General features: G+C 60.4%; 54 protein-coding genes and 1 riboswitch (2 of these 55 cut by a window edge). Of the genes, 30 read left to right on the top strand and 24 right to left on the bottom strand.

The features are described 5' to 3' along the window. The 3 genes in view from JK208_RS06300 to JK208_RS06290 are tightly spaced (at most 39 nt apart) and all read right to left on the bottom strand, a layout consistent with a single transcriptional unit that may run on beyond the window. Positions 1-207, bottom strand: partial view of an FAD/NAD(P)-binding oxidoreductase gene (locus JK208_RS06300; RefSeq protein ID WP_211574992.1) — the start only. 1,029 nt of this gene lie to the left of the window's left edge; 207 of the gene's 1,236 nt are visible here — the first part of the coding sequence; the start codon lies at positions 205-207; its stop codon lies beyond the left edge, outside the window. Between the two features lie 39 nt (positions 208-246). Then, positions 247-1,215: a nucleoside hydrolase gene (locus tag JK208_RS06295; protein ID WP_211574991.1), complete on the bottom strand. Its 969-nt coding sequence runs from the start codon at positions 1,213-1,215 to the stop codon at positions 247-249. Beyond that, a complete protein-coding gene (locus JK208_RS06290) occupies positions 1,212-1,463 on the bottom strand; it encodes a DUF3297 family protein (protein WP_099285842.1) in 252 nt (83 codons plus the stop codon). The genes JK208_RS06295 and JK208_RS06290 overlap by 4 nt, the downstream gene beginning before the upstream one ends. 177 nt (positions 1,464-1,640) lie before the next feature. Between JK208_RS06290 and JK208_RS06285 the strand changes: the two genes are divergently transcribed. From JK208_RS06285 to JK208_RS06270, 4 genes are all read left to right on the top strand, one after another. Then, positions 1,641-2,837, top strand: a complete 1,197-nt coding sequence (locus JK208_RS06285) for a lipase family protein (protein WP_211574989.1) — start codon at positions 1,641-1,643, stop codon at positions 2,835-2,837. A 71-nt stretch (positions 2,838-2,908) separates the two neighbouring features. Beyond that, on the top strand, positions 2,909-3,712 hold the full coding sequence (locus JK208_RS06280; RefSeq protein ID WP_211574987.1) for an SDR family oxidoreductase: 804 nt from the start codon (positions 2,909-2,911) through the stop codon (positions 3,710-3,712). Positions 3,713-3,792: 80 nt separating this feature from the next. Continuing rightward, positions 3,793-7,098: an efflux RND transporter permease subunit gene (locus JK208_RS06275; protein WP_211574980.1), complete on the top strand. Its 3,306-nt coding sequence runs from the start codon at positions 3,793-3,795 to the stop codon at positions 7,096-7,098. A 5-nt stretch (positions 7,099-7,103) separates the two neighbouring features. Beyond that, positions 7,104-9,029: a S9 family peptidase gene (locus JK208_RS06270; protein ID WP_211574978.1), complete on the top strand. Its 1,926-nt coding sequence runs from the start codon at positions 7,104-7,106 to the stop codon at positions 9,027-9,029. 34 nt (positions 9,030-9,063) lie between these two features. On the opposite strand, the gene flgA is transcribed toward JK208_RS06270, so the two are convergent. From flgA to JK208_RS06240, 6 genes are all read right to left on the bottom strand, one after another. Next, entirely contained in the window at positions 9,064-10,056 is a 993-nt protein-coding gene (flgA, locus tag JK208_RS06265; RefSeq protein WP_211574976.1) for a flagellar basal body P-ring formation chaperone FlgA, read from the bottom strand. Positions 10,057-10,059: 3 nt separating this feature from the next. Further along, positions 10,060-10,851 carry a flagellar basal-body rod protein FlgG gene (gene flgG / locus JK208_RS06260; RefSeq protein WP_194261072.1) on the bottom strand — a complete coding sequence of 264 codons (792 nt, stop codon included), beginning with the start codon at positions 10,849-10,851 and terminating at the stop codon, positions 10,060-10,062. Between the two features lie 33 nt (positions 10,852-10,884). Further along, entirely contained in the window at positions 10,885-11,625 is a 741-nt protein-coding gene (gene flgF, locus JK208_RS06255) for a flagellar basal-body rod protein FlgF (RefSeq protein WP_211574975.1), read from the bottom strand. Positions 11,626-11,707: 82 nt separating this feature from the next. Next, entirely contained in the window at positions 11,708-12,889 is a 1,182-nt protein-coding gene (locus JK208_RS06250) for a GNAT family N-acetyltransferase (RefSeq protein ID WP_211574973.1), read from the bottom strand. A 15-nt stretch (positions 12,890-12,904) separates the two neighbouring features. Further along, positions 12,905-13,372 carry a RidA family protein gene (locus tag JK208_RS06245; RefSeq protein WP_062027944.1) on the bottom strand — a complete coding sequence of 156 codons (468 nt, stop codon included), beginning with the start codon at positions 13,370-13,372 and terminating at the stop codon, positions 12,905-12,907. A gap of 98 nt (positions 13,373-13,470) precedes the next feature. Then, the gene (locus tag JK208_RS06240; RefSeq protein WP_211575241.1) at positions 13,471-15,249 is read right to left on the bottom strand and encodes a chloride channel protein; all 1,779 of its coding nucleotides are present in this window, start codon (positions 15,247-15,249) and stop codon (positions 13,471-13,473) included. 134 nt (positions 15,250-15,383) lie between these two features. Between JK208_RS06240 and JK208_RS06235 the strand changes: the two genes are divergently transcribed. The 3 genes from JK208_RS06235 to JK208_RS06225 all read left to right on the top strand — a co-directional run bounded on the left by JK208_RS06235 (position 15,384) and on the right by JK208_RS06225 (position 19,675). After that, on the top strand, positions 15,384-16,154 hold the full coding sequence (locus JK208_RS06235) for an alpha/beta fold hydrolase (RefSeq protein WP_211574971.1): 771 nt from the start codon (positions 15,384-15,386) through the stop codon (positions 16,152-16,154). A gap of 264 nt (positions 16,155-16,418) precedes the next feature. Beyond that, a complete protein-coding gene (locus JK208_RS06230) occupies positions 16,419-17,102 on the top strand; it encodes a hypothetical protein (protein WP_228125285.1) in 684 nt (227 codons plus the stop codon). A gap of 209 nt (positions 17,103-17,311) precedes the next feature. Next, positions 17,312-19,675 (top strand): bifunctional diguanylate cyclase/phosphodiesterase, encoded by a 2,364-nt coding sequence (locus JK208_RS06225; RefSeq protein ID WP_211574969.1) that lies wholly within the window; start codon positions 17,312-17,314, stop codon positions 19,673-19,675. Positions 19,676-19,681: 6 nt separating this feature from the next. On the opposite strand, the gene JK208_RS06220 is transcribed toward JK208_RS06225, so the two are convergent. Beyond that, positions 19,682-20,329, bottom strand: a complete 648-nt coding sequence (locus JK208_RS06220) for a DNA-3-methyladenine glycosylase (RefSeq protein WP_211574967.1) — start codon at positions 20,327-20,329, stop codon at positions 19,682-19,684. Positions 20,330-20,566: 237 nt separating this feature from the next. Between JK208_RS06220 and JK208_RS06215 the strand changes: the two genes are divergently transcribed. The 5 genes from JK208_RS06215 to JK208_RS06195 all read left to right on the top strand — a co-directional run bounded on the left by JK208_RS06215 (position 20,567) and on the right by JK208_RS06195 (position 25,424). Next, positions 20,567-21,685: an energy transducer TonB gene (locus JK208_RS06215; RefSeq protein WP_211574965.1), complete on the top strand. Its 1,119-nt coding sequence runs from the start codon at positions 20,567-20,569 to the stop codon at positions 21,683-21,685. 91 nt (positions 21,686-21,776) lie between these two features. Then, positions 21,777-22,724, top strand: coding sequence for a hypothetical protein (locus JK208_RS06210; protein ID WP_211574963.1), 948 nt, complete (start codon positions 21,777-21,779; stop codon positions 22,722-22,724). A 99-nt stretch (positions 22,725-22,823) separates the two neighbouring features. Further along, positions 22,824-23,702 carry a hypothetical protein gene (locus JK208_RS06205; protein ID WP_211574961.1) on the top strand — a complete coding sequence of 293 codons (879 nt, stop codon included), beginning with the start codon at positions 22,824-22,826 and terminating at the stop codon, positions 23,700-23,702. A 152-nt stretch (positions 23,703-23,854) separates the two neighbouring features. Further along, positions 23,855-24,787, top strand: a complete 933-nt coding sequence (locus tag JK208_RS06200; protein ID WP_062027866.1) for a ribose-phosphate pyrophosphokinase — start codon at positions 23,855-23,857, stop codon at positions 24,785-24,787. A gap of 49 nt (positions 24,788-24,836) precedes the next feature. Next, positions 24,837-25,424 (top strand): histidine phosphatase family protein, encoded by a 588-nt coding sequence (locus tag JK208_RS06195; RefSeq protein WP_211574959.1) that lies wholly within the window; start codon positions 24,837-24,839, stop codon positions 25,422-25,424. A gap of 3 nt (positions 25,425-25,427) precedes the next feature. Here the strand turns inward: JK208_RS06195 and JK208_RS06190 are convergent, their stop codons facing one another. Further along, positions 25,428-26,555, bottom strand: a complete 1,128-nt coding sequence (locus JK208_RS06190) for a glycosyltransferase (protein ID WP_211574957.1) — start codon at positions 26,553-26,555, stop codon at positions 25,428-25,430. Between the two features lie 42 nt (positions 26,556-26,597). Continuing rightward, positions 26,598-27,572, bottom strand: a complete 975-nt coding sequence (locus tag JK208_RS06185; RefSeq protein WP_211571281.1) for a glycosyltransferase family 2 protein — start codon at positions 27,570-27,572, stop codon at positions 26,598-26,600. A gap of 164 nt (positions 27,573-27,736) precedes the next feature. On the opposite strand from JK208_RS06185, the gene JK208_RS06180 reads away from it, so the two are divergent. Next, entirely contained in the window at positions 27,737-29,677 is a 1,941-nt protein-coding gene (locus JK208_RS06180; protein WP_211574951.1) for a M61 family metallopeptidase, read from the top strand. 143 nt (positions 29,678-29,820) lie between these two features. On the opposite strand, the gene JK208_RS06175 is transcribed toward JK208_RS06180, so the two are convergent. The 4 genes from JK208_RS06175 to JK208_RS06160 all read right to left on the bottom strand — a co-directional run bounded on the left by JK208_RS06175 (position 29,821) and on the right by JK208_RS06160 (position 36,661). Continuing rightward, positions 29,821-31,341 (bottom strand): efflux transporter outer membrane subunit, encoded by a 1,521-nt coding sequence (locus JK208_RS06175; RefSeq protein WP_249201978.1) that lies wholly within the window; start codon positions 31,339-31,341, stop codon positions 29,821-29,823. Next, positions 31,338-34,448, bottom strand: coding sequence for an efflux RND transporter permease subunit (locus JK208_RS06170; protein WP_211574949.1), 3,111 nt, complete (start codon positions 34,446-34,448; stop codon positions 31,338-31,340). Before JK208_RS06170 ends, JK208_RS06175 begins: the two co-directional genes overlap by 4 nt. A gap of 18 nt (positions 34,449-34,466) precedes the next feature. Next, complete coding sequence (locus JK208_RS06165) at positions 34,467-35,603, bottom strand: efflux RND transporter periplasmic adaptor subunit (protein WP_211574947.1); 1,137 nt, start codon at positions 35,601-35,603, stop codon at positions 34,467-34,469. Between the two features lie 260 nt (positions 35,604-35,863). Continuing rightward, entirely contained in the window at positions 35,864-36,661 is a 798-nt protein-coding gene (locus JK208_RS06160; RefSeq protein ID WP_211574945.1) for an OmpW family protein, read from the bottom strand. Between the two features lie 271 nt (positions 36,662-36,932). On the opposite strand from JK208_RS06160, the gene JK208_RS06155 reads away from it, so the two are divergent. Both JK208_RS06155 and JK208_RS06150 read left to right on the top strand, forming a co-directional pair. Continuing rightward, positions 36,933-37,529 (top strand): helix-turn-helix domain-containing protein, encoded by a 597-nt coding sequence (locus JK208_RS06155; protein WP_194261319.1) that lies wholly within the window; start codon positions 36,933-36,935, stop codon positions 37,527-37,529. Positions 37,530-37,601: 72 nt separating this feature from the next. After that, positions 37,602-38,057, top strand: coding sequence for a hypothetical protein (locus tag JK208_RS06150; RefSeq protein ID WP_211574943.1), 456 nt, complete (start codon positions 37,602-37,604; stop codon positions 38,055-38,057). A gap of 44 nt (positions 38,058-38,101) precedes the next feature. Here JK208_RS06150 and JK208_RS06145 read toward each other — a convergent pair whose 3' ends face one another. Next, entirely contained in the window at positions 38,102-39,565 is a 1,464-nt protein-coding gene (locus JK208_RS06145; protein WP_211574941.1) for a deoxyribodipyrimidine photo-lyase, read from the bottom strand. Positions 39,566-39,744: 179 nt separating this feature from the next. On the opposite strand from JK208_RS06145, the gene JK208_RS06140 reads away from it, so the two are divergent. From JK208_RS06140 to ribH, 5 genes are all read left to right on the top strand, one after another. Beyond that, the gene (locus JK208_RS06140; protein ID WP_099285974.1) at positions 39,745-39,933 is read left to right on the top strand and encodes an entericidin A/B family lipoprotein; all 189 of its coding nucleotides are present in this window, start codon (positions 39,745-39,747) and stop codon (positions 39,931-39,933) included. Between the two features lie 157 nt (positions 39,934-40,090). Further along, a riboswitch (FMN riboswitch) is annotated at positions 40,091-40,248 on the top strand. 116 nt (positions 40,249-40,364) lie between these two features. After that, positions 40,365-41,399 (top strand): bifunctional diaminohydroxyphosphoribosylaminopyrimidine deaminase/5-amino-6-(5-phosphoribosylamino)uracil reductase RibD, encoded by a 1,035-nt coding sequence (gene ribD, locus JK208_RS06135; RefSeq protein ID WP_249201977.1) that lies wholly within the window; start codon positions 40,365-40,367, stop codon positions 41,397-41,399. Beyond that, the gene (locus JK208_RS06130) at positions 41,381-42,019 is read left to right on the top strand and encodes a riboflavin synthase (RefSeq protein ID WP_211574939.1); all 639 of its coding nucleotides are present in this window, start codon (positions 41,381-41,383) and stop codon (positions 42,017-42,019) included. Before ribD ends, JK208_RS06130 begins: the two co-directional genes overlap by 19 nt. Then, positions 42,016-43,269 carry a 3,4-dihydroxy-2-butanone-4-phosphate synthase gene (gene ribB / locus JK208_RS06125; protein WP_206034331.1) on the top strand — a complete coding sequence of 418 codons (1,254 nt, stop codon included), beginning with the start codon at positions 42,016-42,018 and terminating at the stop codon, positions 43,267-43,269. The genes JK208_RS06130 and ribB overlap by 4 nt, the downstream gene beginning before the upstream one ends. Then, complete coding sequence (ribH, locus tag JK208_RS06120; protein WP_194267238.1) at positions 43,266-43,745, top strand: 6,7-dimethyl-8-ribityllumazine synthase; 480 nt, start codon at positions 43,266-43,268, stop codon at positions 43,743-43,745. The genes ribB and ribH overlap by 4 nt, the downstream gene beginning before the upstream one ends. A gap of 24 nt (positions 43,746-43,769) precedes the next feature. Here the strand turns inward: ribH and pqqE are convergent, their stop codons facing one another. The 5 genes from pqqE to pqqA form a co-directional block, all read right to left on the bottom strand. After that, the gene (gene pqqE / locus JK208_RS06115) at positions 43,770-44,840 is read right to left on the bottom strand and encodes a pyrroloquinoline quinone biosynthesis protein PqqE (protein ID WP_211574937.1); all 1,071 of its coding nucleotides are present in this window, start codon (positions 44,838-44,840) and stop codon (positions 43,770-43,772) included. Continuing rightward, entirely contained in the window at positions 44,837-45,124 is a 288-nt protein-coding gene (gene pqqD / locus JK208_RS06110) for a pyrroloquinoline quinone biosynthesis peptide chaperone PqqD (RefSeq protein ID WP_211574935.1), read from the bottom strand. Before pqqD ends, pqqE begins: the two co-directional genes overlap by 4 nt. Continuing rightward, complete coding sequence (gene pqqC / locus JK208_RS06105; protein WP_062027332.1) at positions 45,121-45,840, bottom strand: pyrroloquinoline-quinone synthase PqqC; 720 nt, start codon at positions 45,838-45,840, stop codon at positions 45,121-45,123. Before pqqC ends, pqqD begins: the two co-directional genes overlap by 4 nt. Beyond that, positions 45,837-46,751, bottom strand: coding sequence for a pyrroloquinoline quinone biosynthesis protein PqqB (gene pqqB, locus JK208_RS06100; RefSeq protein ID WP_211574933.1), 915 nt, complete (start codon positions 46,749-46,751; stop codon positions 45,837-45,839). Before pqqB ends, pqqC begins: the two co-directional genes overlap by 4 nt. A 113-nt stretch (positions 46,752-46,864) precedes the next feature. Next, positions 46,865-46,945, bottom strand: coding sequence for a pyrroloquinoline quinone precursor peptide PqqA (pqqA, locus tag JK208_RS06095; protein ID WP_010502998.1), 81 nt, complete (start codon positions 46,943-46,945; stop codon positions 46,865-46,867). A gap of 183 nt (positions 46,946-47,128) precedes the next feature. Between pqqA and JK208_RS06090 the strand changes: the two genes are divergently transcribed. Together JK208_RS06090 and gmk are read left to right on the top strand one after the other, a co-directional pair. Further along, positions 47,129-48,388, top strand: coding sequence for an AI-2E family transporter (locus JK208_RS06090; protein ID WP_211574930.1), 1,260 nt, complete (start codon positions 47,129-47,131; stop codon positions 48,386-48,388). 207 nt (positions 48,389-48,595) lie between these two features. After that, positions 48,596-49,222, top strand: coding sequence for a guanylate kinase (gene gmk / locus JK208_RS06085; protein ID WP_211574928.1), 627 nt, complete (start codon positions 48,596-48,598; stop codon positions 49,220-49,222). Here gmk and JK208_RS06080 read toward each other — a convergent pair. Together JK208_RS06080 and JK208_RS06075 are read right to left on the bottom strand one after the other, a co-directional pair. Further along, a complete protein-coding gene (locus tag JK208_RS06080) occupies positions 49,212-50,156 on the bottom strand; it encodes a slipin family protein (RefSeq protein WP_249201976.1) in 945 nt (314 codons plus the stop codon). The genes gmk and JK208_RS06080 overlap by 11 nt on opposite strands. Before the next feature lie 5 nt (positions 50,157-50,161). After that, complete coding sequence (locus tag JK208_RS06075; RefSeq protein WP_211574926.1) at positions 50,162-50,602, bottom strand: GntR family transcriptional regulator; 441 nt, start codon at positions 50,600-50,602, stop codon at positions 50,162-50,164. Positions 50,603-50,792: 190 nt separating this feature from the next. Here JK208_RS06075 and hisG point away from each other — a divergent pair, with 190 nt between their 5' ends. The 8 genes from hisG to JK208_RS06035 all read left to right on the top strand — a co-directional run. Beyond that, entirely contained in the window at positions 50,793-51,491 is a 699-nt protein-coding gene (gene hisG, locus JK208_RS06070; RefSeq protein ID WP_211575233.1) for an ATP phosphoribosyltransferase, read from the top strand. Further along, positions 51,491-52,783, top strand: a complete 1,293-nt coding sequence (hisD, locus tag JK208_RS06065; protein WP_211574924.1) for a histidinol dehydrogenase — start codon at positions 51,491-51,493, stop codon at positions 52,781-52,783. Before hisG ends, hisD begins: the two co-directional genes overlap by 1 nt. Next, a complete protein-coding gene (locus tag JK208_RS06060) occupies positions 52,783-53,223 on the top strand; it encodes a hypothetical protein (protein WP_206034337.1) in 441 nt (146 codons plus the stop codon). The genes hisD and JK208_RS06060 overlap by 1 nt, the downstream gene beginning before the upstream one ends. A 127-nt stretch (positions 53,224-53,350) precedes the next feature. Beyond that, positions 53,351-54,643, top strand: a complete 1,293-nt coding sequence (locus JK208_RS06055) for a DEAD/DEAH box helicase (RefSeq protein WP_211574922.1) — start codon at positions 53,351-53,353, stop codon at positions 54,641-54,643. A 166-nt stretch (positions 54,644-54,809) separates the two neighbouring features. Then, positions 54,810-55,028 carry a translation initiation factor IF-1 gene (infA, locus tag JK208_RS06050; protein WP_007282896.1) on the top strand — a complete coding sequence of 73 codons (219 nt, stop codon included), beginning with the start codon at positions 54,810-54,812 and terminating at the stop codon, positions 55,026-55,028. A 13-nt stretch (positions 55,029-55,041) separates the two neighbouring features. Continuing rightward, positions 55,042-55,698: a nucleoside triphosphate pyrophosphatase gene (locus JK208_RS06045; protein WP_062032843.1), complete on the top strand. Its 657-nt coding sequence runs from the start codon at positions 55,042-55,044 to the stop codon at positions 55,696-55,698. After that, the gene (locus JK208_RS06040; protein WP_211574920.1) at positions 55,695-56,738 is read left to right on the top strand and encodes a ribonuclease E/G; all 1,044 of its coding nucleotides are present in this window, start codon (positions 55,695-55,697) and stop codon (positions 56,736-56,738) included. Before JK208_RS06045 ends, JK208_RS06040 begins: the two co-directional genes overlap by 4 nt. Further along, positions 56,735-56,861: the 5' portion of a DNA gyrase inhibitor YacG gene (locus JK208_RS06035; RefSeq protein ID WP_194267264.1), read on the top strand. Its footprint extends 53 nt past the window's final position; the window shows 127 of its 180 coding nt (coding positions 1-127); the start codon lies at positions 56,735-56,737; the stop codon falls past the right edge of the window. The genes JK208_RS06040 and JK208_RS06035 overlap by 4 nt, the downstream gene beginning before the upstream one ends.

The raw sequence follows: 56,861 nt of genomic DNA, 5'->3' as shown, positions 1-56,861 counted from the left end.
TTCCTGCCGTAAGGTGTCGGGAAGCGTCATCACACCAGCCCCCACCAGCGTCCAGCCGGGCTGATAGGCATGGGTCGTGGACGGCTCGATAATGGCGATCGAGAGGTTGGCGCGTTCGCGTCTGAGCTGGGCTGCGATGGTGATGCCAGCGGCACCACCGCCGACGATGACGACTGAGAAACGATCCTGATGTGTCGGGTCTGCCATGTTCGGGTCCTCCAACGTCATGATGTGACGGCAAAGACGTTAGTCCAGAAGGGCAAGTCTTTCCGTCAGCAGGGAATAGAAGGCGTCTGCATCAACGTCATTGATCCATAACGCGTTCGGAACGCGATTGGTTACGTTCCACAGATCCACAACACTCTGACCCACGCATAGCGGCGCGTCGACCTCGATCTCCACATTGCAGCGCAGCCCTGCAAAAAGCTGCGGCCACAACAGGAAGCCGATAGTGAGCGGATCGTGCAGCGCACCGCCCTCCCAGCCATATTTCTGCTTCTCGAACCGGTCTTCCGCCCCCAGCATCCGCACGACCATGTCCGTCACGGGCGAGCCAACCGCCGCAATCGGCTTCAGGCGGGCCGGTGTGGCGATGGCGCGATGCGTCACATCCAGCGGCAGAAGCGTGATGGGGATGCCGGAACGCATGACGATGCGGGCGGCATGAGGGTCCACGAAGAAGTTAAATTCAGCGGTCGGCGTGATGTTGCCGCCCTCGCGCTGGGAACCGCCCATGGCCACGATCCCCGCGATCCGGGACGCGATGTCCGGTGCATGAGTCAGGGCCAGCGCCAGATTCGTCATCGGGCCCAGGCAGACCAGCGTGATCGTGCCCTCGGGCTCACGACGCAGCAGGTCCATGAGATAGGTTGCGGCATCAATCGCCTGCGGACGCAGCGTCGGCTCGGGCAGATTGGCGCCCGCCATGCCCGTTTCGCCGTGTACATGCTCGGCGCTGATGGGCGCGCGATGCAGCGGACGCGCCGCGCCCGCGAACACCGGAATATCGGTCCGGCCCGTCAGTTCGAGCAGGGCGCAGGCATTTTTCGTCGTCAGGGCGACGGGTACATTGCCAGCAACGGTCGTGATGGCCTCGACCGCCAGTTCCGGCGAGGCCAGCGCCAGCAGGATGGCCACGGCATCGTCCTGACCCGGATCGGTGTCGATAACGATGCGGCGGGGTGCGGTCCCGGTGGAGCTGGCCTGTGTCATCATGCGTCTTCTTCGGAATCCTTGATCCAGACCTCGACCGGCCCCGTGACCTTGATCGTCATCGGACGGCCACGACGGTCCATGGCTTTGCCGACGGCCAGACGCACCCAGCCTTCGCTGATGCAGTATTCCTCGACGGTAGTGCGCTCTTCGCCCTTGAAGCGGACACCGATGCCGCGCGACAGCAACTCTTCGTTGTAATACGGGCTGTCAGGGCTGGCGGAGAGACGATCGGGAATGGTGTCGGTCATGGCTATCCTCGTTGTATCAGATCCGATCATGTCGGACCGGCGCGTCAATGGTCTTCTCTGTAGCGCCGGATGGGCGGCTCTCCAAGTCCGGCCCCAAACGCAACGCCGGATATGGCCGCTCCCACAGGACGCGGAGCACTGCTATGAGAGACGCTTCTTGTCGGAGACAGACCGCCCATGCCGTACCGCTCTTTTCGCCATAAACCGCTGACCACCCTGACGTCGCTCGTCATGCTTCTGACAGCCGGAGCCGCCCTGTCCGGCTGCTCCTCGGATGACGACGGCGACAACTGGTCCGTCAGCGCGCCCGTCTCGGCGGGGCAGGCGATCCGGCTGGATTCCGTGCCGTCCCATGAACCGGCTTCCGTCTATCGCCTGACCTATCGCAGCACGGATGCGCGTAACCCGCATCAGCTCGTCCGCGTTTCGGCGCAGGTTCTGGTCCCGCGCGGTCCGGCTCCGGCGGGGGGCTGGCCTGTTCTCGCCTGGGCGCATGGAGAGAGCGGCCTGCACCTGACCTGCGCGCCGTCCGTGATGGGAATCGGCATCGTTCAGGCCCGTTTCTATGACGGATGGCTGCGTCAGGGCTTTGCGATCGTCGCGACCGACTATCCCGGCATGGGCGAGCCGGGCGCACCGCTGCTGTTGAATGCGCGTTCGGAAGGCATGAGCGTGCTGGATTCCGTGCGCGCGGCCCGCGAACGCCTTCCAGATCTGTCGGACAATGTGGTGCTGAACGGCCATGCACAGGGTGGGCAGGCGGCTTTGGCGGCGGCGGCCATGGCCTCGACCTATGCGCCGCATCTGCATATTCTAGGCACGATCGCCGCCGCCCCACCCTATCTGGACGAACAGGCGGCGCAGGAACTTCTGCATCCCGCCAATCCGCACAGCTTCTCCCCCGCCGTGCCTGAACTTCTGACGCTCGGGCAGTCGCTGGTCGAGGCCGATCCGTCCACCGACATCAACGAGGCCTTCACGCCGCGGGGCCAGCGCCTTTTGCATGATGCGGGCTCCATGTGCGCTTCGGACTTCTTCCCGATCGCCAAACGCTCCGGCCTGACGCCAGCAACCCTGCTCGAACCCGAAGCGGGCCGCGTGCTGGCCCCGGCATTTGACTGGGCGAAATATCCGGGCTTTTCCCTCCCGTCGCCTGTTCTGATCGAATCCGGCGCGCAGGATCTGCACACCTCCACAAGCCAGCAGAAACGCCTCGTCGCGCGTCTCTGTGCCGCAGGAACGCCCGTGACGCACCGGATTCATGACGCCAGCCATAACGGCACACTTGCCGCCATGATTACGGAAGCCCATAGCTTCGCCGGGCAGCTTCTTGCGGGCACCAAACCCCGTTCGGACTGTAACTCCGCGAAGTAACCTGACGGAGAAGAGATGTTTTCGCTCCTTCGGGGGTCACTTCGCGGAAACACTCTGTTAAAATCGGCCCCATGAATATCCTGATTACAGGGGCCGCATCCGGGATCGGACGCGGTCTTGCCCTGAAACTGGCCCGGCCAGGCGTTTCCCTGCATCTGTGCGATCACGCTGAAGATGGCCTGATGGAAACAGCCCGACACTGTGAGGGGCAGGGAGCCAGAGCGGTTCCGGCCGTGCTGGACACGCGCGATCGGCAGGGCATGGCGGAGTGGGTCGCCGCCGCTTCCGCAGATCGGCTCGATATGGCGTTTCTCTGTGCGGGCATCACGGGCGGACTGCCGCATACCGACACCGATGGTCTGCTTCTGGAGCGTGAAGAGCGCGTCCGCGACATGCTCGACATCAACCTGACTGGAACGCTCAACACGTTCTTTCCAGTCGTCGCGGCTATGCGCGGCCAAGAGCGAAACGACGAAAATCTGCGGGGGCGGATCTGCGTGATGGCGTCTGTCGCGGGGTTCGTGTGTTACCCCGGCACGCCGGCCTATTCCGCATCCAAGGCTGCGCTGGACCGTTTCATCGTGGCCAATGCGGCCCGGCTGGGTAATTTCGGCATCAGCCTGACCAGCGTGTGCTGCGGATTTGTGGATACGGCCATGGTGAAGCAGAACCGCTTTGCCATGCCGGGTCTGGTGTCCACGGAAGAGGCCGTGCGCCGGATCCTGCGCGGAACGCTGCGCCAGACGCGCCGGGTAATCTTTCCGGCATGGCTGGTCATCGGCTCCCGGCTGATGGATCTGCTGCCCCCCCGTCTGGCAGAACGCTATTACGTCACCCAACCCTCCGCCAAACCGGCAGGCATGCCGGACTTCTGACGGCCCGCACACTGAAGAACTGACATTTTGTGTCCTATCAGTAATGACCTGAAACGCGGTTTTGTGGATAAACTGACCGCATGAATTTCTGCCGCCTGTTCATAGACCGCCCGGTCGCGACGACACTGATGTCCATTGCCATCTTCATGGCTGGACTGATCTGCTATCCGCTCCTGCCCGTCGCCACGATGCCGGACATGACCACAACCTCCATCATGGTCGTGGCAACCCAGCCGGGCGCGGACCCGCAACAGATGGCAACCTCCGTCACAACGCCTCTGGAACGCAGGCTCGGGTCCATTGCGGATCTGGAAAGCATCGAATCCGACACCAGTGCCGGACAGGCCCAGATTTTTCTGGAGTTCTCGTCGTCGCGGAACATCGACGGCGCCCTGCGTGACACACAGGCGGCCCTTCGTGCCGCGCGTGCTGACCTGCCAACTGGAACCATGGACGCCGACCCGCAGGCTTTCAAAATGGATGGCGGCGGCTTCCCAGTCTATCTGATGAGCCTGACCGGAGACCAGAAAACACAGGCGGAACTCTACGATATCGCCAATATCCGCATCAAGCCGCTGCTGGCCGAGGTCAAGGGCGTGGGGCGTGTGGAGGTCGTGGGATCGACGAATCCCGCCGTGCGCGTCGAACTCAATCCCAACCCGCTCTATAAATGGGGCATCGGTCTGGAAGACATCCGCACCGCTCTTGCCTCGGCCAATGCTTTCACGCCCAAGGGCTTTATCGACAGCAATGGCCAGCGGATGATGCTGTCCACCAACGATCAGGCCGTTAACGCAGCCCAGTACCGGGACCTGATCATCGCATACCGCAACGACTTCTATCCCGTCCGGCTGAGCGACATCGCCACCGTCACCGACAGCGTGCAGGACGTTTATCAGACCAGCTACATCAACGGACACCGTGCCGTTACACTGGTCGTCACCGCGCAGCCCCATGCCAATACCGTGGCCATCGTGGACGGCATCAACGCCAACCTGACGCATCTGCGTGATGCGCTGCCTGCGGACGTCAATCTGGTCGTGGGCCTCGATACATCCCGCTCCATCCGGGCATCGCTGGCGGATGCACGACTGACGCTGATCCTATCCGTCGTGCTGGTCGTACTCGTGATCCTGCTGTTCTTCCGCAGATTCGTCACGACGCTCATCCCGGCCGTGACGGTCCCCATCGCACTCTCCGGCACACTGGCGGCGATGGCAGCGTTCAACTTCACGCTCGATGTCCTGTCGCTCATGTCCCTGACCATCGCGGTCGGCTTCGTGGTCGATGACGCCATTGTCGTGCTGGAAAACATTGCCCGGCATATGGAGGAAGGAAAAGACCGTTACACGGCCAGTCTGGTCGGCTCTTCGGAGATCGGTTTTACGGTCCTGTCCATCAGCGCCTCTCTGGTCGCAGTCTTCATCCCGCTGCTGTTTCTGCCGGGCGGAGCGGGTTCGATCATGTTCGAGTTCTGCATGACGATGATTTCCGCCATCGTCATTTCCATGTGGCTCTCCCTCACGCTGACGCCGATGATGTGCGCGCGGATGCTGGAAATCGACCACGGCGATCAGCCCCGCAAAGGCTTGATCGGCTCTATCGCGTTCCTCACGGAAGCCTCGCTGGACTGGACGCTGAAGCAGTATGGCCGCTCCATGCACTGGTGTCTGCGTCACCCGGTCCTGATGGGCATGACGCTGCCGCTGAGCTTCGTGGTGCTGATCGGCTCCATCGTGCTGATGCCCAAGGAATTCATCCCGTCACAGGACATGTCGCTGCTGGCGGGACGCATCAAGGGCGACCCCACGATGTCCTTTCAGGAAATCGACCGGCGTCTGCGGGAAATCGGCGCCATCGCCCAGACGGACCCCGATGTCACGTCCACCACCATTTTTAGCGACGATAAAAACAGCGGCGAACTTTATATCCATCTGAAGGAAAAGGACGAACGCGTCTCCGCCGAAACCATTCTGGACCGCATCCGCAAACGTGTGCCCAACGAACCCGGAGCGGACGTCTCGTTCTGGAGTGTGGGCGGCAGCAGTCAGGGCGGCAGCAGTTCCAAGAACACCGGCAGCTACCGCTACGTCCTGCGCGGAGACAATGTCTCGGACCTGTTCGGTTATGTCCCGATCCTGCTGAACGCTCTGCGCGCCTCTGGAAAGCTGGTCAATATTTCGTCCACGACCGAGGGGCAATCCGTCGCGGCTTACATCACCGTCCAGCGCGATACGGAAGCGCGCTATGGCGTCACCCCGCAGTTAATCCAGAACGTCCTGTACGATTCCTATGGTCAGGCCATCGTCTCCACGATCCACCTGCCCACGACCGAGCACCGCGTGGTCATGGTGCTGGCGCCGAAATACCGGATGGACCCCGAGACGCTTCATCAGGTCTGGATTTCCACTTCCGCAGGGACAGCAGCGGGTGGCGTGGCCTCCAACCTGATCCGCGCCCGCAGCGACTCCAGCACCTCCGCCAGTAGTTTCACATCTCTCGCAACGGCCTCCATCCAGAACTCGCTGGCCAACCAGTTGTCCGGCAATACCTCCAGCGGTTCCGCCGTCTCATCTTCGATCGAAACCATGATCCCGCTGATGAACGTCGCGTCCATCCTGTGGAAGCCGCAGCCGCTCGATATCACCCATCGCGGCAACTATTATTCCGCCAACATCTCGTTCGATCTGGCGACGGGCGTGAGCTACAACGATGCGGTCGCGCTCATCAAACAGACCATGCAGAGCACACACGCCCCCGATGGCGTGTTGGGCGACTTCACCGGAACAGCCGGCGATACGCGCAAGCTTATGATCAATGGCGCCCTAGCGTTCCTTGCCGCCATTGCCGTGATGTACATCGTGCTGGGCATTCTTTACGAGAGCCTGATCCATCCCATCACGATCCTCTCCACCCTGCCCTCTGCCGGCATCGGCGCAGTTCTGGGGCTGTGGATCGCGGGAGAGTCCTTCAGCATCATCGCCATGATCGGCATCATCCTGCTGACGGGCATCGTCAAGAAAAACGCCATTCTCGTCATCGACTTCGCCATCCATGCCGAACGTGTCGAGAAACTCTCCCCGAAAGATGCCATCTTCAAGGCCTCCATCACCCGCTTCCGCCCCATCCTGATGACATCCCTCGCCGCCGCACTCGGGGCGGTCCCGCTCATCATCAGCAACGGTTATGGGGCAGAAATGCGCCGTCCGCTTGGTGTTTCCATTCTCGGTGGCATGGTCGTCAGCCAGCTTCTGACCCTTTACACCACCCCAATCGTCTATCTTTGGATGGATGCCATCGGTACGAGAACGAAGCGCCTGTGCCACTGGCTGCTCGGGCTGCTGCGCCGCCATAATACCTCCGCCCCTTCCGCCAGACGGACCTGAAAACCATGATCCCTTATCGTCGCGTCGCCCTGCTGGCCGCGCTGTTCCCCACGATGGCCCTTGCCGCCCCTGTTCAGCTTTTCGACCATATCTCCATCTCTCCCGATGGAAGCCGACTGCTGTCATTGCAGGAACCCGTCGGGGAGCCTGCAACAAGCACCATTTCCCAGCCTGTGCTGTATACCCTCCCCTCCGGAGCCCGCAGCAATCTGGCTCTGTGTCATGGCTGTGAAGCAAGCGCGTTCGCCTGGCGTCGGGACGGGCAGGCACTGGCCTATGTTCTGAAAGATCCTTCCGTCAAAACCCTGTCTGTCTGGCAGACGGACAAGGATGGTCACCACGCAACACAGGTCCTGACCTTCAAGGGAACCCTTCAGTCCCTGTCTTATGGACCCAAAGGGCAGCTTGGCGTTCTGGCGATCGAAAATGCCCATCGACAGCCCGGCGCAATGGAGGCAGGCGCAGCCCCGACCGGGGAAATCAATGCACAGATCGACGAACAGCGGATCGCTACGATCGAAAATGGCCATCTGAACTGGCAGTCGCCCGCCAATCTGTATGTTTATGAGTATGACTGGCGCCCGGACGGCGAGGGCTTTGTCGCCACTGCTGCTCCGGGAAACGGAGACGATCATTGGTGGATTGCAAAGCTCCACGCCATCGCAAATGGGACGGACACCGTTCTTTACACCCCGCCTCAGGAACAGCAGCTCAACCTTCCGCGCGTCTCTCCTGATGGAAAACAGGTCTCCTTCATCGGCGGCCTGATGAGTGACTACGGAGCGATTGGCGGCGATGCTTACAGTCTGGATCTGACCAAAGCTGGCGCGAAACCCGTCAATCTGACACCAGGGCTGAAGGCCACCGTCACCGACCTTTCCTGGGAGTGTGGACCGGGCCTCATTGCAACAGGTCTCAAGGGAGACCGCAGCGTTATCTGGTCCCTCCAAGGCGGATTGAGATCGTTGTGGGAAGAGACCATGATGCTGTCTAACGGGCGTTCCGAACCAAGCCTGTCCTGTGCCGGGCAGCACACCGCCATTATCCGGCAGAGCTTTGAAAAGGCCCCGGAAATCGCCGCTGGTCCCATTGGACAATGGAAACCCGTCAATCAGGACAATGCAGCCCTTCCGGCGCATCTCAAGGCGCGCAGTCTGACATGGAAAAGCGATGGCTATTCCGTGCAGGGCTGGCTTCTGGAACCCCTGACGCGCAAGCCGGGCATGGAGAAGAACGGTAAGGTCCCGATGATCGCCTATGTTCATGGCGGACCGTCCAGCGCCTCCAACCCGCGCTATTTCCGCGATAACAGCAAGCTTGCGATGGCGCTTCTGAATGCGGGTTATGACGTCTTCATGCCCAACCCACGGGGAAGCTACGGACAGGGCGAAGCCTTTACCGCAGCAAACCGTCGGGATTTCGGACATGGCGATCTGCGCGACGTCCTGCGCGGGATTGATGCGGTTGAGAAAATCGCGCCTGTCGACGACCACCGTCTGGGCCTGACCGGATTTTCCTATGGCGGCTACATGACGATGTGGAGCGTCACCCAGACAAACCGCTTCCGGGCCGCTGTTGCCGGAGCCGGAATTTCAAACTGGTTGTCCTATTACGGTGAAAACAACATCGATAGCTGGATGGTGCCCTTCTTCGGAAAATCCGTCTACGACGACCCGGACATCTACGCCCATTCCTCACCCATTCTCTATATCCGACAGGCTCATACTCCGACCTTCATTTTCGTCGGCTCTGCGGATGAAGAATGCCCGATGCCCCAGAGTCAGGAATTTTTCCATGCGCTCCAGACCCTGCATGTGCCGAGTTCGCTCGTCATCTATCCGGGACAGGGCCACGGTATGAGCGATCCAAAGTCCTGGGACGATGCCGTACAGCGGACCATCCACTGGTTCGACACCTATCTGACGCAGTAAAAAAACCGTCCTGACGGGCAGCGGCGGCTGCCCGTCAGAGCGACGGAAGAGCCGTCGTCTGCTGATGGGTTCTGCTGTCAGCGGAAAGTGGCATGATGCCGGGAATGACTTCCACTTCCGTCCGGTCCACAACACGCCCTGTCAGAACCATATGGCTGCTGGCATTGTAAACATGCACGGTATCGCCTTTCCCGCCTGTTTCCAGAACGGTTCCAGACACCGTCAGGTGAAGGCTCTGACCGGAAAACGTCGCCACGACAGGCGAGCCGCGATGGACAAGCTGGGGATGTGCGAGCTGCGACACACTGAGAACCTGACCGGCGGCAAGCACGCCACGCGCCTCCAACCCCACCGCATCCTCAGGGTCCTGTAGCGCATCATCCGGAATCAGACCGACGCGGACAAACGTCATGGTGACATCGTCTGGCAGGATGGGCTGCCCCAGATGCATGGCGTGACGCAGGGTCACCGCACGCACTTCCATGGTCGCCGTGCCACTCACATTGAAAGCCGTTCCCTGCCCGCCTTTGGCAGAAGGCACCTCAAGCCGGGCCGTAAAATGCTCGCTGCCATGCGGCGGACGGTCAATATGCAGAATGGTGGGTGCGCCCTGATCCGACATCGGAACTGCCACGGGCTTGAACCCCGTCAGCGCCACTTCCACCCGTGCCTCGGAGGGCAGTTCAAGTCCTTCGCGGACAACAGGCAGGACATCATCTGCCGCAATCATCCGCGCCGTGTGGGTTACGGTCACAGACACCAGAGGCGAAGCATCCGGCCAGTCCACGCCGAACTGTGCGGCAATAGCCGTCAACTGCGGACCACCCACCACATAACTGGCTCCAAGCGCCGGAGCATCTCCGATTTCGGTGTCCTGCCCCTTGCCTAGATCATCGAACAAGTCAGACAAACGCATACGTGGATGATCGACATTGACTGTCGTGCGTAACGTCGCCGCCGACACAAAGGAAAATGCCCCGCACCCTGCCAATAGCAGAATGCCACCCGTCAGCAGGGCGCGGTTCATCTTTTAAGCGCCGCCCAGATTGGTGACGGTTTTCAGCATGTCATCAGATGCGGTGATGACCTTGCTGTTCATTTCATAGGCGCGCTGTGCCGTAATGAGGTCAGTGATTTCGGTCACGACATTGACGTTCGAGTTTTCGACATAACCCTGCATGATGCTGCCGTAGCCGACGGCTTCAGGGTTACCCATCATGGCATCGCCAGAGGCCGTCGTCTGCGTGAACAGGTTCTGCCCCATCGCAGCCAGACCATTTTCGTTGGTGAAGATGCCAAGCTGAAGCTGGCCAACAAGCGTCGTGTTGTTCTGCCCGGCGATCTGCACACTGACCTGACCGGACTGATCAATCGAAATGCTCTGGGCATTGTTGGGGATCGTGATCGTCGGGCTGATGAGATAGCCGTCTGCGGTCACGAGAGAACCGTTATTGTCCATCGAGAACGTGCCGTCGCGGGTATAGGCAAGCTGTCCCGAAGGAAGCTGGACCTGAAAATAACCGCGCCCCTGAACCGCCATATCAAGGGAGTTGCTCGTCTGCTCAAGACTGCCCTGATCGTTAATGCGATAGATCGCCGCCGTCTTCACACCGAGGCCGACCTGTGCGCCGGCGGGAATAGTCGTCCCGGTATCGGAAGAGCTTGCGCCCACGCGACGGAGATTCTGATAGATCAGATCCTGAAACTCGGCGCGGGAGCGTTTATATCCCGTGGTGCTCATGTTCGCGATGTTATTGGAAATCGTTTCGACGTTGGTCTGCTGGGCCTGCATGCCCGTTCCGGCGATGTCGAGTGCGCGCATGGAAAATTATCCTTGTCCCGTCAGGGGAAATAATCAGGCCGAAACCTGAACGATCTTGTCGATGGCGTTTTTCTGGCGCGTGGCTTCGGCATCTACGAACTGCGCCATGAACTGGAAATTCCGCTGGATTTCCATCATTTTCGTGACTTCGGTCATCATCTGGACGTTGCTGCCTTCCACCATGCCCTGCACGATATTGGGCCGTTCCACAGCGGTTGTGGGCTGCTCCGTCCGCAGAAGCCTGCTGCCTTCGGCCTGAAGTTTGTTGTCGTCCTGTGCCGTCACGATGCCGATCTGACCCTGTTCGCCCGTTTCGGTCGAGATCACGCCATCGGCGGAAATGGTGATGCGGTGGTCGGCCTGGGGAATAACGATCGGCTGTCCGTCCCGGTCCAGCAGGGCATTGCCGCTTTCATCAACGACGGCGCCGTCCTGCTGTTCCTCGAACCGCCCTGCCCGGGTCAAGCGCACACCATTGGCGGTACGGACCTGAAAATAACCTTCGCCTCCAAGCGCCAGATCCAGCGGATTGCCAGTGGATTGCATGTCGCCCTGCTGAAAGTCCCGATATGTCGCACGGTCCTGCGTATAGGATTCCGTATCCGCACCTTCGGCCTGTTTGGAGCCGTGCTGATGGGACAGGAAGTCACTGAAGAGGACATTTTCGCGTTTGTAGCCCACGGTCGATGCGTTCGACATATTGTCCGCAACCACAGACATGGCGCGCTGCTGGGCATCCATGCGCGAAAGCGCGATATAGGTACTGTTCTCCATGGGCGTTACAGGCTCCGGTCAATCCCGATTTCGGAGCACAGCGTAACGGCACAAAGCTTTCCCAATCGTTAAACGAACGTCCTTAACCCGACTCGCTGTGACGATATGGTGAAAGAGTCAGCAGTTCCGTCGCCTGTGCCTGCAGGACCGTCCGCTCCTCGTCCACGAAGGCGGCGACCGCCTGTCGCAGACCGGGATCGAGAATGGCATGGGCGGAATGGGTGAAGCTCGGGAGATAGCCGCGCTGGATCTTGTGTTCACCCTGCGCCCCGGCTTCGACGCGGGAGAGGCCGTGTTCGATGGCGAAAGCAATCGCGCGGTAATAACACAGCTCGAAATGCAGGAAGGGCCAGTCCCCCTCGCAGCCCCAGTTCCGCCCGAACAATGCATCCGCCCCCATAAAATTCAGGGCCCCGGCGACAGCTTTTCCGTCATGATGGGCCATCATCAGGACCACGCGGTCTCCGAGGCGTTCGGACAGCATGGGAAAGAAGCGCTCCGTCAGATAGGCGCTGCCCCATTTGCGGTCGATCGTGGACTGGTAGAAGCGGTAGAATGCTCTCCAGTCTTCCGGCGTGATGTCGTTTCCGCGGAGCGTGCTGAAGGTCAAACCACAGGACTGGGCGGCGCTGCGTTCCTTGCGGATGGACTTGCGTTTGCGGGACGACAGCGCGGCCAGAAAATCATCGAACGTTGTGTAGCCGTTATTCTGCCAGTGATACTGAAGGCCTGTTCGCGGCAGATAACCCGCCTCGGTGAAGGCATCGAGCGAAGCCACGTCACAGAAATTGGCGTGCAGGGAGGACAGGCCGAGTTGCGCCGTCGCCTGAATAAGCACGGCGGCGAGAGCCTGCGCCACGGCTTGCGGATCAGGCAGATCGGGACGCAACAGGAGTCTGGGTCCGGGAACCGGTGAAAACGGAACAGCGCAGACGAATTTTGGATAATAACGCCCGCCCGCGGCTTCATAGGCGCGGGCCCAGCTTTGGTCGAAAACATACTCGCCCCAGGAATGGGATTTTCCATAAAGCGGGGCGAGGGCTGCGATGGAGCCGTCCGGCGCGCGCAAAGCGGCATGACGGACCAGCCAGCCCGAGCGGTCCGCGACGGAACCGCTGTCTTCAAGGGCGGACAGAAAACCGAAGGAGACGAACGGATTCTCCGCTCCCGCACAGGCGTCCCAGGCTTCGGCCCCGATCTCGTGGATCGAGGCATGAAGGCTCAGGCTCCAGTCGGGGGACGGCATGGTGTCCGTTTCTCCCATTCGGTCTCTCCCGTATCAGGCGATTTCGAACAGCGCCTCGACTTCGACCGGGGCATTCACGGGCAGGCTCGGCACACCGATGGTGGAGCGTGCATGGCGTCCGGCGTCACCGAACACGTCCACAGCCAGATCGGAGGCACCGTTCATGACGGTGGCGTGGTCGGTGAATTCCGGCGTGCAGGCAATGAAGCCGCCCAGACGGACAACGCGCGTGATACGGGAAAGATCGCCGTCGAGCGCGGCCTTGGCCTGCGCCAGAACATTGATAAGGCAGGCGCGGGCACAGGCCACACCGGCATGGGCCGAAACTTCGTCACCGAGCTTGCCCGTAATAAGCAGCTTGCCGTCCACCAGCGGGAGCTGACCGGACACGACGAGCAGATTTCCCGTCCGCACGGTCGTGACGTAGTTCGCAACCGGAGCAGCTGCGACCGGCAGCGTGATGTCGAGGGCAGCGAGGCGGGATTCGGGGGTCGCGGTCATGGGAAAATCTCCGGTTAGAACGCCCGGAACGGGCATCTGATAGGACTATATGTTGAAGCGGGAACGGCCCGATGCCAAGGGGGCAAGCCGGAGCCGGGTCAGGTTGGCAGGCTGTCGTCGCCCGCGAGGCTTCTGCGGCTGCGTTCAAGTTCCTCAGCATAGCGGCGCAGGGCGTGCTGTTCGGTCAGAGTTCCGATCACCTGCCGGGACTGCGGGTCCTCGACGACCACAAGCGCATCGGCCTCGGCTTTTTCGAACAGTTCGATCGCCTCGCGGACATTCATGAGCGGTGTGAGCATGGCGTTACGGAACAGGGCCAGCGTTCTGATCGGCGTCTGGTCGGAAGGCGCAGCATGCAGTTCCGCCAGATGAACGATGCCGTCATAATGACCCGCTTCGTCAAGCAGCACGATCCGCTGGGCCGAACCGGGTGGCAACAGCGTCTGCGCCCGGCTTACGGACGTCTCCGCCGGAAGGGTCCGGACCTGTCCACGCATCATCCGGCGCACATTCAGAGAGCGCATCCAGCCGATATCGACTGCAGAGCGGATGGATTCGCCCCGCAGATGAAAGCGCCATGTTGCAAAGCTGTAGCCGAACAGGCGCCGCACCGTGAGCAGGGAGAGCACTGCGGCCACCAGCGTGGCACCACTCATGGACACGCTGCCGGTCAGTTCCAGCATCAGGCACACCATCGTCATGGGACTACCAATGACCGCCACGGCCATGGCGCTCATGCCAATCAACGCGCAGGCCGTAACGGAATCCGGCGCAACGCCCAGCGGCGCCAGAAGCGTGCCATAGATCGTCCCGGCCAGTGATCCGAGATACAATGAGGCGAAAAACAGCCCCCCGCGAAACCCCGACCCGATACACAGGCACGATGCCAGCGCTTTCAGGAGCAAAAGCACGACGGCCATTCGCGCGGTAACATTCCCCGCAAAGACTGTCCGCATTGCTTCATGCCCTGCGGACAGAACGGACGGATGGAGCGTTGCCAGCCCTCCCACGATCAGCCCGCCCACCGCCGGACGTAGCCAGACCGGGCCGGGCATGCGCCGGAACAACCCCTCCGTCTGTGTAACGCAGAACATCAGCCCGATGGCCGTCAGCGCCGTGAGAACACTGATGAGAACTGCGCCGGCCGTTCCTTCCCACGACAGGTCTCCGGGAGACGGAATAACGATGCCCGGCGGCACACTGCCCAGAAAGCGCGTCACGCCCACACCCGCCAACGCTGCCACGGCCACAGGGGACAGACTGCCCAGAGAATAAGACCCAATCACCAGTTCAAACGCATAGAACGCACCAGCCACTGGCGCATCGAACGCCGCCCCGATCGCGGCCCCGGTCCCGGCTCCCACCAGCACCCGCAGATCCTCACGACGCACCCGGAAGGAGCGCCCGATCCGCGAGCCAAACGCTGCCGCGATCTGGGTAAACCCGGCTTCAAGCCCGATGGAGCCGCCCACGCCATTGGACAGAACCGTCTGACAGACAATGACCAGACTGTCCCGTACCGACATACGTCCGCCATGCAGCGCATTCGCCTCGATGGGGTCCACAGGGCTGCGCGGCATAATTTTTGCGATCAGCACCCCGAACAGGCCGATCATCAGCCCACCACCACTCAACACAACAACTGTGCGAAGAGGAGGCAGGGCGCTCAGCCCGGACAGATGACCACCAGACACACCCGAAACGCCAAAAAGCAGTCTGTGCATCCAGAACGTGAGATGGGTCATGACGACCACACACAGCCCCGACAGAATTCCGACAAACCCAGCCAGCACGCTCAGCCAGATCTCGTTGCCACGCACCAGTGTCCGCAGATTCAGGGGGGCGTGAGGAAACAGCCGCGCCTGAAAGCGGTTCAACCGCTGGCGCAGGATGCGCGAACGGTCCTGAAAAGGGGCGGGACTGGTGGACAAGCGGGCTCCCGGGCGGCAGGTGTGATCCTGTTTGACGGCAAGCGCGCTGCCGATCAACAGCTGTCATGGAAGGATCACCGATGAAACTGCATGCCATCGAACGCGGCGAAGGCCCGGAGACGGTCGTTTTCCTGCATGGACTGTTCGGGCGGGCCCGGAATCTCGGCTTTCTCCAACGCGGCGCGTCTGCAACCTTCCGGACGCTGGCGCTGGATCTGCGCAACCACGGCCACAGCCCGCACGGCCCCGCCAGCTATGCCCTCATGGCACAGGACGTTCTGGAAACGCTGGACGATCTGGGAATCGAGCGCTTTGCGGTCGTCGGACACTCCATGGGAGGCAAGGTCGGCATGATGCTCGCCCTCGCCGCCCCGGAGCGTGTCACGAAGCTGCTCGTTGCAGACATCGCCCCGGCCCGAACAGGACATGGGCAACGCGAGATGATCTCGAAGCTCGAAACCCTCACATTCCCTCCCTCGCTGGAGCGGCGGGAAGGGCTGGCTCTTCTGGAGCCCATCACAGGCAGCCGTCCCGTCGCCGAACTCCTGCTGCAAAACATCCGGCTGGGCGATTCTCCGGGCTGGAGCATCGGTTTTGACGCGCTTTCCCGCGACATTCATGACATCGAAAGCTGGCCCGACCTTCAGATTGCCCCTTACGAAGGGCCTGTTCTTTTTCTGCGCGGCGGAGCCTCGCCCTATGTCCTGCCCGAACATCACGATCATATCCGGGCGCTCTTCCCGCAGGCGCTGATCCGCTCCCTGCCCGATGCCGGGCACTGGCTGCATGTGGAACAGCCCCGGGCTTTTCTGAAAGAAATGATGGAATTTCTTCAGATTCCAGCCCGGTAAAAGACGTTACGAAATCAAATCAATCAGATAGACGGCAGTTTTTCAGGAATCAAATCGTTTCGATTAAGCAACATAGTGAAAATCTAATATATTAATATTTTGGTAATTTAAAAAAATTCAATTATAATTAAAGTAAAAAAGTTACTTTTCTGAAAAATTAACGACTACAACATCACTGCCGGAACGGCGCATGTAATAAACTTCTTCAGGATTACGCGGATGTACGCTCTACTGTTCTCCGAGCCCTTGGTAAATCGTGCCGAAATGCGTGTCTTTACACGGGAGAAAATCTATTCTTCCGCATTGGCCCGGGGCGCAGCCCATGGCGATAAAGAGACTATTAAGGCCATGATGATCGGCTGGTGGCCTTTTATTCAGGCTTTCGAGCGCGCTATTGACGTGCGCGTCGGCCATCTTCCCATCAAACCGCTCGTCCAGCGCTTCGGGCAGACCCGGATCAAGACCTTCTTTTCAGAAGCGCGTGAAGCCGTGCGGGAAATGAAGGAAGAAGAAGGCTCACACGCCATTCTCTGGGCCGATGGCGCAAAAGAATTCGGCCTCGACCTGTACGGAACGCATTACGACACGCTTCCCACGGTCCAGAAGCTGATCGCCAATGCAGACAGTGAAGATCCCGTGGTCTTCTTCTCCTGGCTCGCAGCCGTCGAATACATCGCCGAAGAGCTGGCCGCCTATCTGTGCCATGCACCGAAATTCACCAACCTGTTCGCAAAGAAGCACTGGACATGGGGTCTGGCGCATGATGAGCACGAACATGACGGCCCGTCCCATCTGGAAATCGATGAGGATCTGGCCCGCGGGTATTATCCGTCCAACGACCCGGACATCACCCGTGCCGCGCTGACAGCCAATATGCGCGAATGCATTGAAATGTTTGAAAAAGCCAGCCACGAGATTTACGCCACGACGCCGGAAATGGCACACTAACGAAACCTTAACTCTTTAACAGCTATCTCCGTGTCCGGGGCGCCATACCCGAGGCGCGGAGATGTTGCCTGCAACAGATTCGCTCTCTGCAAAGAAAAACTTCATAAATTCCTGTCATCGTGGCCCCCTCCTCCGCTATTGGGAAGGTTCATGATGTCTTTGCCTGTCTCACCGGCTCCCGTTGTCGCCTTCCCGCCATGCGCGACATAATGACAGCCGTCCTGACCCTGCTGAAACAAATGCGGTTTGCGCGACTTTTTCCCTTCCGGGCCGAGATCCCGGCAGGCGCAGAAGAAGAGATCCGCCTTTCGCGTTGCAGAGTTCTGCGCGGTCTGAACTTCTTCCATTTCGTCCCCCAGATCAGCTGTGGCCCGATCGCAGGCCTTTGCCTGATGCGGAACTATCCTTTTTACGGCGCGATTCTGTGCGGAACAGTCCTGCTCCTGCTCGCACTTTACAACATCTGCTTTTATGCAATCCCCACCGAAAAACTGGTCGACACCCGGCAGTCATGGATTCTCAAGGGTCTGAATTTCGCATTCGCCCTGTGCTGGGTCACCCTGCCTCCGGTCGTATTTCCTTACGGAGACGCGAATGACCGGGTTCTGGTCGCCGGCATCATGGTCGGGTTGACCGCGACGACCATTACACTGGTTCCTCTGACGGGCATGGGGGAAATCATTGCCTCCATGCTCATTCTGTCCTGCGGCGGTGCCCTGTTCGAAGCATGGACGATCGACCACGGCATTTTCTATTTTTACATCGCCATCGAAATGGCGGTTTATCTGTTCTTTGTCCTGTCCCTGACGATGGCCGTCCGCACCCTGTTCACGGCTTTTCTGGTCAGCCGGTATTCCCTCGAACAGCGCAACAGCATCGTCCAGCTCCTGCTCCGCAACGCGGATGACGACACTGGCGACTGGCTGTGGGAGACCTGCGCGTCCGGAAGCCTGCGCAATGTGTCAGCCAGTCTGGCCTCGGCCTTCGGCAACAGCCGCGAGTGGCTTGAAACCCGCATCTTCTTTGACATCCTGTCTGATCTGGCCGGCCCGGCCGCTTTTGACGGCGATGAACGGACAGGGCTTGGACGTCTGCGGCAGTGCCTCGACAACCGGATTTTCTTCCGCGACATCGTGGTGTCCGGCACCCTGCAGGGTCAGCAGCGCTTCTGGTCGCTCAGCGGGCGTCCGGTTTTTCAGGACCGCATCTTCGTCGGCTATCGTGGCGTTGGAACGGATGTGACCCAGACGCACTGGGCGCAGGAAAGCGCGTCTTTCAGGGCACGGCATGATCTGCTGACCGGTTTGCCCAACCGCGGCGCTTTCCTCGATGATATGGAAACCTACCTCATCGAGGCCGCACGCACAGGAGAAGCGTTTGCACTGCTCAACCTCGATCTGGACGGCTTCAAACAGATCAACGACCGGCACGGCCATTCCGCCGGCGACGAAATGCTCCGGAAAGTCACGGTTGTCCTGAGCCGCACCCTGAGCGAGCGCCACAGGCTCTACCGTTTTGGCGGCGACGAATTCATGCTGCTTGAACGCCAGACAACACCAGCCCAAGCTTCTGCCACCGCGTCCGGGCTGATCAATGCGCTGACGAACGTGCCCATCCGGGTGGGCGAAGGTGTGCGCTGCGCAGTCGGCCTCAGCGTAGGAATCGTGCTGTCCATCGGCGGCTCGGAACGTGTGGGAAGCCTGCTGGAAGCCAGCGATCTGGCGCTTTACGAGGCCAAGAGCCTCGGAGGCCACACGCATCGCTTCTACAACCCGGAACTGCGAACCGTCGCCAAACGAAACCGGGACCTGATCCGTGCGCTCCCCCAGGCGTTGGAGGAAGGCGGTCTGGGCATTGTCTATCAGCCTTTCTTCAACACCCAGAGCCAGAAGCTCTGCGGGTTCGAGGCGCTGATCCGCTGGTCCCATCCCGAATATGGCCGCGTCCCCCCCGAGCGGATCATCCAGCTTGCCGAGGAAGCCGGACTGATCCAGAAGCTCGGCGTCTATGTCATGGAACGGGCCTGCCTCTTTGCCAGCGAATGGGAAGACGGGTTGGTGCTGTCCATCAATGTCTCCGTCGGGCAGCTTGAGGCCCCAACCTTCCTCAAGGACACGTTCCGGGTTTTGGAAAAAACCGGCTTTCCCGCCCGCTGCCTTCAGATCGAGATGACCGAAAACATCTTCATGGAGCCGGATGCCGCAACCTTCACGCTGCTCAGCCGCCTGCAGAGCGCCGGGATTTCCATTGCGCTCGACGATTTCGGCAAGGGCTTCTCGTCTCTCGGATATCTGCGCTTCTTCCCATTCTCAAAAATCAAGCTGGATGGTCTGTTCGTCAGGGACATGCTCCGCGAATCCCGCGCAGCGTCCATCGTGCGCGCCGTGGTTGATCTATCGATCGATCTGGGCGTAGCCGTGACCGCGGAAGGTGTGGAAAGTCAGGAGCAGCTCTCCTATCTCAAACGTCTAGGCTGCACGGAGGTTCAGGGTTATCTGCTGTCCCGCCCCCTTTCTCCCGAAGACACCCGTCAGTTCATGGCGACGATGCCAGTTGTCATGGAAGCATCCTGATCCACCTCAGGCCGTCAGAGGATTGGGAGCCGTCTTTTTTCCTTCTTCCGCCATACGCCAGCAGTACCAGGCCAAGGTTGATCGATAGGGGGAAAAGCGGGCCGTCTCTTCTTTCAGCGCTTTTGGTTTGGGAGGCAGTTCCATCCCCCGCAGGCGCCGCCAACCTTCCCGAACGCCAAAATCATCGACGGGCATCACGTCCGGGCGGTTCAGCGTAAACATCAGCAGCATCTCGACGGTCCAGCGTCCGATTCCTCGCAGGGTCACGAGACGCGCGATCAGTTCTTCATCCGTCATGCTCCCAGCCTCCGCGCGGCTGGGAACAGTTCCGTCCAGACGAGCCTGTGCAACACCGCGCATGGCCAGAAGCTTGTTTCCCGAAAGACCGCAGCCACGGAGGCTTTCTTCGGGCAGTTCCAGAAGCCGTCCGGGCGCTGGCGGCGCTCCATCCACGGTACCCTGCTCTCCCAGAACGCAGAGGCGTCCGAAAATCTTCCGCGCCGCCGCTCCATGAAGCTGTTGCCCGGCGATGGCGCGCAGAAGGGCATCATAAGGCTCCTGCCCGTCATCACCCCTCAGGGTGCAGGGTCCAATACGCGCCATGGCCGCCGCCAGACCGGGATCGGAGCCAAGAAGTGTGGCATAATCAGCCATCAGACATGCGCCTTTCCGGAAGTTAAGGTTCGGGTGACTCTTTGTGTCTTTCGTGGGTCTCTCATTACTGCCATGATATGCCAAGACAGACGCCCACCCCCAGCCCCGGATAACCAGCCTGCCGGATGACAACCCCGACCGCCCTGGTGCAAAAGGTCTGGCGATGATGCGACGCCACCTTCTCCTTGCCGACCGGCTGTTTTCTGCCAGGTCCTTTCCCGACGGACGGCCCCGCCCATGAGCGGAACAGCCACAGTTACGTCCGGAAAGCCGCAGAAGCGCGAGCCGCAGCTCTTCGCCCCCTCGGCGCGGACTGCCCCCGCACGTCCGCAGCACGCCCCGGCCGGGACGCGCGAACGCCTGAGAGATTACGTCCCGCCCGCAATCCGGGTCCGTCCGGTGCTGACGCCGATGATGCGTCCGCAAACCATTGTCGAGAACGGTCCTACGGTTCCGTTCATTTTCTCGGCGGGACTTCACGCAGCCATTCTGGCCTTCCTGCTGATGCAGCATCAGGGCATGCATGGCTCGCCTGCGGGACAGGAGCAGCCGCAGGTCGAGATGGTTTTCGATACGCCGCCTTCGAAAAGCAGCATGCGCGGGCCACGGGCGCATGAAGAAGGCGGTGCGCCCCCTCCTCCCTCAGCCCAGAGCCCGCAGGAAACACAGGAAGACCAGCAGCAGCCGCAAAAGGAGCAGTCCACTCCGACGCCTGCCGTTCCGACGCCTGAGACACCGTCCGCGCCTGAAGTGCCAGAAGAACCCTCAGCCGAACTGCCCAAGACAGCCCCCACCCCGGCCCCCATTACCCCCGGAGCAGCGCCAAGCCGCCGCAGCCAGCAGACGTCGCCACATGCTCATCACGCGCAGCGGTCGGTTCGCTCCGACCGGAACAATCCGTTCGCACATCCGATGGATCTGTCCTTCGGTGAACAGCCGTCGCCCTATCGTCGCCACCGTGGCCGCGCTTCGGGGTCTGGTGGGCCGATCGACATGTCTCTTGGGCCGCTCAGTCTGAACGGCGCCATCAACGCACCGTATCAGACCCGCACCAGCGTCAAGGGCGTCAGCGAGGATTACGGCGGGGAAATCGACCGCTGGATCCGGGCGCATATGTACTATCCGGAAGAAGCCGCTCGCGCTGGCGAGGATGGCCCATCCTCGGTGCATGTCGTGCTGGACCGGTCGGGCCATGTGAAATCCGTCCGTCTCATGAGCCAGTCCGGCTCCTATTCGCTGGATGCGGCGACGACCGGCATGTTCCAAGGCGCACATCTGCCGCCGGTCCCGCCGGATATGAAGGGTGACCATTTCGATATCGACGTCACGATCAACTACATCCTGATCCGCCGGTAAGGGCACGGTATCAAGCGGAGGGCGCGGCTTCGACATCGGAGCCGCAATCCCATACAGTCCGTCAGGTCACCGTCCTGTTGCCGGAGCCCCGATGCGCCGTTTCCGTTCTGCCCTGCTGCCTCTCTGTCTCCCGCTGGCCCTCCCACTGGCTCTGGGGGGCTGTTTCAGCCTTTCCCGCCCCTTCGCCGATCCCGGACAGCAGGCCAGATACCTCACGGCAGCCAACCTCCCTCCTGCCCGCCTCGCCGTCCCAACTCCGCCAAACGCGCTACTGTCTGACGATGCGGCCGCGCTCTGGGCCCATGATGTGGCACAGGCCATGGTCAACCAATCCGTTCCCGCCATCGCACAGCCCCGCAAAAAGGGAGACTGGTGGGTGAAGCTAAGTGCGACGACTCACGGAAATACGGTCGTCCCCCACTACGTCATCATGACCCCGGAAGGAAAAGCGCGAGCGGAAACGGACGGGGCGGCCGTGGATATGGCATCCTGGAGCGCAGGAGACCGACTGGCGCTTCAGGACGCCGCCATACAGGAAGCGCCCCAGCTTGCGACCCTGCTGACGGGCATTCAGGCGAACATGATGCAGCAGGACCCGCACAGCCTCATGAACCGCCCCGCGAAGATCTGTTTCAAGGGCGTTACCGGCGCCCCCGGAGACGGAAATATATCCCTCGCCCGCGCGTTCTATTCGTCCTTTCCCGACAAAACCAACACGGTCACGACAACGGAAAAAGGCGCAGACTTCATCGTACGCGGAAAGGTCGATCTCAAAACGGGCACCGCGGGCAACACCGGTCACCCGGTCGATCATATCGAGATCGTCTGGCATGTCCTGACACCGGATGGGAAAGAAGCAGGCGCCGCCACGCAGTTGCACGATATCGCCCCTCATTCACTGGACGGTGCATGGGGCGATACGGCGGACATGGCTGCCGAAGAAGCCGCCCAGGGCGTCCGGACCATCGTCACCAACTATTCCGGCCGCGAACATGCCCCGCTGCCGGAGACAAAGGGTCCTCCGAAAAAATCGGCCTGATACAGAAGAACGGGGGTTCCATTCCATTAATGTAACTCTGAGTATCTTTATGTAATACAATTTGTTACATCACTCCGGCCTTTTCATCCGGAGTGTCCGATGCGTCTTTCTTTCCGCTTGCTGCTGTCCAGCCTGGGTTTCTGTGCAGGCCTTGCTCCCCTCGCCGCTTTTGCAGACCCGGCCCCTGTCATTGCCGTAAACCGTGAGATCGGCCTTTCGATGACGGGCACGTTCCGCAACAGCGTCAGCGGCGGCAATTCCCGCCTGATGGAGAATAGCGGTTCCGGCTTCATCACACAGTCAACAAGCACCTCGCGCTACCGCACCATTGGCTGGACCCCTGGCTTTCAGGCCGATGCCTCGATCATGTTCAACGCCTTCGGGATCGAGAACCTTTACGGCGCGCTCCATTTCTCACTCGAAGACGGCCAGAGAAACTACAAATCCCACTACCGCAGCTATTCCAGCAATTCTGCACCATACGGGTTCTCCGCGGGCGGAAACGACAGCTCCAACGGCACGGACAATCGTGGAGAAATCGGCAAGGGCTTTCTTCTGCTCTCCGATAGTTTGCTGCTGACGCCTTTCATTCAGGGCGGATATGTCACGAGCGGCAGTGACGGAGATTTCGGCTACGGCTCTGGCCGTTACTTCGCGGGCGCTGGCCTGAAGGCCGATTACGCTCTCACATCCCGCCTCGTCCTGCGTGGGCGGTTCGGATGGGCGGAAGTCCTCAATTCCGGCATTTCCTACAACAACCAGCCACGTCCCCTGTGGGAAGGTGGCCTTGGCATGGATTACCGTATGACCCGACGCCTCCATCTGACGGCGGGAGGAGACTACTCCTATATTTCCTACGGCCATGACCGAAACGCCGAATCCAGCACTGAATTTGGAACAGCCTATTCCTATTCGGGCGACTCAAGCGCCCTGAGCAACGGTCTGAAGCTGCATGCGGGTCTGGCCTGGCAGTTCTGACCCCGTCTGACGAACCGCGTCCAGCTGGCACGGCATGCAGTGACCGGCCAACTGGTGCGCGGAAAGAATGAAACACGACGGATGACAGGGGGGCTTTGCGCTGTTAGAAGGCCAGCAACTTCCCTGTCGGACACCGGACGAGGCCGTTTTTCATGAAGATCGTAGCCTGCAACAGTAACCTGCCGCTGGCCCGTGCGGTCGCCCATGAACTCCGGATGCCTCTGTGCAAGACCGTGGTGAAGCGCTTTGCCGATGGCGAAGTCTTCGTCGAGATTCAGGAAAACGTCCGCGGTGAGGATGTCTTCGTCGTACAGAGCACCTGCATGCCGACGAATGACCATCTCATGGAACTGCTGGTCATGCTGGATGCGCTGCGCCGTGGATCGGCCAAGCGCGTCACGGCTGTGATGCCGTATTTCGGTTATGCCCGTCAGGATCGCAAATCCGGCCCCCGCACGCCCATCAGCGCCAAGCTCGTGGCGAACCTTCTGACGGAAGCTGGTGCCAACCGCATCCTGACGATGGATTTGCACGCCATGCAGATCCAGGGTTTCTTCGACATCCCGACCGACAACCTCTACGCCGCGCCACTGTTCGTGCGCGACCTCAAGACGCGCCTGCCGGACCGGGAACTCATCATCGTCTCGCCGGATGTTGGCGGCGTGGTCCGTGCGCGACAGCTCGCACAGCGCCTGAACGTAGATCTCGCCATCATCGACAAGCGGCGTGAACGCGCCGGTGTCTCGGAAGTCATGAACGTCATCGGTGACGTCGCCGGCCGCTACTGCGTGCTGGTCGACGATATCGTCGATAGTGGCGGCTCGCTATGCAACGCCGCCAACGCACTCATGGCCCGTGGGGCGGAAGGCGTCGAAGCTTACGTCACTCACGGCGTTCTGACTGGCAATGCCTGCCAGCGCGTGAAAGACAGTCCGTTGAACATGCTGACGCTGACGGACAGTATTCCGGCGACCGAGGCCCTCCTCGAGACCCCGAATATCCGTCAGATCACGACAGCCAACCTTCTCGCCCGGGCTATGAGCGCCGTGGCCGATGAAAGCTCGGTTTCCTCACTGTTCGACTGAGCGTCCACCGGTCCACCCTCACGCCCCCTCTTCGTGAACGGACTTGCCCATGACCCAGATTATCCCCAAGCCCTACTGGTATCTGCGTCATGGTGAGACCGACTGGAACGCCCGGGGACTGGCGCAGGGCAGAACGGATATCCCTCTCAACGAGACGGGCATCGCCCAGGCCGTGCGTGCAGGAGAAGCACTTGCCCCCTTATTCCGCAACGGCAAGCGCCCGTTTGACCGAATTGTCTCATCGCCCCTGAAGCGGGCTTTGGTCACAGCGCAATATGCACAGGATACGATCCACGACCGTACGGGGATCAAAATTCCCCTAGAAATCAATGCAGGCCTTATAGAGGTCTGCTTCGGCCTCTATGAAGGCGCTCCCATGGACGAATGGTTTAAGTCCTGGATTGAAGAAGGGCAACATCTGGAAAACGGAGAAAGCTTCACAGACCTCTCCGTTCGCGCCATCTCAACGATCAACGCCGAACTCGACAAAGACGGAACACCGCTCTTTGTCGCTCACGGCGCATTGTTTCGGGGAATACGCGCCGGAATGGGACTTCCGGCAAATGTCCGCCTGCCAAATGCGGTAGCACTCAAGGCCAGCCCTACAGTCAGTGGCTGGTCTGTAGAGACCACATAAACATCACTGGTTTTTTACGAACCCCTGAATTTCTTTTCTGAAAATTCTCATTTCATCATCATTCCGCCAAGGCGCTCTATAGATGCTTTCATTCCAAATCTGAGATAATACCTCCCCGTTGCGATCAACATCTTCCTGTTGGAAAGAGCTTTCGCTTGGGGAGACCTCTATATTCCCTGAGATGGAATAAAATACGCACTCTGGCGAATTTTCTTTTATTATTTCGCCGCCATAACCCGCACGAATCATCCTCATTGTATGCTCGACATGCTCGTGTCCATACCGACCAAATCTGCTATCCAGATAGCCGACATAGGCAAGAACTTCTTTTGTAAAACCTGAGCACTGACCGCTCAGATAACCCGATTTGTAAGGCTGATTCCATTGCCCCATTCCCTCGCTGGCTGGGCCAAACCAGGGGGGATCGAAATTAATGTGACCGTAAAGAGCTGATGACAGTACCCAATCTATATCCCAGCCAAATTTTGTCGGGAAAACATCGTCTTCCATTAAAAGAGTTAGCGAATTGGATAAAATTTCATTTGAAAAAAATAATGCTCTGTTTTTATTCCATGCCACACCTTTGTTTTCAGAACTAGCCCAATATATTCCACCCAAATCCTTCAGAAGATCTTTAGTTTCATCAACAGATCCGTCATCAGAGATAATTAAATCAATATCAAAAAATGAATTCTCTTTTATTTTATTTAAATTTTCAATTAATAATTTAGATCTATTATAGGTTGTAACTGAAACACCAACAGAAAAATTCTTTTGACCAATAAATTGTGAAACTTTATCAGAAAAAATTCTGATAGATTCTATAGAATTATCATAAAAACAAAAAACAATCTTGGCTTTTGTAACAATAGCCAAGTCTTTGAGATTTTCTATTTTTATCCCAATAGAAAATCTGGATTTTGTAGCTTTTTCGCCAAAATGGCTTACGACATCTGAACTATTCAAATAATTTATAACAAAGCTGTGCTCTGTTTTAAATTTTTCTTCAAATTGAACAGTCATTGAAATGATTGGATAATCTTCGCCAAAGGCCCACCCGTCAACCTTCAAGTGACCATCTTTGAAATATACATTATCAATAGAATGTATAATATTTTTTTTGTTATCCACTACACACATCCTTGATATAGTAATCTGTCAGTTTTATTTCAGTTATAAAGACAATCCTTCATTATAACCAAAATAAACATAATGCCTGAACGGATCAATCCCATCGGCAGCTATATGAGGCCAATTGGCAAGATATTTTTTTGCATCGAATATTTTATATTCTCGTACGACGCCTTCATCATCAGCACTATCCGCAACAGCCATCGCGGGAACAGCTTGATCGGCTTCTCGACACGAAAACAGGGGATTTTCCAATCCCAGCATTCCCAAAATATGAGGGATGTCTGGAACATAGACCCTCAAAGCTTTTGACAAGCGTTGATTAAACCAACTTTCTCCTTCGGTCAGTCGGCCCAGCAAATGTCCGCCAGGGCCTTGAAAATTTTTCAAGGCTTCAGAATCATTGATATCAACAAACGGAGCTAATTTATTATATGCTCCGCGGATGAAGTCATTGTAAGGTTTATGGTGATAATGAAAATAGATAAATTGCGTATTTATTTCCGTAGAGCCGAGAACAGTCTCACAAAAGTGAAAACCGTGATCTAATTTTTTAAGTGTATCTTTTCTAACAAAAACCTTTCCTGATGGTTGTGGCCAGTACCACCCAGGACTATTGACGATATTGAACAGATCCATCGTTATTCTGAATGGACCCTCCAATCTATCCAAGCGTTCTAAATGTGAATGAATACTATTTTTATTTGCTAAAATATTTCCATTGCTGCAGACACCCAAAAACTCATCAGCATCCATTGGAAATGCAAAATCGTATTCTTCGCCAGATTCATCAAGATTTTTTATAAATCTGGCAATGATATCTCCCTTGTCATGGAAATGTTGAGAGTCCCGATACCCCCAAATAACTGTCCCACCTACACTTTCTAATAACAATAAATTATCAATAACAGACTGAATGGTACTCCCATTATCAAACACAACTATATTTTCAAATCCAAATAAATAACCATGGTACTTTATCCATGGAAGCAATGTATTATTCTCATCTTTTTGCATCGTTATGCATTTTACTATCATAAAATCTCCATATAATAATATTTAATGTTTTAATAAACCTGATTGAATGCCGAGTTAACCGTTATATTTTTTAAAACTCTTGTTGACTCCTATCAATATCGTTATTTCTTTTAACATCATAGATCTCCTGTCGGACCATATCCATGCCCTCCATACGGACTTTAGTCGCACTCGCGACATTCACCAGCCTTGTTCCGCCAGCTCTCGCGCAGTCCCAGCCCATGCCGCTCCCCATGCCCGCCGCCATTCCTGAACCGCAGGATCGGGCGTTTCCCGGAACCATGACGGTCTCGGTTGATGCGACGGATACGCTGCATCATGTGATGTCCATTCATGAGACGGTTCCGGTACCGAAAGAGGCGCAGCAGAAGGGAGAAATGGTCCTTCTGTACCCGATGTGGATTCCGGGCGATCATTCTCCCACAGGCGTGATCGAACAGCTCGCCAGCCTGCATGTGCAGAGCAACGGTCGTACGCTGGACTGGAAGCGCGACACAGTCAACGTGGCTGCATTCCATATCCCCGTTTCTGCCAGCACCCCGACGCTGGACCTTCATTTCCAGCTCCTGACACCGATTTCGCCGGGTCAGGGCCGTGTGGTCATGACACCGTCCATCGTCAATGTGCAGTGGGATCAGGTTTCGCTCTATCCGGCGGGATATTTCACCCGTGGCATTACGGTTCAGCCCTCCGTACGCATTCCGCATGGCTGGCAGATCGGCTCGGCCCTTCGCGCCGGAGTGTATGGTGACGAAACGCATTTCAATGCCACGACGTTCAATACGCTTGTCGACTCTCCGATCTTTGCCGGACGTTATTTCCGCAAGTTCGACCTGACCGGCCCCGATCATGTTCCGGTCTCGCTGGATGTCGTGGCAGACGAGCCGGACTCGCTGGATGCAACGCCGTCTCAGATTGCGGCCCATCAGAACCTCGTCCGGCAGGCCACAACGCTGTTCGCCTCGCACCACTACGACCATTACGATTTTCTTCTCGCCCTGACGGATGAACTGGGCAGCATCGGTCTCGAACATCATCAGTCCAGCGAAAACAGCGCTGCTCCGGGCTATTTCACGGAGTGGGACAAGACATTCCCCGAGCGTGACCTTCTCGCCCATGAATACACCCACTCCTGGAACGGCAAGTATCGCCGTCCGGCCGATCTGTGGGCGCCCAACTTCAACACACCGCAGCGCGGGTCCATGCTGTGGGTTTATGAAGGCCAGACACAGTATTGGGGCAATGTCCTCGCCGCACGTACGGGTCTCGTGACGAAGGATCAGGGTTTCGAGGCGCTGGCCTATATGGCGGCGTCCTATGACAACCAGACGGGTCGTCAGTGGCGTCCGCTGGAAGACACGACGAACGATCCCGTAATTGCACAGCGTGCCCCGCTGTCATGGCGCGACTGGCAGCGTTCGGAGGACTATTACGTTGAAGGGCAGCTTGTCTGGCTGGATGCCGATGCTCTGATCCGCAAGCTCTCCAACGATCACAAGTCGCTTGATGACTTCGCAAAGGCCTTCTTCGGCACCAACAGCGGCAGCTTCGTCGTCAGCCCCTATCAGTTCGACGATGTGGTCGCCACGCTCAACAGCGTGCAGCCCTATGACTGGGCCAAGTTCCTGCACGACCGTCTGGACACGATCCAGCCGCACGCGCCGCTCAACGGCCTGACCAATGGTGGGTACAAGCTGGTCTATACGTCCAAGCCGACCGCCTTCATCAAGGCCAGCGAAGCCGCACGCCACACCACGGACCTGTCCTTCTCGCTCGGCCTGACGGTCAATGCGACCGGGCATGTGGGACGTGAGCACTGGATGAGCCCGGCCTTCAAGGCAGGGCTGGTTCCGGGCGTGACGATCGTGGCTGTCAACGACATGAGCTTCACGCCGCAGCGTCTGCTCCATGCCGTCACGGACGCGCAGAAGGACCCGAAGCAGGATATTCGTCTGATCGTGAAGTCTGGCGACCATGTCACCACGGTCTCCATCCCCTATCATGACGGTCTGCGTTACCCGCATCTGGAGCGTATTGCAGGTACGCCGGATCGTCTGAGCGAGATTTATTCCGCGCGTCAGTAAGGCTGACACTTCCGGGGCGCTGCCCCGGAACCCCGCAAAAGGACTCAGTCCCTTTGATCCCGATTCAAACGTAATGGTTTCCAAAGGCCCCTCTTATCGACGTTGGGCCTTTGGCGGGTTTCAGGGCAGAGCCCTGAACACTCTCACCAAGGCACCAACGACTTCCCAAGCGCCTTCTGGGCCTCTGGTGTCATGCCCATGTCATTCCGGTTCCACCATCCTCCACCGAGAGACTGGAACAGCCCAACGCTATCGGAGAAGCGCGCACCCTCGGCCTGAACATAGGCCAGACGCGCCTGCGCATCTGTCTGCTGGGCCTGCAGCAACACAAGCTCGCTGACATCTCCCAAACGCAACTGCCCACGGGCAATCATCATGCTCTGCGTCGTGGCCTTCAGCAGCTCCTCGTCGGCCTTCAGGGCATCGGCATCGAACGTGACGGCATGCAGACTGTCCGCCACGTCCTGAATGGCGGACAGGACGGTGGCCTTGTAGGTCTCGTTGGCCTGGAGCAGGTTGTCGCGCGCCTGACGCTCGGCGTGCAGGAGCGAACCACCCTGAAAGATCGGCTGCATGACGGTCGCGGCGATCGTCCAGTTGCCATAACCGGGCTTGAAGAAATCGCTCATCACGCCCACGGCCTGCGCCGGTGTGGCGCTGAGCTGCACGTTCGGAAGACGGTTGGCGATGGCCACACCGATCTGTGCGCTGGCAGACTGGATCTGCGCCTGAGCGGCGCGGATGTCGGGGCGCTGGTTCAGCAGGTTAGCCGGCAGCGAGACCGGGAGAGTCTTCGGCAGGGTGAACTGTTCTAGACGAAACTCGGGCAGCGGCGTGTTGGGCGTCACGCCCACTAGAACCGCCATCTGGTCCCGCGTCTGCGCCAGCTGAAGGCTCAGACCGGGCAATGTCGCCTCAAGCTGGGCCACGGAGGCCAGCTGCTGCGCCATGTCCTGCCGGGATGCGTTTCCAATTCCCTGCTCGGCCGTCACCGTCTTCAGAACGGCGCGCTGGCTGCGGATCAGTTCGTTCGTGGCGTCGATCTCGGCGCGGATCGTGGCTTCCTCGATCGTCGCATTCACGAGATCGGAAATCATGGTCAGCGCGGTGGCTTCAAGCTGGAACTTCTGGAGATCCGCCTGCGCTCCGGCGGCCTCGATCGCGCGACGCGTTCCGCCCCACAGATCCGGCACATAACCAATATTCAGCTGCGCGGTGTGGACGTTATAGAGCCACACATTCGAGTTCGGAACGGGAGAGTAGACCTTGGACGTCTTATTCCGCGTCGGGTTGAACGAAGCCGAAAGCGTCGGGTACAGGCCCGCACCCTCGATCCGTCGCTGCTCCCATGCGGATTTCAGCCCCTGCTGCATGGCGCGCAGCGACTGGTTGTTGGCCAGCGCCTGATCGACGAGCGCATTCAGGGACGGATTGCCGAACACCGTCCACCACTGGCCCGGAATATCCACGCCGGACTGGAACTGCTGGGGCACGGTCGCGCCCGCAACACCATGCCCGGCGGTCGCGGTCAGGGGCTGGCCCTCATAAGCCGCGTTCTTCGGCAGGTCCGGGCGATGGAAATCCGGGCCGACCGCGCAGGCGGAAAGCGCCGTCAGACACAGCAGAAACGACGCACGGCGCGACATCATGGAGCGCATCGTCATGATCCGGCTCCCTCTGAGGCAACTTGCGGACGCTTCTTCGCATCGCGGCGTTCAACCCACATTTCAAGCTCGCTGAAATAGACCGGCAGGGCAAACAGCGTCAGCAGCGTGGCGATCCCCAGACCGCCCACCACGACCGTCGCCAGTCCGCGCTGCACGTCCGTGCCCACACCCGTGGCAAGAGCGGCCGGGAGCATACCAGCCGTGGCCACTGTCGCGGTCATAAGCACCGGACGGAAACGCTCGGCAGCTCCGGCGATGGTGGCGTCGCGCACACCCAGACCTTCCACGCGATGGCGGTTGATACTGGCAATCATGATGATGCCGTTCTGCACAGCCACACCGAACAGCGCGATGAAGCCCACGGCGGTCGCAATATTGAGTGTCTCGCCGCGCACATGCAGTGCGATCAGACCGCCCAGCGTCGCCAGCGGCACGACGCTGAGAATCAGCAATGCCTGCCGGATCTTGCGGAACTCGGCAAACAGCAGGACCAGCATCACTGCGAACATCACGCCCAGCGCAATCATCAGGCGCTTCTGGGCCCGTTCTTCCTGCTGGAAGGAGCCAGCCCATTCGAGCGTATATTTTTCCTTGTCGAAATGCAGTTGCTGGTCGATCCGTCCCTGCGCATCCGCCAGATACTGCGACAGCGGACGCTTGCCGTTATCCACGCGGATGGTGACCTGACGATGGCTCATTTCGTGAGCAATGTTGCTCTCGCCCATATGCAGCCCGACATGCGCGACCTGCGATAGCGGAATATAGGCGCCTTCCGCATCCAGAAGGGGGATCTGCGACAGGGACTGCATGTCCTGCAAATCCTTGCGGCGGATATGGAGCGTCGCGTTATAGAAGCGGTCCCCCACATAAACGGTCGTAATCGGTGCATCGCCAATGGCGTTCGACACGACATCGGAAATATCCGATATGCTGATGCCATAACGCGCAGCAGCCTGACGATCGGCCACCACCTCAATCTGCGGAATGCGCGGTTCCTGAAAGATCGATGCTTCCGTCGTGCCCGGAACCTGATGGAGAATATCCACGATCTGCTGCCCGATGCGGCGCAGTTCCTGAAAATCGTTGCCATAGACGCGCAGGACCAGCGGGCTGTGAGCACCGCCGACCAGATCGCTCATATTGTCCTGGATCGGCTGGCTGATGCCGAAATCGATCCCCGGAATCTGCGACAGACGCCGACGCAGACGTTCGACGAACTGCGCCTTGGTCTCGCCTGAAGGCCACTGATCATACGGCTTGAGACCGACCGGCATTTCAATATGCGACGGCGTCCAGGGGTCGGTTCCGTCGTCCGAGCGTCCAAGCTGCGTAATGGCATAGGACGTTTCGGGGAACTCGCGGACTGCATGGCGCAGTTCATTGGCAATGGACTCGCCCTTCTCCAGCGAAATGCCGGTCGGCATCTGCACCTGAAGCCAGAGCGACCCTTCATCCAGATCCGGCAGGAATTCACGCCCGATGGACGCCCCAAGGAACACGACCGCAACCATCGCCGCAACACCGGCGCCATAGGCGATCAGCGGGCGGTCGATAAAATGGCCAAGCAGGCGCGTGTAATGCGCATGCAGCCATTCCAGCGGGCGGTTGTGCCAGATGTGCTTGGGCTTGCGCAGGGCCAGATAGGTCAGGGCCGGAATGAGCGCCAGGGCGCAGAGCAGCGCGCCCAGCAGTGCAAAGCTGACGGTGTAGGCCATCGGGCGGAAGAGCTTGCCCTCGCTGCCCTCGAAAGCAAAAAGCGGGCTGTAGGCCACGATGATGACGAGCGTGGACGAGAAGATTGCCCGCCCCGCACGCTGCGCGACCGGCAGAACCTCGACGGGATCCAGCGCCTCGGTCGGGCGCTCCTCGCGGATACGGAGGATTGTCTCGGTAATGACGATGGCACCATCCACGATCACGCCGAAATCAATAGCGCCGAGCGAAAACAGGTTCGCCGACATCCCGAAACTGTGCATCAGCACGAATACCACTGACAGCGCGAGCGGGATCGTCACGGCCGTGACAATGGCGCTGCGCGGACTGCCCAGGAACAGCGTCAGGATGACACCCACGAGGACGATGCCCTCGATCATCGTTTCCGTGACTTTATGCGTCGTGGAGAGCACGAGATGGTCACGGTCCATGTACGGCACGATGCGGACATGGCTGGGCGCAAGCTGCTGCTGGAGCTTCGCGATCGTAGTGTGAAGGCCATCGAGCACGAGCGAGGGGTTTTCCCCGCTCAGCATCGTCACCACACCTTCGATCGTATCGGGATTGCGGTCCTTGCCCAGAATACCCTGCCGGACCTGATGGCCAAACTGGACGCGCCCCAGATCTTTCACAAAAACCGGCACGCCGCCATGGCTGGCAACGACGATATTCCCCATATCATCCAGATTATGGATCATGCCGATCCCACGGATGATATAGGACTGCTCGCCTCGGCTTACACGCCCACCACCCGCATTGGCGTTGCTGTTGCGAATGGCGGTCAGCACGTCTTCGAGGCCGACATGATAGCGTTGCAGCGAATCAGGATCGAGAACGAGCTGGTATTCGCGCGTCAGACCGCCGAAATTGTCCACATTGACGACACCCGGCACGCGCTGGATCGCCGGAATGATGGTCCAGCGCTGGAGATCGGACAGCTCCATCAGGTTCTTGTCGTCGGATTCCAGCGTATAGCGATAGATCTCGCCGCTCGGCCCTGAAATCGGCCCCAGCGACGGCATGGCGCCATTGTTCAGCGGATTGTTGGCAAGCTGCGTCTCGACGAGCTGACGCGCCGCATAGACATTCGTGCCTTCACGGAAGATCAGCGTAATGAGCGACAGGCCGAACGTGCTGGTGGAGCGGCTGTCCGTCACGCCGGGAACACTGGCCAGCGTCCGCTCCAGCGGGATCGTGACCTGCTGCTCCATTTCCTCGGCGGCCAGACCCTCCTGCTGGGTCGTGATCGACACACTGACCGAGCCCAGATCCGGATAGGCCTCGACCGGCAGGATCTTCCACGAAAGACCACCGAGAAGCGCCAGAATCAGGGCGGAAAAGAAAACGATGTTCCGGTGGTTGAAGCACCAGGAGATGAAACGCTCGATCATCAGCTCAGGGCCACCGGATCAGTCATCGTTCAGGAGAATGGCACCGCTCGTCACGACGCGTTCTCCAGCAGAAATGCCCTTGAGCACACGGACGTTTTCACCTTCATCATAGCTGATGGTAATGTCGCGCCGCTGGAAGGTGTGGGGCGCTGTTTCAATGAAAACCGACACCTGATCGTTGTTCATCAGAAGAGCGGCCTTGGGGATGATGACCTCACTGGGCTGCGGAATGTTCAGGGTCGCATTCACATACATGCCCGGACGCAGGGCGCCATCGGCGTTGGGACAGGCGACATAGGCATTGACCCGGCGCGTATCAATATGAAGTGCCGGGTCGAAACTGATGACCTCCCCCGAACAGGTCCGGCCCGGAAACTCGTCGAAAGTGACGGACAGGACGTTGCCTTCACCGATCTGCGCCAGATTTTCCTGCGGAATGGCAGCAGCAACCCAGACCTGCGACAGGTCCAGAACCGTCATCTGGATCGCGGTCGGATCGGTGATGTTTTCCCCCGGCGCCATGATCGTCGTGGAGACGACACCATCGACGGGAGACACGAGCGGTGCCTGCCCCTTTGCGGAATAGCCGGGCCGCGCGCCCAGAACCTGAAGCCTGCGCTGCGTGCGCTCGGCTTCCGCCTGTGCCTGCGTCAGATCGTTACGGGCGGCTTCGATATCCTTGACGGCATTCCCCCCGATCGCCTGAACGCCCTGCGCGCGGGCATAGGCGCGGCGTGCGAAATCCAGAGCGGCCCGCGCGCGGGTATCGTCAGCCCAGGCCTGATCCAGATCACCGGCAGCAATCGTGGCCAGAACCTGTCCGCGCTGCACATGCTGGCCCAGATGGACCAGAACATCCGTAATCCGGCCCGCGACCGGGGCATACACATTCACCTGCCGGTCGGGTTCCGTCATCACCTGTGCGGGAAGCAGAATGCCGTGATCACGCGAGACGCTTGTGGCGGCCTGTATCGTCAGACGCTTCTCAAGCGGACTGCCTTCCCGGACGACAAGACCGTTCTTCGACTGCGTCACCATAGGAGGTTCGGTCGCTGCAACAGTCGAATGCGGGGATCGGAATCGCAGAACGACGACGAGAAGGATGGTCAGGCACAGCAGACCAATGGCCCACGCGCCGACGCGGGTAACGCGCATGCTGATAGAAAACCCCGTAACTCTGTCAGGACAGACGTCCCGTTTTGACTGAAACGTCTGGACAATGACCTGTCGGCCAGCATTCGGACGTTTTCATATCCCATGGAAGGACGCCAGACGTCACATACGGAAACGAAAAGATTTTTGCACTGACGGAATGGCCGGATTGCAAAAGTTTTATGTGATTGCCACAAAAATGCAAAAAAGCGGCCCTTCGGAGAAAGGCCGCTTTCCTGATACGCCAGTTTCTGACCCGAAGATCAGAAACGGTATTCGATACCTGCGCCAACGACGGTCGGGTCGAGGGAGTCATGCGCCGTGATCTTCGTGGTCTCGGCATTGTTCTGCGCCCAGGCATGGACCCGCATGAACATCTGCTTGACATCGAAGTTGAAGAACCAGTTGCCGACAACCTGATAGTCGAAACCGACATTGACGGACGGGCCACCCGTCACACCGATATTGAGCTTCTGCGTGAGCGGACCACCAGCAGGGGACACGTTATGGAACCAGGCCAGCGTCGCGCCAACACCCACATACGGGTTGAAGCGCTTGTGCGGACGGAAGTGCCAGGCAAACGTAACAGTCGGCGGCAGAACCCAGGCGCTGCCCACATCAACCTTGCCCAGACCCGGAACGCCTTCAGCAGCGATCTCATGACGCGTGCTGGCAGCAATCAGATCGACCGAGACATTGTCCGTGAAGAAGTATTCGAACGTCAGCTCCGGCATGACCTGACGCGTCGTCTTGACGCGACCGCCAAGATGCGCGCCGTTCAGTCGCAGGCTGCTGTCACGATCTTCCGGCATCACGCCGAGGGCGGACAGACGAACGATGAAGTCGCCCTTGCCCAGCCCGATGCGGGTGTTGGCACAGGTCTGGAACAGGCCGCAATGGCCGGAGGCAGGCGCATGGATGTTTACGGACGGCACGGGAGCCGCCGTCATGGGCGCACTGACCGTAGCCTGGGGAGCAGGAGCAGGAGCAGTGACCTGCGCAAACGCGGGAGTTGCAACGGCGCCGACTGCGGCGGCCAGCGCGAAAGCGTTAAATTTCATCTGGAATTTCCATCACCATTCGTTGAGCCTCACAAAGCACTCCTCCCCTCCCATCACCTTGACCTGAATCAAGTCTGGTAAATTATGTGGTAGTGTGGCTGAAAGTCTTCAGGCTGCGCTCAGCACAACGGGAACAGGATTCATCATGTCTGCGTCACATACTCCAGAAGATGTCCATGATCGTTGCGCCCATTGCGTAGGGCGACGTCTGAGTGTGTGCAGCAGCATTGACGACTGTGATCTTGCTATTCTCGCCAACGAGTCTTCACGAATGACCGTTGCCGACGGTCGATCCTTTATAGAAGAGGGCGCACCGGCCAACGATTTCTTTGTCGTGACCGGAGGCAGGGTCAAGCTCTTCACCCTTCTGCCGGATGGACGACGCCAGATTACCGGCTTTGCAGAAGGCGGACACTTCCTCGGACTCGCCGCCTCCACCAGCTATGCTTTCGGGGCCGAAGCCCTCGGCGGGGCCACGCTCTGCCGCTTCCCCCATGCCGGCATGCAGCGCCTGACCGAACGCTTTCCCAGCCTTGAACACCGCCTGCGCGAAGAAGCCTCCCGCGAACTCGCCCTGATGCAGGCCCGCATGACCCTGCTGGGCCGCAAGACCGCCCGCGAACGCGTGGCCACCTTCCTGATTGAACGCTGCCAGCATCTGGAAAAGCCCGACCTGTCCCGTCCGGTCGAACTCGACCTGCCCATGCCCCGGACCGATATCGCGGATTATCTCGGACTCACTATTGAAACGGTCAGCCGGATCCTCAGCGCCTTCAAAAAAGAAAAACTCATCAGTATCCGAAGCATTACCCACATCACATTACTGATGCCGGAACGGATATCGACGATCGCAGAAGGCATGGAATAGGCCCCTTTTCAAAAAGCCACATTCCCGCCATCAGGACGCTCTATGTTTTACTGATCGTTTACAGGAGATGTCATGATTTTCATTCCTTTCCCCCGCACGATGCTTGCTGTCGGACTGATTGCCGGAGCCGTTTCCCTTGCTCCGCAGGCTCATGCGGCAGACACCACGGCATCCAGCGCCTGCCAGCAGACTGGCCAGAATGATGTCATCGGACGTCTGGCACAGCGGGAAGACTGCCTGAACAGCAAGGTCCAGAACTACCAGAAGCAGTCGCAGGACGCTCAGGCCGCGCGCGAAAAGCGGATTCAGGACCTGAAGGACAAATACACGAACGCTCCGGCCAACGAAAAGGCACGCCTTCAGAAGCAGATCGCTGGCGAACAGTCTAAGCTGACCAACCTGCGCGATCAGGAAAATCAGCGTCTGCAACAACTCAAGAATGCCCCGCAGGAACAGCGCAACCGCCTCAACGCTCTGGGCAGCAAAACCCGCGGCGATGTCAGCAATTTCCTGAACGGCGGTCTCTGATCTGGTCGCTCCGGCCCCTCTCGCGGGGCCGGAATTTCAGGGCGTCAAAGCGCCCTGAAGGCCTGAAGGGCACGATCCCGCCCGTCTTTCAGATCGACGATGGGGCGCGGATAGGTCTTGCCCAGAATCACTCCCCCCTGCCGCAGATCCGCCTCCTTTGCGGCCCAGGGCTCGAACAGCGTCTTTCCTGACAGACGACGCAGTTCAGGCACCCACTGGCGGATATAATCGCCATCCGGGTCAAACTTTTCAGCCTGTCGCGTCGGGTTAAAAATCCTGAAAAACGGCGTGGCTTCGATGCCCGTCCCCGCGACCCACTGCCAGTTCATGGCATTATTCGCAAAATCCGCATCTACCAGCGTATCGCGGAACCACGCCTCCCCTTCCTTCCAGTCGATCAGCAGATGCTTCGTCAGGAACGATCCCACGATCATCCGCGCCCTGTTATGCATCCAGCCGGTCTGCCAGAGCTGACGCATCCCCGCATCCACGATCGGCACCCCCGTCTGCCCGCGCTGCCACGCCTTCAGATCTGCGGCACTGTTCCGCCAACGCATCCCGGAAAATTTCGGGCTGAGGTTTTCAAACGGCAGTTGCGGCAGGTGATACAGCGTGTAGCGGGCAAATTCCCGCCATCCGAGCTCTGACAGGAAAATCCGCGGGCCATCCGTATGTGCCCCATGCGTCTGCAACGCCGCCCAGACCTGACGAGGTGAAACCGCACCGGACGCAAGATAGGGCGACAGACGCGACGTTCCTTCCTCCGCCACCCTGTCCCGACCCCTCGGATACTCTGCCACGACATCTTTCAGAAAATCCTCAAGATGCTCCCGCCCTTCCGTTTCCCCCGGTTCCCAAGTCTTTCGGAACCCAGCCGCCCAGTCCGGAGCCTGCGGACAGAGATCCGCTTCATTCAGCCGTTTATCCGGCAGAACAGAGTCCGGAACGTCCTGGAACGAGAGCCCGTCCGGCATTCCCAGCGGCTCCGGTACGGTGTGCGTCTGGAGCGCTTTCCAGAATGAACCGCAGACTTTATAGAATCCGCCCTGCTTCGTGCGCACAGTGTCCGGATCGAGCAGAACCGTTCCCCAGTGCGCCCAGACCTCACAGCCCTGCTGTTCCAGAGCCCGCCGGATCCGATCGTCCTGCGCCCGTTCGCGTTCATGCAGACGATGGTGCCAGTGCACTGAACCCGCATCCATGTGTTGCGCAAGCTGCGGAAGCAGATCCTCGGCAGACCCCGCAAGCGTCAGCAACGTCCCCCCCCGGCGTTCTAGGTGTGCCCGCAGATCGGCCAAAGCCCCATGAAGCCACCACCGCAACGCCGCTCCAGCCGGATGCAGGGCCGGGGTCACGTCATCAAGAACATACACACAGATGAGCGGCCGACCGGACGACGACGCCTCATGCAGCGCAGGATGGTCCGCCAGACGCAGATCGTCCCGAAACCAGACGATGGCTGGCCGGGTCTGCCGGGGGGAAGAAGATTGGGTCCGGGAACGGGGCATGGATCCTCACAAAAAGGGGAAATTCTTCATAAAGCGCCCCACAGCGCCATTCGTTCAGAACGAATGAAACGACTTCAATCCGGACCGGAGAGAGCCCAAAAAAATTTCTCCCAAGGCCGCGAACCATTGTCATGAAATGTCGTTTAGATGGCGAAACGCTCTTTAAGAGGATTTTCTTCATGTCCACCAAGTTCATTGCACGTATTGCCCTTTCGCTGGCCCTGCTTTCGGGTTCAGCTGTCACGCTGTCTGCCTGCAACACCGTGCGCGGCGCTGGTCAGGATGTGAGCTCCGTCGGTCACAACGTTACCCGCGGCGCAACCGCCACGCAGGGCGCGATTGACCGTCACACGGGCGTTTCCCCCTGATTTTCGCGAAAACCCCACTTCGGGCTTTCAGAACCGCCGGTCCCCGACCGGCGGTTTTTTTGTATCGGCACGTTCTGACTGCGGCTTCGGAAACAGGGCTGTGTAGATTTTTGCTTGTCATTCCTGTCCGGACGGTTCCATAGTTCGAATTGAACACAGACGTTCTCAGGGCGGGGTGAAACTCCCCACCGGCGGTATTGGCGGATTTCTCCGCCTCAGCCCGCGAGCGCCTTCCGGATTTCGATCTGGAAGGGACAAGCAGATCCGGTGAGACTCCGGAGCCGACGGTCATAGTCCGGATGGAAGAGAACGCAGCACTTGTCCGGTCACGGGCAGGTTGGGCACGTGTCGCCCCGCCTGTTTTCCGTTCCGGCTGAGGGCGGCGTGCGCCTTGCGGACGTCCCGATCGTAACGGGACCAGAAGACGCAACTTGCCTGACCAGACCACCCTTTCCGACACAGTAGCACCGAGCGCCATTCGCCACGGGTTTCGTGCGGCCATCTCACAGGCTGTCGAAACCTTTGGTGCCACAGCACCCAACCCGTCCGTCGGGTGCGCGCTGCTGGATGCGGAAGGTCGTGTCCTGACGATCGGCGTTCATCCACGCGCGGGGCAGCCCCATGCCGAAGCCATGGCTCTGGCGCAGGCCGGGGCAGCAGGCGTGCTGGATCAGGCACGGGTGGCGCTTGTCACGCTTGAGCCGTGCAATCACACCGGGCGCACACCTCCGTGCAGCGAAGCCCTTCGCAACAGCCCGGTTCGGGAGGTCTGGATTGGTGCAGCCGATCCGAACCCCCAGGCGTCTGGCGGAGCGGAGCGACTGCGCGAAGAGCCCGGCGCAAAACGCGTGGTCATGCTGGCGGACCGGCCGGACATGGCCGATCTGGCCCGCGACTGCCGCGCTCTTCTGGCGCCTTTCGCAAGCCGCGTCGTCCGGCATCGCCCGTGGATCAGCGTCAAACAGGCGCTGGACGAACATGGCTCCATGGTGCCGCCGCCGGGCCAGAAAACCTTCACCTCCCCGGCCTCGCTCACCCTCGCGCATCGCCTGCGCCGGGCGACGGACGCAATCATCACCGGGATCGGCACCGTTCTGGCGGACCGCCCGCGCTTCACAGTCCGGCATGTCCCGGACCACGAGGGCCGTAAACCGCGCCTTCTGGTCGTCTGCGACCGCCACGGCCGTCTTCCGGCAGACTGGACAGCCGAGATGACGCAGGCCGGGTTCGAGGTCCTTACCAGCCCCGACCTGCTCTCCGTCCCGGCCCTGCTGGCGGAGCGCGGCGCGAACTGGGCGATGATCGAAGCCGGACCGGCCCTGCTGGCCTCCGTCGCCGAGGCCGGACTGTGGGACGACTGGCTCACCATTCATAAAACTGCGGGTGCTGACCGCATCGATCTGAAATCGCGGGACGAAAGCCCGCTGCGACTGCTGAGGGAAAACGCATGTTCTCTGGAATCATAGAGCGTCTGGGCACAGTCCGCGCCGCCTCCGTCCGCGACAAGGCTATGGACCTGACCGTAGAGACCGGCTTTCCCGATCTGGAACTCGGCGAAAGCGTGGCGGTCAATGGTGTGTGTCTGACGGTCGAGACTTTCGATGCGGCAGGCGTGGCCACCTTCCATCTCAGCGGCGAGACGCTCTCCCGCACGCCGCTGGACCAACTGAAAGCCGGATCACGCGTCAATCTGGAACGCGCCGTCGCGGCCAGCACGCGCCTTTCAGGCCATATCGTGCAAGGTCATGTGGATGGCGTGGCCACCCTCGCCAGCGTTGAAAAAGCCGGGGATTCCTACGCCCTGCGCGTGTTCGTCCCGCAAGCGCTGCGCCAGTATGTCGTGGAAAAAGGCTCCATCACTTTCGACGGCATCAGCCTGACGGTGAACGATCTGCATGACGGCATCATGCGCGGCAATCAGCCCGGCTTCGAAGTCGGCCTGACGATCATCCCGCACACCTGGGAGCACACCAACCTCTCCACGCTGTCGGTCGGAGACCGGATGGATGTGGAAGTCGATGTGTTGTCCAAATATGTCGAGAACCTGCTGCGGTTCTCCCCCAGCCTTGGAAAGGTGGCCTCATGAAGCCGTCCCTGAAAGCCGCCATCGAGGCCATCCGCGCCGGCGGCATGGTCGTCATGGTCGATGACGAAAACCGGGAGAACGAGGGCGATCTGGTCATGGCCGCGCAGTTCGCCACGCCGGAAGCCATCAACTTCATGGTTCGTGAGGCGCGCGGCCTGATCTGCCTGCCGCTGGAAGCCGAACAGGCGGACCGTCTGGCCCTGCCCCCCATGGTGGCCCGCAACCGCGACCCGCGCGGCACGGCCTTCACGGTCTCGATCGAAGCGGCAACAGGTGTGACGACCGGCATTTCTGCCGCAGACCGCGCCCGCACGATTGTCATCGCCGCCAACCCCGCGGCCAAGCCAGACGACCTCGTCTCGCCGGGACATATCTTCCCGCTCCGCGCGCATCCCGAGGGCGTTCTGGGCCGCAACGGTCATACGGAGGGGTCGATCGACATTGCGCGTCTGGCCGGGCTGGAGCCCGCTGGCGTGATCTGCGAAATCATGGCCGATGACGGCAGCATGATGCGCCTGCCGGAACTGCGAAAATATGCCGCCCGTCACAACATGCCCATCGTCAGCATCGCCGACCTTCAGGACTGGTGCCGCGAGCATGGACGTGGCGCCATCGCGGGCCACGATCTGATCTGCACGCCCGTTCCGGCTGCGGGCGAAATGGTGGCCGAATCTGCTCTCCCCAGCATTTTCGGCGGCCACGATCTGCGCATCCACGCCTTCCGTGCCGTTGATGGCGTGGAGCATGTCGCGCTGGTGAAGGGCGATCCGTCCAAGGGCGTGCCTCTGGTGCGTCTGCATTCGGAATGCGTGACGGGCGATGCGCTCGGCTCCATGCGCTGCGACTGCGGCGCGCAGCTTCGCGAGGCTCTGGAGCGGATTTCGGCATCGGAATCCGGCGTTCTGGTTTATCTGCGGGGCCATGAAGGCCGCGGAATCGGACTGGCCAACAAAATCCGCGCCTACGAGCTTCAGGATCATGGCATGGACACGGTCGAGGCCAACGAGGCCCTCGGCCTGCCCGCCGATGCCCGCGAATGGGATGCGGCGGCGGACCTGCTACGACATCTGGGCGTGAGTTCGCTCCGCCTTCTGACGAACAATCCGGACAAGGAATCCAATCTCGTCCGCTTCGGCTTTGACGTACAGTCCAGCGAGCGGCTGGAAATCGCAGCCAATCCTTTCAACCGCGCCTATCTTGCGACCAAACGCACACGGATGGGCCATTTCCTTCAGGAACAGCCGGCATGAGCAAACATATCCCCGTAGCCCCCGATCTGCGCCTTTCTCCCGCACCGAAAGTGGCCATCATCTCCAGCCGCTTCAACACGAGCATCACCGGCGGCCTGAAGAACGGCGCGCTTGAATGGCTCGAAGAGCGCGGCATCACCGATGTGGACGTCTATGACGCACCGGGCGCGTTCGAACTCCCCATTCTGGCCCAGCGTCTGGCCAAATCCGGCCAATACGAGGGCGTGATCTGCCTCGGCTGCGTCATCAAGGGTGACACCGCGCATTTCGAATTCATCTCGCTGGGTGCCACAATCGGCATCATGCAGGCCCAGCTTGCCACCGAAGTGCCGATCGCTTTCGGCATCCTCACGACCTACACCGAACAGCAGGCCGTGGACCGATCCCGCGCAGACGCCGAAAACAAAGGCCGGGAAGCCGCCGCAGCCTGTGTCGAGACACTGGCCTTCCTGCGCAACGTGCCCGCCCGCTCCTGATCCTTGCGGAAAAAGCGCCGCTTGTCAGAAACGCCGGTACACAAGCTCCGGCTTTTCTGACGCTTCCGCCACGGCCTTTTCCACACGGTCGTGAAACGGCGAGAGACTACAGACCGGGTCGGTGTTGGCGGCATTCCCCGTCAACGCCAGCGCCTGACAGCGACATCCGCCCCAGTCCTGTTCCTTGCGTTCGCAGGAGCGGCAGGGTTCGGGCATCCAGTCCGTCCCCCGGAACATATTGAACAGAGGCGAACAGTTCCAGATGTCCGACAGGGTCCCGTCCTGCACATTCGGAAACGCCACATCGGGAATGATCTCCGCCGCGTGACACGGCAGTACGCGCCCTGAGGGCGTGACATTCACGAAGCGCTGTCCCCAGCCGCCCATACAGGGTTTGGGCCGGTCCGCATGATAATCCGGCGTCACATAATCGACCGAGAGACCACCCTTCGCACGTTCCGCCTCAACGGCGCGTGTGGCTTCCTGAAGCTGCTCACGACTGGGCAAAAGCGCATCACGGTTTTTCAGTCCCCAGCCATAATACTGGGTATGCGCGATCTCCACCCGTCCGGCCCCAAGCTCCCGCGCCAGAGCAAACATCTCGGGAATACGGGCCACATTTTCCCTATGCACCACAAAATTGAGCGTCATTGGAATGCCGGACGCCCGGATGAGCCGTGCCGCTTCGATCTTTCGGGCCTGCGCCCCCTTGAGACCGCCAATCCGCTCGGCACCCGCCTCCGTCACGTCCTGAAAGGACAGCTGGATGTGGTCCAGCCCCGCCTTGTCCAGCGCCTCCAGCTTCGCCTCGTCAAGCAGGACGCCGGAGGTGATCAGGTTGGAATACAGGTTAAGCTTGCGTGCGAGAGACACCAGTTCGACGAGGTCGGGCCGGGCCATCGGCTCACCGCCGGAGAAATGAACCTGCAACACACCGAGTTCGGCGGCCTGCTCCAGCACGGAGCGCCAGCCGGCTGTGTCGAGTTCCGCCGCTTTTCGTTCGAGTTCAAGCGGATTGGAGCAATAGGGGCAGGAAAGCGGGCAACGATGCGTCAGTTCAGCCAGAAGGCTCATCGGCGGCGAAGGCAGTGTCATGTGTGCAGGACGTTCTTTTCTGTCAGTTCAGAAAGAAGCGCGAGGACATCCTTCGCGATGACCTCACGCGGGGCGGAAAATTCGTTTGCAAGCTGCTGGATGATGTCGCCGACGCTGCGCTCCCCATCCAGAAGCCGCAAAATATGCGGTGCGGAGCCCTCGATCACAAACGCTTTTTCAGGCGCCTGCACGATCCACAGGTCTCTCACGCGATCATGCTGAAGCCGATGGCCGCGCCCGAAGGAGAGGACCGCCTCCTCCGCGACACAGGACTGGTCCGTCATGGAACGAAAGCGCCCGGCGGGATGTGGCCGTCCACATAGGCATAATCGAGCGCATCCAGCATGGTCCACAGCACGGAGCACTTGAACTCCAGAGCTTCCAGAACCTCTTTCTGCTGTTCGGGCGTGCGGGCATTTTCGCGGACATAGGCCAGCGCGAAATCGGAATCCCGCGGGGCCTGCGTCAGACGGGGCGTAAAATAGGCCAGCGTCTTTTCCGACACGAAATCATAGTGCCGCAGCATCCCAGAGACGCGCTCGCTGATGATCGTGGGCGAAAACAGCTCCGTCAGCGAGGACGCGATGGCGGCCAGAATGGAGCGGTCCCGCACGAAGTTCACATAGGCATCAACCGAAAAACGCGTCGCCGGAAGCAGGCCGTCGAGGCTTTCCACATAGTCGCGATCCAGCCCCAGACCATCCGTCAGCATCAGCCAGCGCGCGACACCGCCCGTTCCGGGCTCCGTGCCGTCATGATCCTCGATCCGGCGGCGCCATTCCCGGCGCAGTTCCGCCGTAGGCAGACGTGCGAGGAGGGTCGCGTCCTTGGCCGGGATGCGGGCCTGATAATAATAGCGGTTCAGCGCCCACGCCTGAACCTGCGCGCGGTCGAGCTTGCCGTCATGCAGCTTGCGGTGAAAGGGGTGCCGGTTGTGGTACCGCTCGGCACCGATCTGCCGAAGCCTCTCTTCAAGCTGGTCAGGGGTGAGGAGCGTCATGGTGTGTCCAGTCTGAAAGTCATGCCGTCTTCCGCAACCGTCCATCCGGCGCGTTCGACACTTTTGCGTTCGGGGCTGTCTTCGAACAAAATCGGGTTGGAGTTGTTGATATGAATCAAGACCTTACGAGGTTTTTCGCACATCGTGAAACATTCAACGGGGCCGCCGGCGTCATTGACTGACACATGCCCCATCCGCTGGCCGCTCTTGGGACTCAGCCCGGCGCGGATCATTTCGTCGTCCCGCCACAGCGTCCCGTCGAAGAAAACGAGATCCGCCGCTGATACACGCTCCACAATCTCCGGCGTGATATGCGCGCAGCCGGGAATGAAAAGCAGCGTTTTCAGCCCGTCCGTTATGGATAGACCCAGCGTTTCGTCAGGCTTTGAGCCTGCGGCCTCTGCATAAAGCGGAGCCTTGCCCGGCACGGCGAAGGCCGTCAGCAGCAGCCCCGAGGGAATCCCGTCCTTATTCATCAGGGACATGGGTTCGTTGAGAAGCAGCGGGATGCGCGGCACGATCTCAGGGTCGAGCGCGCCGAACATCGGATTGTCCGCCAGTTGCCGAAGCGTCGAGTCGCTGCCCATCAGTCTGAAGGGTTCGCGCTCGCGCAGCGTCAGAAGCCCCGTGATGGCGTCGATTTCGCCGCAGGTCAGGACGACACCCTGAATAGGCGTTCCGCGCAGACTGCCCTGATGATGCAGGGCCGGGGTCTCAATGATCTGCTGGCGCAAATCGGGCGCGGCGTTGAGAATGAACCAGCGTTTTCCGTCGGCGCTGACGGCGATGGAGGCCTGGGTCCGGGCTTTCGCGCCCTGTCGCGTGCGGGCGGCCACACAGCCGGGCGCTGCGGAATTCCACTGCGGAAAACCGCCCCCTGCCGCCGCGCCGAGCACGATGACATCAATCATTTTTTACAAACCGTCTGAATCGGGTGCCCTGCGGCCCCCATGAATGAAAACGGCCGCTCCGAAGGGGAGCGGCCGTGCCATATTCCTCAAGGACGGGGCCTCGGGGAAGAGGCTTATTTCTTCTCGCCGCAGACATACGAGTTGATTTCTGCGCCCAGCGGGATTTCGGTAACTTTCGGTGTGTTCCAGGCCATGATTTTTCTCCTTGGTCTCCGATAACCGGCAGATGTGACAACAACACATCCACAGGCGCTCCTCATGATTTAGTGACCGGATGCCACTGGAGTTCAAGGGGTTTTTTGGGCAGAACACGTAACTGTGTCCTTTCGCGGACCGTTCTGGTCCGTAAGCTCCGTCTTCGTTGCAGGCAAAAAAACATGTCCGGCCGTCCCATTGCGTCCTCCGCCGACCCTGCCTGTAGCGATACCGCGTCCCCGTCTGGGAGAGCTGGCGAAAAACTGCTGCCGGACGGGGATTTTCCGGACCCCACGCTCGACCGGAACCTGCTACGCGACCATCTGAACATCCGGGACATGTGTGTCCTGATCCTGACGATTCTCGCTGTCTTCTATTCGCTGTATTTCACGGCTCCCATCCTTCTGCCCTTCGTCTTCGCGCTCGTGCTGAACCTGCTCATGATCGCACCCATGCGATTCCTGACTCAGCGTCTGCGCCTGCCCCGGCATCTGGCGGGCCTGCTGCTGATTGTCATGATGTTCGGAATCGTGGGCGGAATCGCCACGACGATTTCCGTCCCGGCTGCTGGCTGGATCACCCGCGCGCCGCAGACGCTCCCCGCGTTGCAAAGCAAGCTGGCCGTTCTCAGCGGGCCGATTGACATGATCCAGCATGATTACATGCGTCTGTCGGCTATGTTCAGCGGCCATTCCGGCAGCACGCATACAGCACATGGCGTCACCGGACCGATCAGCGGGGAGACGGCGCTCTCGCGGCTCGGCTCTTCCGTTCTGGCCGGGACGCGTGAGCTTGCAGGCGGCTTCTTCTCGATGCTGCTGATGCTGTTCTTCCTCATGACGGAAGGCGACACGCTTCTGCGCCGCTGCGTCGAGATCATGCCGACCTACGCCAAAAAGCGCCGCCTCGTGGAAATGGCGACGCAGATCGAGCAGAACGTCTCGCTTTATCTCGTGACGATCACGATGATGAATCTGGGTGTAGGGCTGGTGAACATGATCCAGTGCTGGGCGACTGGAATGCCCAATCCGCTTCTGTGGGGTGTGCTGGCGTTCCTGCTGAACTACATCCCCATCATCGGGCCGCTGACGGGTGTGGTGGTCTATTTCGTGGTCGGGCTGTTCAGCTTTCCGTCCCTGCTTTACGCGCTCCTGCCGCCGTCGATCTATCTGCTGATCCATGTGCTGGAAGGCGAGACCATTACCCCCATGCTGCTGGCCCGGCGCTTCACGCTCAATCCCGTTTTCGTCATGGGATCGCTGCTGTTCTGGGACTGGATGTGGGGCATCTCCGGTGCCTTCCTGTCCGTGCCGATGCTCGCGGTCTTCAAGATTGTCTGTGACCATATCGAAGTTCTGGCCCCGCTCGGACATGTTCTGGGTGGCCCGACGAGGCGGACGATCAGCAGTGCCATTGTTGCGCAGCTGCAGTCCGAGCCGTGAGGATCGGGGCTTTGCCCCGCGCCCCACAAAGGGGCTCGCCCCTTTGATCCAGATTCCAAATAACGCGGTTTCCAAAGGCCCCCGGCCTTTGGCGGGTTTCAGGGCAGCACCCTGAACAAGCTCTGAATATCTGGCCAGAACCGCCACTTTCACGCTAGACGCTTCGGCAGAACATTCCTGTCCGGCTCATTCTTCCAAGGAGACCCCATGACCCAATTGCCCCGCCGTGGCGTCTGTCTGGTGATCTCGGCCCCGTCTGGCGCGGGCAAGTCCACCATTGCCAACGCCCTGCGCGCTTCGGAGCCGACCCTGCGCCATTCCGTCTCGGTCACGACGCGCGGGCCGCGTCCGGGGGAAGTCGAGGGTGTGCATTACCATTTCCGGGATATCGCGGAATTCCGTCGCATGGCTGCGGATGGCGAACTGCTGGAATGGGCGGAAGTCTTCGGTCGGGGTTACGGCACGCCGCGCGCACCGGTTGAGGAAGCGCTGAATGCCGGGCATGATATGGTGTTCGATATCGACTGGCAGGGGCACCGCCTTCTGCGCACGGCCCTGCCGGACGATGTGGTGAGCCTGTTCGTTCTGCCGCCGTCTCTGGAAGAACTGGAACGCCGCCTGAACAAGCGCGCGTCGGACCATCCCGAAGAAATCGCCAAGCGCATGCAGGCGGCGCTGAACGAGATTTCCCACTGGTCAGAATTCGATCATACGATCATCAATTCGGACCTCGATACCGCAATCTCGCAGGCCCGCTCCGTGCTGACAGCCGCGCGGCTGTCTACGCGACGTCAGCGCAACCTGCCGGACATGGTGGCCAGCTTCAGCCGCTGACCTCACCGGTCGCAGCCGGGGTCCCTGCCTCCGGCTGAACGGTCTGCATCGCGGCAGCAAAGGCTGTTGCGGAGGTCATGGCATCCGCCATGGTTGTCGGCATCAGGATGGTGGTGCCGCGGTTCTTGTTCATTTCAAAAATACGGTTGATCTGAAGGATCTGGAGCGCGATCGGCGAGGCTTCATAAGTTTTGGCCGCCTGCGCCAGTTCGTGCGCCACTTCCCGTTCTGCCGAAGCCAGCGTGACGCGGGCAGCACGCTCGCGCTCGGCCTGCGCCTGACGGCTCATGGCATCCTGAAGACTGTCGGGCAGTTGCACGTCGCGAATTTCGACAGCCTGAACCGTAACGCCCCATTCGCGGGTCTTGATCTCGATGAGGTCGCGCAGTTCTCCATCAATGCGGCGACGGTCTTCCAGCAGCGTCGCCAGATCCGAACTGCCGACAACCTCGCGCAGCGTCGTGAGCGCGACCATCGAGACCGAGCCCTCGTAGTTGTCCAGCTCCGTGATGGCCCGCAGCGGATCATGCACCATCCAGAACACGACCGCGTCCACATCCACCGGCGTCGTATCGCGCGTCAGGGTCTGACGCGTATGGACGGGCACCGTGCGGATACGCTGGTCCACAACGGCGTCGATCTGATCGAGAAAAGGCACGATCAGGAACAGGCCCGGACCTCGCAGACCCTGAATCTTTCCCGCCCGCAACACGAGAACGCGCTGCCAGGAATTGCACATCTTGAGCGACAGATGCACGAGCAGGGCGAGCACGAAGCCACAAATGACCCAGCCGGGTTGCCGCGTCAGAGCCGTCAGTCCGGCCGAGAGCAGAATGACTGCCCCTGCGATGGAGGCGGAAATCGTATTGAGGGGCAGTTTCCGATTCATGGACGGCAGCAGCGACATGGAAGGAAGCACGGGAAAATCCGGCATGGATATCAGCCTTTGGCAGAGCCGCTCTCGGGCTCGGAAGGGGTGGGAGGCAGACCGAGAAGATCGCGCATGGCGATGACGACCGCTTCGGGATCAAGGCCCGCGGCCTGACTGCGGGCGATGGTGGAGGCCGCGAGCGCGCGGACTTCCGCGGCTTTGAGGGCGCCGTCCGGGTGTGGCGGTGTGGCGCTGACGAAACTGCCCCGCGCCCGCAGCGTCCGGATCGCGCCCAGCCGCTCAAGCTCCGCATAGGCCCGCTGGACGGTGTTGAGATCCACCCGCAGGTGAACGGCGAGCGCGCGCATGGTCGGCAGTCGGTCGTCGGGCTTCAGCAGCCCCGAACCGATGGCGGCCAGCACGCGCTCGCAGATCTGAACGCGCAGCGGCAGGGCGCTGGCATCCGAAAGCAGCGTGGGAAAGAGGTATGTTTCTATGTCGGCAGACATACATACAAGAGTGATCCGCTTTCGGAACGTCCGTCAAGAAGATTCCGCGTCAAAGCCCCCTCAGGGGCATTTGAAACCGCGCAAGGCTTGGGAAGACTCCGGCTTCGTGATATGCGCTGCCGTTCCCAGTGACTGCGGACAGCCAAGGACCAGACGTCGCATGACAGCGCTCCAGACCGACCCCCCGATCATGACCCGGAACGGAACGGACACGACCGCGCATCATCATCATACGCCTCTGATCCTCGCCCTTCCGAAAGGCCGCATCCTCAAGGCGCTTGCTCCGGTTCTAACACGCACGGGCATCGAGCCCGACCCGGACTGCCTGACCGAAAGCAGCCGCCGCCTGCGCTTTGGCACGTCCGATCCGAATCTGGATGTCGTGCGGGTCCGTTCCTTCGATGTCGCGACCTTCGTGGCCTATGGCGGTGCCGATATCGGCGTGTGCGGCGCGGATGTGCTGATGGAATTCGACTATCCGGACATCTATGCCCCGCTCGATCTGGGCATCGGGGGCTGCCGCATTTGCGTGGCGCGCCCAAAAACCATGATCGAAGATCCCGCAACGGGTCAGTCCCGTCTGCGGGTTGCCACGAAATACCCGACCATTGCCCGCCGGCATTTCGCCTCCCGCGCCATCAATGCCGAGATCGTGCATCTGAACGGCGCTATGGAACTCGCGCCGACGCTGGATCTGGCGAGCGTCATCGTCGATCTGGTCGATACCGGATCCACGCTGCGGGCCAATGGCCTGATGGAAACCGAGACCATCGCGCATGTCACGAGCCGCCTGATCGTCAACCGCGTCGCGCTCAAGACCCGGCCTGAAGAAATCAGCGCCCTGATCGAGCGTTTCCGCACAGCCCTCGCCCCGGAAGGTGCGGTCTGATGAAACGCCTCGATACGACTGCCGCCGACTTTTCCGCAGACTTCGCAACACTCCTCGCAGCGCGTGGAAGCGACGAACGCAGCGTGGCCGAACCGGTCCGTGCGATCCTCACAGACGTCCGCAGCCGGGGCGATGATGCCCTGTGCGACTATACCGCCCGGTTCGATCGGCTGACCCTGCCTGCTGACAAACTCCGCATCAGTGCGGAAGAAATCGCGTCCGAAGCCGCGCGCGTGCCCTCGAACCTGATGGACGCCCTTCGCACCGCCGCTCGGCGGATCGAGACGTTCCATGCCGCCCAGATGCCTAAGGATCTGGACTTCACGGACGAAGACGGCATCCGTCTCGGCATGCGCTGGACCCCACTGGATGCGGTCGGGCTCTATGTTCCGGGCGGCAAGGCGGCCTATCCGTCCTCCGTGCTGATGAACGCCCTGCCTGCCCGTGTGGCAGGTGTGAAGCGGCTGACCATGTGTGTCCCGGCCCCGGACGGCGTGCTGAACCCGGTGGTTCTTGCGGCTGCGCAACTCTGCGGCGTGACGGAAATCTACCGCATTGGCGGCGCTCAGGCCGTGGGCGCCATGGCGTTCGGTACGGACCTCATCGCCCCGGTGGACCGCATCGTCGGGCCGGGCAATGCGTATGTTGCGGAAGCCAAACGACAGGTCTTTGGCCATGTCGGCATCGACAGCATCGCCGGGCCGTCCGAAGTCGTGGTCGTGGCCGACGGGCAGAACGATCCGCGCCTTGTCGCGCTCGATCTGCTCGCACAGGCCGAGCATGACGAGCAGGCTCAGGCCATTCTCGTGACAACGGATGCCGCTTTTGCCGAACGTGCCGCGGAGGCCGTCCGCAAAGAGCTGGAAACCCTGCCCCGTGCCGCCATCGCTTCGAAAAGCTGGGACGATCATGGCGCGGTCATCGTCGTACGCTCGCTTGAGGAAGCCGCCGAGATCGTGAATGCGCTGGCACCCGAACATCTGGAAGTCATGCTCGACGCGCCGCGCGACTTCTCAGCGATGGTCCGCCATGCGGGTGCGATCTTCATGGGCCGTAACTGCCCCGAAGCCGTGGGCGATTATGTCGGCGGTCCGAATCACGTCCTGCCGACCAGCCGCACGGCGCGGTTCGCCTCCGGTCTGTCGGTGTTCGACTTCATCAAGCGCACCACCACCATCGAAACCGACGCAGCTGGTCTACGCCGGATCGGCCCGGCCGGTGTGGCTCTGGCGACCGCCGAAGGACTGGATGCCCATGCCCTCAGCCTGTCAGCCCGACTGGAGAAGAACTGATGGCCCGCCTGTCGATCGGTGATCGTGTTTCGGACCTGAAGGGCGCGCATGACGGCAGACTGGTCGATATCGACGGCACCACCGGCTATGTCGAGCAGGCCAATGGCGTGGAGGTCGAATTCCCGCTGAGCCAGCTCAAGCCTTATGAAGCTCCCAAAATCGCCGAAGAGCGCACGCTCTCCGGCCCCCTGCGAGACCGTCTTCTGAATCCGGCGCAGAAAGCGCTTCTGGCCTCCATCCCCGCGACGCTGCTGGCCGCGATTGCAAAAAGCTATGACGCGGGAAGCGACGGTCCGGGGTCGCGCACGCCGTTTGCGGCCCTTCCGGAGTCCAAACGGCTTGAGGCCATCCGGATCTATCTGCCGTCTCTGCCGCAGAGACTTCTGGCGTCGCACATGAATCTGGTCGTCGCCATGCGCGATATTTCCAAACTGTCCTGACGGGCTGAGGCTGCATGCTTTTCGGTCGCGTTGACGGCGGGAAGCATCATTCGTACAAGCCCGCTTTCTGAATCCGCGAAGCCCCATCAGGCGCAGCTTTACTCAGCGCCGGAGGCGCCGCCTTATTATGTCCGTAACTTTTGCCGATCTCGGCCTTGCGCCCACGATCCTTCGCGCTCTGGACGACGCAGGCTACGTCAAGCCGACGCCCATTCAGGCCCAGTCCATTCCGTTTCTGCTCGAAGGCCGCGATCTGCTCGGACTGGCGCAGACCGGCACGGGCAAGACGGCCTCTTTCGCGCTTCCTTTGCTGCACCGACTTGCCGAAACCCTGCGCCCTGCCCCTAAGAACGGCGCGCGCATTCTGGTTCTGGCGCCCACGCGCGAGCTGGTTTCGCAGATTGCGGACGGGTTCGAGAGCTTCAGCCGTCACCAGCCCATGCGTGTCACCACGATTTTCGGTGGCGTCAGTCAGGTGCATCAGGTCAAGGCGCTTGAAGAGGGCGTGGACATCATCGTCGCCGCACCGGGCCGTCTGCTGGACCTGATCGAGCAGGGCCTGTGCGATCTGTCGCTGCTTGAGGCACTGGTGCTGGATGAAGCCGACCAGATGCTGGACATGGGCTTTGCCAAGCCGATCGAACGCATTGTTGCAACGCTCCCCGTAGACCGGCACACGGTGCTGTTTTCCGCGACCATGCCGAAATCCATTACGGCCCTCGTCGAGAGCCTCCTGCGCGACCCGGCCAAGGTCGAAATCGCACCGCCCTCCACCACGGTGGACCGCATCGCGCAGTCGGTCATGTTCCTGGATGCGTCCAACAAAAAAGCAGCCCTTCTGTCCCAGCTTCAGACGCCGGGTATCGGTCAGGCCGTCGTCTTCACATTGCAAAAGAACATCGCCAACGAGGTCTGCACCTTCCTAACGGAGTCCGGCATCACGGCGGAAGCGCTGCACGGCAACCGGTCGCAGGGCCAGCGCGAGCGGGCGCTGAACGCATTCCGCGAAGGCGACGTTCAGGTTCTGGTGGCGACCGATATCGCGGCGCGCGGCATTGACGTCGATACGGTCACGCATGTCATCAACCATGACCTGCCGAGCCTGCCGGAGAGCTATGTGCACCGGATCGGCCGCACGGGCCGTGCGGGCCGCAGCGGTTTTGCCATCACGCTGTGCGATGCCGAACAGCGCGCCTGGCTCCATGCCGTCGAGCGTGAGATCGGTCGGACTCTGGACGTTCATGACAGCCATGAATGGCACTGCGAAAAGGCCCGGAACTCCACCATGCGGCCGCCCGTGCTCGGCGGCGGTCCGGTCAAGCAGGTCAAGCCGCAGAAGACGCGCGAACGCCGCGTCTGGACCGAAGAAGAAAAGATGGCGGCCCGGGCTGCAGCCCAGGCCGCCGGAAAAGCATCCTGAAAACCACGCCGGACCAGCATAAAAACCGCAAGAATCCCGGGACAGGGGCCGGTCGCGCTTGACCTTTCGGCTGACAGTCCGCACATAGCGGGCTGGATTTTCTGGCTCCGCACCGGAGCCACTGCCGCGCGCAGATCATTACCCTATCCCTGAAGCAAGGATTCACATGTCAAAAGAAGACCTGATCGAGTTTACCGGCACCGTCATGGAACTGCTCCCCAACGCCATGTTCCGCGTCACGCTCGACAACGAGCACACCATCCTCGCCCATACGAGCGGCAAGATGCGCAAGAACCGTATCCGCGTTCTGGCCGGTGACCGCGTCAACGTCGAAATGACGCCCTACGACCTCTCCAAGGGCCGGATCACGTTCCGCTTCAAGTAAGACAGTCCGCCGCATGACCGCCTCCCCGTCTTCCGCAGAAGGGTCATCCGGCCTTTTGGACCGTCCGAAGCTCGTTCTGGCCTCCGCCTCCCCGCGCCGCCTGAGCCTGCTGGAACAGATCGGCATCGTGCCCGACGCCGTCGTGAGCGCCGATATCGACGAAGAACCGCGCCCCGGCGAACTGCCGCGCCCGCTTGCGCAGCGCCTCGCCCGCCAGAAAGCGGAGCATGTGGCCGCGCAGCGCACGGATGCAGCGCTCATCCTCGGCGCGGATACCGTGGTGTCGGTCGGCCGACGCGTCCTGCCGAAAGCCGAGGACGAAAAGACAGCCCGCGCGTGTCTGAAACTGCTGTCCGGCCGACGCCACAAGGTCTTGACGGCCGTGGTCCTGCGCCCGAGCGCAGGTTGGCCCGAGGGTACGGCCTGTGAGCGGCTGGTGGAAACCTCCGTCATTTTCCATCGCCTGACGGACGCACAGATCGACGCCCTGATCGCGCAGGGGGACTGGCAGGGCAAGGCGGGCGGTTATGCCATTCAGGGCGCTGCTGCCGCCCATATCCGCCAGATCGGCGGCAGCTACTCCGCCGTCGTGGGTCTACCCCTGTTTGAAACCGCGCAGCTCCTGCGGGGACAACCGGTCGGTAAACCTTCAGGTGGCTGGATCGCATGACCGAAATCCGCGCAGCCTGTTCTCCGGGCGAAGTGCGGATTGCCGTCACGGATCATGACACGCTGCTGGACGTCGCCATCTGGCGCCCCGGCTGCCCGGATGGTCTGGAAGACTGGCACGTCGTCCGCGTCCAGAAAGCCGCCCCGGCTCTGGGTGGCGCATTCGTTTTGCTCGAAGATGGCCAGAGCGGTTTTCTCTCGACCCGCGAAGCCCTGATCGAAGGCGCCCTGACCGCAGCCCGCGTCAGCCGCTCGGCACAGAACGGCAAGGGTCTGCGCCTGCGCCGGGCTGACATGCCTGCCGAAGCCCCTTCCGCTCCAAAACTTCTGGAACGCGGCCCGACCCCGTTGGACGAACTGGCGGACCGTTATCGGGATTCGCCAATTTTCGTGGATGATGCGGGTATTGCCGCAAAGCTACCCGTCCGCCTGCGTCCGCGCCTTCAGCGCTGCCAGCAAGCATTCGATGGCGCACTTGAATCCGATTTCGACAGTCTTTGCAGTTCCGATGCCGATCTGGGCCTGCTGACCGCCAGTTTTTTTCCGACCCCCGCTCTGGTTGCCATTGACCTCGACAGCACTGCTGCTCCTGACTTCAAGGGCAATGTGGCAGCTTTTCCAGCCCTTGCCCGGCAGATCCGTCTGCGGAACCTCTCAGGCACGATTCTGGTAGATCCGGCGGGTGTAAAGACGCGCAAACGCCCCGCTCTGGTCGCGTTCCTGCGCGAGGCTTTGTCCGACGATCCACTCAAACCGGACGTGCTCGGCGCAACGCCGTCGGGACTGCTGGAGCTGACGCGCCCGCGCCGTCGCCCGCCCCTTCATGAACTTCTGTCTTCCCCACAGGGTCAGGCCCTGTCCATCCTGCGGACGATCCTGCGCGAAGACCGCCCCGGCCAGACGTTGACGGCCTCGATCAGCCTCATCAAGGCACTGGAAAGTGATCCCGAGGCTCTCGCTGATTTCACGTCACGGCGCGCGCGGACGTTAGACCTTGTCCTTGACCCCAACGCCTCCCCTGCAAGCTGGAGCCTGTCATGAGCGAGTCCACCTGCCCGATCTGCCACCGCCCCACAGATCCCCAGTTCCGCCCGTTCTGCTCCCGCCACTGTGCAGATGTCGATCTGGGCCGCTGGTTCAGCGGAACATACCGCGTTCCGTCCT

The organism is Gluconobacter sp. Dm-74, from assembly GCF_018256135.1.
In the GTDB taxonomy this organism is placed as follows: Bacteria; Pseudomonadota; Alphaproteobacteria; order Acetobacterales; family Acetobacteraceae; genus Gluconobacter; species Gluconobacter cadivus.
Note: the sequence above shows the minus strand (reverse complement) of the source record. Positions and strands in the feature narration are given on the sequence as shown.

What these genes read in the sequence shown, in the direction of transcription:
- JK208_RS06295 (WP_211574991.1), bottom strand. Translation starts at nt 1,215, where the DNA reads ATGATGACACAGGCCAGCTCCACCGGGACCGCACCCCGCCGCATCGTT.
- JK208_RS06290 (WP_099285842.1), bottom strand. Translation starts at nt 1,463, where the DNA reads ATGACCGACACCATTCCCGATCGTCTCTCCGCCAGCCCTGACAGCCCG.
- JK208_RS06285 (WP_211574989.1), top strand. Translation starts at nt 1,641, where the DNA reads ATGCCGTACCGCTCTTTTCGCCATAAACCGCTGACCACCCTGACGTCG.
- JK208_RS06280 (WP_211574987.1), top strand. Translation starts at nt 2,909, where the DNA reads ATGAATATCCTGATTACAGGGGCCGCATCCGGGATCGGACGCGGTCTT.
- JK208_RS06275 (WP_211574980.1), top strand. Translation starts at nt 3,793, where the DNA reads ATGAATTTCTGCCGCCTGTTCATAGACCGCCCGGTCGCGACGACACTG.
- JK208_RS06270 (WP_211574978.1), top strand. Translation starts at nt 7,104, where the DNA reads ATGATCCCTTATCGTCGCGTCGCCCTGCTGGCCGCGCTGTTCCCCACG.
- flgA (WP_211574976.1), bottom strand. Translation starts at nt 10,056, where the DNA reads ATGAACCGCGCCCTGCTGACGGGTGGCATTCTGCTATTGGCAGGGTGC.
- flgG (WP_194261072.1), bottom strand. Translation starts at nt 10,851, where the DNA reads ATGCGCGCACTCGACATCGCCGGAACGGGCATGCAGGCCCAGCAGACC.
- flgF (WP_211574975.1), bottom strand. Translation starts at nt 11,625, where the DNA reads ATGGAGAACAGTACCTATATCGCGCTTTCGCGCATGGATGCCCAGCAG.
- JK208_RS06250 (WP_211574973.1), bottom strand. Translation starts at nt 12,889, where the DNA reads ATGGGAGAAACGGACACCATGCCGTCCCCCGACTGGAGCCTGAGCCTT.
- JK208_RS06245 (WP_062027944.1), bottom strand. Translation starts at nt 13,372, where the DNA reads ATGACCGCGACCCCCGAATCCCGCCTCGCTGCCCTCGACATCACGCTG.
- JK208_RS06235 (WP_211574971.1), top strand. Translation starts at nt 15,384, where the DNA reads ATGAAACTGCATGCCATCGAACGCGGCGAAGGCCCGGAGACGGTCGTT.
- JK208_RS06230 (WP_228125285.1), top strand. Translation starts at nt 16,419, where the DNA reads ATGCGTGTCTTTACACGGGAGAAAATCTATTCTTCCGCATTGGCCCGG.
- JK208_RS06225 (WP_211574969.1), top strand. Translation starts at nt 17,312, where the DNA reads ATGACAGCCGTCCTGACCCTGCTGAAACAAATGCGGTTTGCGCGACTT.
- JK208_RS06220 (WP_211574967.1), bottom strand. Translation starts at nt 20,329, where the DNA reads ATGGCTGATTATGCCACACTTCTTGGCTCCGATCCCGGTCTGGCGGCG.
- JK208_RS06215 (WP_211574965.1), top strand. Translation starts at nt 20,567, where the DNA reads ATGAGCGGAACAGCCACAGTTACGTCCGGAAAGCCGCAGAAGCGCGAG.
- JK208_RS06210 (WP_211574963.1), top strand. Translation starts at nt 21,777, where the DNA reads ATGCGCCGTTTCCGTTCTGCCCTGCTGCCTCTCTGTCTCCCGCTGGCC.
- JK208_RS06205 (WP_211574961.1), top strand. Translation starts at nt 22,824, where the DNA reads ATGCGTCTTTCTTTCCGCTTGCTGCTGTCCAGCCTGGGTTTCTGTGCA.
- JK208_RS06200 (WP_062027866.1), top strand. Translation starts at nt 23,855, where the DNA reads ATGAAGATCGTAGCCTGCAACAGTAACCTGCCGCTGGCCCGTGCGGTC.
- JK208_RS06195 (WP_211574959.1), top strand. Translation starts at nt 24,837, where the DNA reads ATGACCCAGATTATCCCCAAGCCCTACTGGTATCTGCGTCATGGTGAG.
- JK208_RS06185 (WP_211571281.1), bottom strand. Translation starts at nt 27,572, where the DNA reads ATGCAAAAAGATGAGAATAATACATTGCTTCCATGGATAAAGTACCAT.
- JK208_RS06180 (WP_211574951.1), top strand. Translation starts at nt 27,737, where the DNA reads ATGCCCTCCATACGGACTTTAGTCGCACTCGCGACATTCACCAGCCTT.
- JK208_RS06175 (WP_249201978.1), bottom strand. Translation starts at nt 31,341, where the DNA reads ATGACGATGCGCTCCATGATGTCGCGCCGTGCGTCGTTTCTGCTGTGT.
- JK208_RS06170 (WP_211574949.1), bottom strand. Translation starts at nt 34,448, where the DNA reads ATGATCGAGCGTTTCATCTCCTGGTGCTTCAACCACCGGAACATCGTT.
- JK208_RS06165 (WP_211574947.1), bottom strand. Translation starts at nt 35,603, where the DNA reads ATGCGCGTTACCCGCGTCGGCGCGTGGGCCATTGGTCTGCTGTGCCTG.
- JK208_RS06160 (WP_211574945.1), bottom strand. Translation starts at nt 36,661, where the DNA reads ATGAAATTTAACGCTTTCGCGCTGGCCGCCGCAGTCGGCGCCGTTGCA.
- JK208_RS06155 (WP_194261319.1), top strand. Translation starts at nt 36,933, where the DNA reads ATGACCGTTGCCGACGGTCGATCCTTTATAGAAGAGGGCGCACCGGCC.
- JK208_RS06150 (WP_211574943.1), top strand. Translation starts at nt 37,602, where the DNA reads ATGATTTTCATTCCTTTCCCCCGCACGATGCTTGCTGTCGGACTGATT.
- JK208_RS06145 (WP_211574941.1), bottom strand. Translation starts at nt 39,565, where the DNA reads ATGCCCCGTTCCCGGACCCAATCTTCTTCCCCCCGGCAGACCCGGCCA.
- JK208_RS06140 (WP_099285974.1), top strand. Translation starts at nt 39,745, where the DNA reads ATGTCCACCAAGTTCATTGCACGTATTGCCCTTTCGCTGGCCCTGCTT.
- JK208_RS06130 (WP_211574939.1), top strand. Translation starts at nt 41,381, where the DNA reads ATGTTCTCTGGAATCATAGAGCGTCTGGGCACAGTCCGCGCCGCCTCC.
- ribB (WP_206034331.1), top strand. Translation starts at nt 42,016, where the DNA reads ATGAAGCCGTCCCTGAAAGCCGCCATCGAGGCCATCCGCGCCGGCGGC.
- ribH (WP_194267238.1), top strand. Translation starts at nt 43,266, where the DNA reads ATGAGCAAACATATCCCCGTAGCCCCCGATCTGCGCCTTTCTCCCGCA.
- pqqE (WP_211574937.1), bottom strand. Translation starts at nt 44,840, where the DNA reads ATGACACTGCCTTCGCCGCCGATGAGCCTTCTGGCTGAACTGACGCAT.
- pqqD (WP_211574935.1), bottom strand. Translation starts at nt 45,124, where the DNA reads ATGACGGACCAGTCCTGTGTCGCGGAGGAGGCGGTCCTCTCCTTCGGG.
- pqqC (WP_062027332.1), bottom strand. Translation starts at nt 45,840, where the DNA reads ATGACGCTCCTCACCCCTGACCAGCTTGAAGAGAGGCTTCGGCAGATC.
- pqqB (WP_211574933.1), bottom strand. Translation starts at nt 46,751, where the DNA reads ATGATTGATGTCATCGTGCTCGGCGCGGCGGCAGGGGGCGGTTTTCCG.
- pqqA (WP_010502998.1), bottom strand. Translation starts at nt 46,945, where the DNA reads ATGGCCTGGAACACACCGAAAGTTACCGAAATCCCGCTGGGCGCAGAA.
- JK208_RS06090 (WP_211574930.1), top strand. Translation starts at nt 47,129, where the DNA reads ATGTCCGGCCGTCCCATTGCGTCCTCCGCCGACCCTGCCTGTAGCGAT.
- gmk (WP_211574928.1), top strand. Translation starts at nt 48,596, where the DNA reads ATGACCCAATTGCCCCGCCGTGGCGTCTGTCTGGTGATCTCGGCCCCG.
- JK208_RS06080 (WP_249201976.1), bottom strand. Translation starts at nt 50,156, where the DNA reads ATGCCGGATTTTCCCGTGCTTCCTTCCATGTCGCTGCTGCCGTCCATG.
- JK208_RS06075 (WP_211574926.1), bottom strand. Translation starts at nt 50,602, where the DNA reads ATGTCTGCCGACATAGAAACATACCTCTTTCCCACGCTGCTTTCGGAT.
- hisG (WP_211575233.1), top strand. Translation starts at nt 50,793, where the DNA reads ATGACCCGGAACGGAACGGACACGACCGCGCATCATCATCATACGCCT.
- hisD (WP_211574924.1), top strand. Translation starts at nt 51,491, where the DNA reads ATGAAACGCCTCGATACGACTGCCGCCGACTTTTCCGCAGACTTCGCA.
- JK208_RS06060 (WP_206034337.1), top strand. Translation starts at nt 52,783, where the DNA reads ATGGCCCGCCTGTCGATCGGTGATCGTGTTTCGGACCTGAAGGGCGCG.
- JK208_RS06055 (WP_211574922.1), top strand. Translation starts at nt 53,351, where the DNA reads ATGTCCGTAACTTTTGCCGATCTCGGCCTTGCGCCCACGATCCTTCGC.
- infA (WP_007282896.1), top strand. Translation starts at nt 54,810, where the DNA reads ATGTCAAAAGAAGACCTGATCGAGTTTACCGGCACCGTCATGGAACTG.
- JK208_RS06045 (WP_062032843.1), top strand. Translation starts at nt 55,042, where the DNA reads ATGACCGCCTCCCCGTCTTCCGCAGAAGGGTCATCCGGCCTTTTGGAC.
- JK208_RS06040 (WP_211574920.1), top strand. Translation starts at nt 55,695, where the DNA reads ATGACCGAAATCCGCGCAGCCTGTTCTCCGGGCGAAGTGCGGATTGCC.